Annotated in this window: 46 protein-coding genes (1 of these 46 only partly in view); 18 read left to right on the plus strand and 28 right to left on the minus strand. The window is 39.0% G+C overall.

Features of this window, described 5'->3' with window-relative positions; translation table 11 throughout:
- Together ACTIEV_RS00585 and ACTIEV_RS00590 are read left to right on the plus strand one after the other, a co-directional pair.
- Positions 1–3,798: gliding motility-associated C-terminal domain-containing protein (locus tag ACTIEV_RS00585; RefSeq protein WP_439515880.1), on the plus strand; the 3,798-nt coding region annotated here is incomplete at its 5' end.
- Positions 3,795–4,829 (plus strand): PorP/SprF family type IX secretion system membrane protein, encoded by a 1,035-nt coding sequence (locus ACTIEV_RS00590; protein WP_178887632.1) that lies wholly within the window; start codon positions 3,795–3,797, stop codon positions 4,827–4,829. The genes ACTIEV_RS00585 and ACTIEV_RS00590, both read left to right, overlap by 4 nt.
- A 5-nt stretch (positions 4,830–4,834) precedes the next feature.
- On the opposite strand, the gene ACTIEV_RS00595 is transcribed toward ACTIEV_RS00590, so the two are convergent.
- The 7 genes from ACTIEV_RS00595 to ACTIEV_RS00625 all read right to left on the minus strand — a co-directional run bounded on the left by ACTIEV_RS00595 (position 4,835) and on the right by ACTIEV_RS00625 (position 15,229).
- Positions 4,835–5,491, minus strand: a complete 657-nt coding sequence (locus tag ACTIEV_RS00595) for a phosphatase PAP2 family protein (RefSeq protein WP_178887630.1) — start codon at positions 5,489–5,491, stop codon at positions 4,835–4,837.
- Positions 5,492–5,541: 50 nt separating this feature from the next.
- On the minus strand, positions 5,542–8,178 hold the full coding sequence (locus tag ACTIEV_RS00600; protein WP_439515881.1) for an OmpA family protein: 2,637 nt from the start codon (positions 8,176–8,178) through the stop codon (positions 5,542–5,544).
- A complete protein-coding gene (locus tag ACTIEV_RS00605) occupies positions 8,163–9,152 on the minus strand; it encodes a PorP/SprF family type IX secretion system membrane protein (protein ID WP_322196579.1) in 990 nt (329 codons plus the stop codon). The genes ACTIEV_RS00600 and ACTIEV_RS00605 overlap by 16 nt, the downstream gene beginning before the upstream one ends.
- 19 nt (positions 9,153–9,171) lie before the next feature.
- The gene (locus ACTIEV_RS00610) at positions 9,172–11,499 is read right to left on the minus strand and encodes a gliding motility-associated C-terminal domain-containing protein (protein WP_322196580.1); all 2,328 of its coding nucleotides are present in this window, start codon (positions 11,497–11,499) and stop codon (positions 9,172–9,174) included.
- A 129-nt stretch (positions 11,500–11,628) separates the two neighbouring features.
- The gene (rpoN, locus tag ACTIEV_RS00615) at positions 11,629–13,158 is read right to left on the minus strand and encodes an RNA polymerase factor sigma-54 (RefSeq protein WP_322196581.1); all 1,530 of its coding nucleotides are present in this window, start codon (positions 13,156–13,158) and stop codon (positions 11,629–11,631) included.
- A gap of 354 nt (positions 13,159–13,512) precedes the next feature.
- Positions 13,513–13,908: a hypothetical protein gene (locus ACTIEV_RS00620; protein WP_322196582.1), complete on the minus strand. Its 396-nt coding sequence runs from the start codon at positions 13,906–13,908 to the stop codon at positions 13,513–13,515.
- 103 nt (positions 13,909–14,011) lie between these two features.
- On the minus strand, positions 14,012–15,229 hold the full coding sequence (locus tag ACTIEV_RS00625) for a DegT/DnrJ/EryC1/StrS family aminotransferase (RefSeq protein WP_322196583.1): 1,218 nt from the start codon (positions 15,227–15,229) through the stop codon (positions 14,012–14,014).
- Between the two features lie 124 nt (positions 15,230–15,353).
- Between ACTIEV_RS00625 and ACTIEV_RS00630 the strand changes: the two genes are divergently transcribed.
- Entirely contained in the window at positions 15,354–16,004 is a 651-nt protein-coding gene (locus ACTIEV_RS00630; RefSeq protein WP_322196584.1) for a DsbA family protein, read from the plus strand.
- 86 nt (positions 16,005–16,090) lie between these two features.
- A complete protein-coding gene (locus tag ACTIEV_RS00635; RefSeq protein ID WP_322196585.1) occupies positions 16,091–17,212 on the plus strand; it encodes an amidohydrolase family protein in 1,122 nt (373 codons plus the stop codon).
- 486 nt (positions 17,213–17,698) lie between these two features.
- Here the strand turns inward: ACTIEV_RS00635 and ACTIEV_RS00640 are convergent, their stop codons facing one another.
- The 3 genes from ACTIEV_RS00640 to ACTIEV_RS00650 form a co-directional block, all read right to left on the minus strand.
- The gene (locus ACTIEV_RS00640; protein ID WP_322196586.1) at positions 17,699–18,478 is read right to left on the minus strand and encodes a hypothetical protein; all 780 of its coding nucleotides are present in this window, start codon (positions 18,476–18,478) and stop codon (positions 17,699–17,701) included.
- A 106-nt stretch (positions 18,479–18,584) separates the two neighbouring features.
- Entirely contained in the window at positions 18,585–18,962 is a 378-nt protein-coding gene (locus ACTIEV_RS00645; protein WP_322196587.1) for a VOC family protein, read from the minus strand.
- Positions 18,963–18,988: 26 nt separating this feature from the next.
- Positions 18,989–19,486 carry a hypothetical protein gene (locus tag ACTIEV_RS00650; protein ID WP_250687243.1) on the minus strand — a complete coding sequence of 166 codons (498 nt, stop codon included), beginning with the start codon at positions 19,484–19,486 and terminating at the stop codon, positions 18,989–18,991.
- 283 nt (positions 19,487–19,769) lie between these two features.
- Here ACTIEV_RS00650 and ACTIEV_RS00655 point away from each other — a divergent pair, with 283 nt between their 5' ends.
- From ACTIEV_RS00655 to ACTIEV_RS00690, 8 genes are all read left to right on the plus strand, one after another.
- Positions 19,770–20,180: a DUF5606 family protein gene (locus tag ACTIEV_RS00655; protein ID WP_178887597.1), complete on the plus strand. Its 411-nt coding sequence runs from the start codon at positions 19,770–19,772 to the stop codon at positions 20,178–20,180.
- A 123-nt stretch (positions 20,181–20,303) separates the two neighbouring features.
- Positions 20,304–23,204 carry a glycoside hydrolase family 3 N-terminal domain-containing protein gene (locus ACTIEV_RS00660; RefSeq protein ID WP_322196588.1) on the plus strand — a complete coding sequence of 967 codons (2,901 nt, stop codon included), beginning with the start codon at positions 20,304–20,306 and terminating at the stop codon, positions 23,202–23,204.
- Between the two features lie 68 nt (positions 23,205–23,272).
- Positions 23,273–25,006, plus strand: coding sequence for a DUF4836 family protein (locus ACTIEV_RS00665; RefSeq protein WP_322196589.1), 1,734 nt, complete (start codon positions 23,273–23,275; stop codon positions 25,004–25,006).
- A 79-nt stretch (positions 25,007–25,085) separates the two neighbouring features.
- Positions 25,086–25,733 carry an ATP-binding cassette domain-containing protein gene (locus ACTIEV_RS00670; protein WP_322196590.1) on the plus strand — a complete coding sequence of 216 codons (648 nt, stop codon included), beginning with the start codon at positions 25,086–25,088 and terminating at the stop codon, positions 25,731–25,733.
- Positions 25,734–25,743: 10 nt separating this feature from the next.
- Complete coding sequence (locus ACTIEV_RS00675; RefSeq protein ID WP_322196591.1) at positions 25,744–26,931, plus strand: hypothetical protein; 1,188 nt, start codon at positions 25,744–25,746, stop codon at positions 26,929–26,931.
- 238 nt (positions 26,932–27,169) lie between these two features.
- Positions 27,170–27,628: a hypothetical protein gene (locus ACTIEV_RS00680; RefSeq protein ID WP_322196592.1), complete on the plus strand. Its 459-nt coding sequence runs from the start codon at positions 27,170–27,172 to the stop codon at positions 27,626–27,628.
- Positions 27,629–28,368: 740 nt separating this feature from the next.
- Positions 28,369–29,148 carry a sensor histidine kinase gene (locus tag ACTIEV_RS00685; protein ID WP_322196593.1) on the plus strand — a complete coding sequence of 260 codons (780 nt, stop codon included), beginning with the start codon at positions 28,369–28,371 and terminating at the stop codon, positions 29,146–29,148.
- A 7-nt stretch (positions 29,149–29,155) separates the two neighbouring features.
- Positions 29,156–29,776, plus strand: a complete 621-nt coding sequence (locus ACTIEV_RS00690) for a response regulator transcription factor (RefSeq protein WP_439515882.1) — start codon at positions 29,156–29,158, stop codon at positions 29,774–29,776.
- A 3-nt stretch (positions 29,777–29,779) separates the two neighbouring features.
- Here the strand turns inward: ACTIEV_RS00690 and ACTIEV_RS00695 are convergent, their stop codons facing one another.
- The 6 genes from ACTIEV_RS00695 to ACTIEV_RS00720 form a co-directional block, all read right to left on the minus strand.
- Entirely contained in the window at positions 29,780–31,927 is a 2,148-nt protein-coding gene (locus ACTIEV_RS00695) for a peptidase domain-containing ABC transporter (RefSeq protein ID WP_322196595.1), read from the minus strand.
- The gene (locus ACTIEV_RS00700) at positions 31,924–33,102 is read right to left on the minus strand and encodes an HlyD family efflux transporter periplasmic adaptor subunit (protein ID WP_322196596.1); all 1,179 of its coding nucleotides are present in this window, start codon (positions 33,100–33,102) and stop codon (positions 31,924–31,926) included. The genes ACTIEV_RS00695 and ACTIEV_RS00700 overlap by 4 nt, the downstream gene beginning before the upstream one ends.
- Entirely contained in the window at positions 33,095–33,562 is a 468-nt protein-coding gene (locus tag ACTIEV_RS00705) for a CPBP family glutamic-type intramembrane protease (protein ID WP_322196597.1), read from the minus strand. The genes ACTIEV_RS00700 and ACTIEV_RS00705 overlap by 8 nt, the downstream gene beginning before the upstream one ends.
- 71 nt (positions 33,563–33,633) lie before the next feature.
- Positions 33,634–33,831, minus strand: coding sequence for a hypothetical protein (locus ACTIEV_RS00710; RefSeq protein WP_322196598.1), 198 nt, complete (start codon positions 33,829–33,831; stop codon positions 33,634–33,636).
- A gap of 26 nt (positions 33,832–33,857) precedes the next feature.
- Positions 33,858–34,043, minus strand: a complete 186-nt coding sequence (locus tag ACTIEV_RS00715; protein WP_322196599.1) for a hypothetical protein — start codon at positions 34,041–34,043, stop codon at positions 33,858–33,860.
- A gap of 144 nt (positions 34,044–34,187) precedes the next feature.
- On the minus strand, positions 34,188–34,421 hold the full coding sequence (locus ACTIEV_RS00720; protein WP_322196600.1) for a hypothetical protein: 234 nt from the start codon (positions 34,419–34,421) through the stop codon (positions 34,188–34,190).
- 129 nt (positions 34,422–34,550) lie between these two features.
- Here ACTIEV_RS00720 and porZ point away from each other — a divergent pair, with 129 nt between their 5' ends.
- On the plus strand, positions 34,551–36,878 hold the full coding sequence (porZ, locus tag ACTIEV_RS00725) for a type IX secretion system anionic LPS delivery protein PorZ (RefSeq protein ID WP_322196601.1): 2,328 nt from the start codon (positions 34,551–34,553) through the stop codon (positions 36,876–36,878).
- Between the two features lie 7 nt (positions 36,879–36,885).
- Here porZ and ACTIEV_RS00730 read toward each other — a convergent pair whose 3' ends face one another.
- Positions 36,886–37,476 (minus strand): hypothetical protein, encoded by a 591-nt coding sequence (locus tag ACTIEV_RS00730; protein ID WP_322196602.1) that lies wholly within the window; start codon positions 37,474–37,476, stop codon positions 36,886–36,888.
- A gap of 43 nt (positions 37,477–37,519) precedes the next feature.
- The gene (locus tag ACTIEV_RS00735) at positions 37,520–40,864 is read right to left on the minus strand and encodes a methylmalonyl-CoA mutase family protein (protein WP_322196603.1); all 3,345 of its coding nucleotides are present in this window, start codon (positions 40,862–40,864) and stop codon (positions 37,520–37,522) included.
- 96 nt (positions 40,865–40,960) lie between these two features.
- Between ACTIEV_RS00735 and ACTIEV_RS00740 the strand changes: the two genes are divergently transcribed.
- The gene (locus tag ACTIEV_RS00740) at positions 40,961–41,902 is read left to right on the plus strand and encodes an aldose 1-epimerase (protein WP_322196604.1); all 942 of its coding nucleotides are present in this window, start codon (positions 40,961–40,963) and stop codon (positions 41,900–41,902) included.
- Here ACTIEV_RS00740 and ACTIEV_RS00745 read toward each other — a convergent pair.
- Complete coding sequence (locus ACTIEV_RS00745; protein ID WP_322196605.1) at positions 41,897–42,283, minus strand: RidA family protein; 387 nt, start codon at positions 42,281–42,283, stop codon at positions 41,897–41,899. The two genes, ACTIEV_RS00740 and ACTIEV_RS00745, sit on opposite strands and share 6 nt — an antisense overlap.
- Before the next feature lie 65 nt (positions 42,284–42,348).
- Between ACTIEV_RS00745 and ACTIEV_RS00750 the strand changes: the two genes are divergently transcribed.
- The 4 genes from ACTIEV_RS00750 (at position 42,349) to ACTIEV_RS00765 (ending at position 45,599) form a co-directional block, all read left to right on the plus strand.
- Positions 42,349–42,972, plus strand: coding sequence for a 3-hydroxyacyl-CoA dehydrogenase family protein (locus ACTIEV_RS00750; protein WP_322196606.1), 624 nt, complete (start codon positions 42,349–42,351; stop codon positions 42,970–42,972).
- Positions 42,969–43,655, plus strand: a complete 687-nt coding sequence (gene tsaB, locus ACTIEV_RS00755; RefSeq protein WP_322196607.1) for a tRNA (adenosine(37)-N6)-threonylcarbamoyltransferase complex dimerization subunit type 1 TsaB — start codon at positions 42,969–42,971, stop codon at positions 43,653–43,655. Before ACTIEV_RS00750 ends, tsaB begins: the two co-directional genes overlap by 4 nt.
- A 106-nt stretch (positions 43,656–43,761) precedes the next feature.
- A complete protein-coding gene (locus ACTIEV_RS00760) occupies positions 43,762–44,097 on the plus strand; it encodes an ArsR/SmtB family transcription factor (protein WP_178887553.1) in 336 nt (111 codons plus the stop codon).
- Positions 44,098–44,183: 86 nt separating this feature from the next.
- Positions 44,184–45,599: an MBL fold metallo-hydrolase gene (locus ACTIEV_RS00765; RefSeq protein WP_322196608.1), complete on the plus strand. Its 1,416-nt coding sequence runs from the start codon at positions 44,184–44,186 to the stop codon at positions 45,597–45,599.
- An 82-nt stretch (positions 45,600–45,681) separates the two neighbouring features.
- Here ACTIEV_RS00765 and ACTIEV_RS00770 read toward each other — a convergent pair whose 3' ends face one another.
- The 9 genes from ACTIEV_RS00770 to ACTIEV_RS00810 all read right to left on the minus strand — a co-directional run.
- The gene (locus ACTIEV_RS00770; RefSeq protein ID WP_322196609.1) at positions 45,682–46,563 is read right to left on the minus strand and encodes a lysophospholipid acyltransferase family protein; all 882 of its coding nucleotides are present in this window, start codon (positions 46,561–46,563) and stop codon (positions 45,682–45,684) included.
- 73 nt (positions 46,564–46,636) lie between these two features.
- Entirely contained in the window at positions 46,637–48,232 is a 1,596-nt protein-coding gene (gene nadB, locus ACTIEV_RS00775) for an L-aspartate oxidase (protein ID WP_322196610.1), read from the minus strand.
- Positions 48,233–48,293: 61 nt separating this feature from the next.
- Positions 48,294–50,306: a (E)-4-hydroxy-3-methylbut-2-enyl-diphosphate synthase gene (gene ispG / locus ACTIEV_RS00780; protein WP_322196611.1), complete on the minus strand. Its 2,013-nt coding sequence runs from the start codon at positions 50,304–50,306 to the stop codon at positions 48,294–48,296.
- A 623-nt stretch (positions 50,307–50,929) separates the two neighbouring features.
- Positions 50,930–52,708, minus strand: coding sequence for a DUF885 family protein (locus ACTIEV_RS00785; protein WP_322196612.1), 1,779 nt, complete (start codon positions 52,706–52,708; stop codon positions 50,930–50,932).
- A gap of 47 nt (positions 52,709–52,755) precedes the next feature.
- Positions 52,756–53,757 (minus strand): 4-hydroxyproline epimerase, encoded by a 1,002-nt coding sequence (locus tag ACTIEV_RS00790; protein WP_322196613.1) that lies wholly within the window; start codon positions 53,755–53,757, stop codon positions 52,756–52,758.
- Between the two features lie 31 nt (positions 53,758–53,788).
- Positions 53,789–55,375, minus strand: a complete 1,587-nt coding sequence (locus ACTIEV_RS00795; RefSeq protein WP_322196614.1) for an aldehyde dehydrogenase (NADP(+)) — start codon at positions 55,373–55,375, stop codon at positions 53,789–53,791.
- A gap of 1 nt (position 55,376) precedes the next feature.
- The gene (locus ACTIEV_RS00800; protein ID WP_322196615.1) at positions 55,377–56,303 is read right to left on the minus strand and encodes a dihydrodipicolinate synthase family protein; all 927 of its coding nucleotides are present in this window, start codon (positions 56,301–56,303) and stop codon (positions 55,377–55,379) included.
- 274 nt (positions 56,304–56,577) lie between these two features.
- Entirely contained in the window at positions 56,578–57,240 is a 663-nt protein-coding gene (locus ACTIEV_RS00805; protein WP_322196616.1) for an HAD family hydrolase, read from the minus strand.
- Between the two features lie 80 nt (positions 57,241–57,320).
- Positions 57,321–57,671, minus strand: the 3' end of a protein-coding gene (locus ACTIEV_RS00810; RefSeq protein WP_322196617.1) for a hypothetical protein. 705 nt of this gene lie beyond the right edge of the window; 351 of the gene's 1,056 nt are visible here — the last part of the coding sequence; its start codon lies beyond the right edge, outside the window; its stop codon occupies positions 57,321–57,323.

Genomic DNA, 57,671 nt, shown 5'->3' on the forward strand with positions numbered 1-57,671 from the left:
ACATCAGGTACGGGTACATGGACACTGGCTGCCGGTGCTCCTTCAACAGTAAGCTTTACCAATGCCAATGATCCAAATACAACAGTGAATGGACTTACACATGGCACCTATCATTTCATCTGGACAATCGGTAATGGAACGTGCGCACCTTCAGCTGATACGGTGATCGTAAGAATTGACCCGCTTACCATTCCGGGAACATTGGTGGCTGATGCTACTGTATGTGCTACCGCCAATGGTAATATCCTTTCGCTGAGTGGATATACCGGTAATATACTGAGATGGGAATTCACCACTCCGGGAAATGCTTCATGGACAACTATTACCAATACTACCAACACGCTCACTTATACCAATTTGAATACAACCACAACTTATCGTGTTGTTGTACAAAGTGGTTCATGTAATCCATTGAATTCAAATGATGTTACCATTACCGTTTTACAACCTGTTACTCCTGCAAATGCAGGTGCAGATCAGCTATTATGTAATGCAGTAACCACTGTATTAGAAGGTAACCAGCCGGTATCTGGTACAGGTACTTGGACTCATGTGTCAGGACCTACTACTCCTGTTTTTGCTAACGCTACAGATCCACGTACTGCTGTCAATGGGTTAACTGTTGGAACTTATGTTTTTGTATGGACGATTACCAATAATCTTTGTATTGATTCAAAAGATACTGTTCAGATCACGATTGCTCCGGTGACTGTTCCGGGTGTATTATCATCCAATGCTACTGTTTGTTCAGGTACCAATAACGGTTCTCTGGAATTAAGCGGAACAACCGGCTCCGTTTTACATTGGGAATACTCTACTGATAATGGTATTTCATGGACAGTATTAACGAATACCAGCAACACATATACTTATACTAATCTAACTGCTTCTACCTTATTCAGGGTATTGGTACAAAACAGTGTTTGTGCAACCGCTTATTCAAACCCGGTTCAAATCACAGTAATGCCACAGGTAACAGCTGCTGTTGCGGGTTTAAATCAGGCTTTGTGTAATAGTAGTACCGGTAGATTGGAAGGCAACACTCCGTCCTCCGGTGTGGGTTTGTGGAGTCAGACTTCCGGACCTACAACAGCCATTTTCGCTGATGCAGGACTTGCAGCTACCAATATTTCCGGTCTCAGCACAGGCACTTACCGTTTTGCATGGACTATTTCAAATGCTGTATGTCCTTCTTCAAGTAATGAAGTGGAGATAAGAATTGATCCTTCTACTTCCGCAGGTATATTATCCGGAAATGATACTGTTTGTACCAATATCAATACAGGTACATTATCTATTGCAAATTATACCGGAACCATTATTAGATGGGAAAGTTCTGTTGATAACGGCACAAACTGGAGTCCGATCAATACTACACAAAACACTTATAGCTACACAAATTTAACTGCCACTACCAGATTCAGGGTATTGGTACAGAGTGGGGTTTGTGCTTCATTGTATTCAAATACAGTTACGATTACTGTAAATCCATTAACAGTAGGTGGACATATCGCGGCAAATGATACCGTTTGTGTTACATCCAATAACGGCACATTACAACTTACCAATTATGTTGGTGATCTTATCCGTTGGGAATCTTCAATAGACAATGGCAATAACTGGACACTGATTAATTATACGGGTGATCAATATAGTTTCAGCAACCTGCTTTCAACAACCTTATTCAGAGTAATGGTACAAAGTGGTGTTTGTTCTGCAGCATTTAGTGATACTGTAAATATTGTTGTTGATGCAGCCACTGTTGCCGGAACACTTAGCGGAGCTGATACAGTTTGTTATAACAACAATTCGGGACAAGTCATATTATCAGGTAAACTGGGTAGCGTTATTCAGTGGGAATCATCAGAGAACAGCGGTGCTATCTGGAGTCCGATAAATACTGCGCTTACCGATACCATCCGTTACAATAATCTTCAGCGTACTACTTTGTACCGTAGTCTCGTGAAAAACGGTACCTGTGCGGTAATGTATACAACTCCTGTAGAAATAGCAGTTGTTGAACCTGTCACCATTGCCAATGCAGGTAATGATATACTCGTATGTAATGCAGCAAGCTTCACAACATTAAGAGCGAATACAGCTTTATCAGGAACCGGCATGTGGAGACAAATAGCAGGTCCTAATAATGTTTCCTTTGCTGATGCAACCAATCCGAATACGACTGTTTCCGGATTGGTACCAGGCACTTATGAATTTGCGTGGGAAATATCAAATGGTATTTGTGTAAGTTCTTCTGATACAGTATCTGTAAAAGTAGATCAGACAATTGCAGACTTTACTTTGTCTGGAGCTAATAATTGCGGAAATACAGTATATCAATTTAATGACCGCAGCCGATCCAATTTCGGAATCGCAGAGTGGAAATGGAGCATTGCTCCAGGTGATACTGTTTATCAAAAAGAAAACAGTATCCGATTTACCTCTGAAGGCACTTATACCATGAATCTAAGTGTAGTAAGTAATCTAGGATGTGTGAATACTTTACAAGCTCAGTTCTTAGTCAATGTGTTTGAATTCCCACAGGTAGATATTGATGCGATCAGGGATGTTTGTAAAGGTCAATTAACACAACTAGCACCCATTGTAAATTCAAAAGATACCATCGCCATGTTATTATGGAATTTGGGTAATGGTACCAGAAGTACAGATTCTTTGATTGCTGTTCGCTATCTCATAGACGGACAATATACAGTTCGATTGACTGCCACAACAGTGAATAACTGTTTTGATTCTGCTTATAAAGCAATGACGGTGCATCCGCTTCCTGAGATTAATATTACTCCCAATAGTACTATCTGCAAAGGTGATTCTATTCGCTTGATCGCCTCTGGTGCCAGACATTATATCTGGTTCGATCAACTTAATAATATCACTGCAACCGGTACCAATGCAAACATTATTCGTCCAACCGGAACTACCACCGTTCGCGTAATAGGTTATGATGAACATGGTTGCAGTGAAATTAAATCTACCAGCATCCGTGTTATTCAACCTTTGAAAATGTTTGCTGCACAAGGTGATACATTGTGTATCGGCGAAAGCAAACAACTCATTGCTACAGGTGCAAGCAGCTACAGATGGTATCCTGAAACCGGATTAAATAATACACAGGTAGCCAATCCTGTTGCAAGACCTGTTGAAACTACAGTGTATAATGTTATTGGTAAAGATGCTCATAACTGCTTTACAGATACTGCTCAGATTAAAGTAGTAGTGGGTCGTCCTACACCAATCAATATTGGCCGAGATACCATTATTACGGCAGGTACCAGTTTCCAACTAAGGGTTTTATCAACCAATACTATCAATGGTGGTAATGATCAAATCAAAAAATGGCGCTGGGGTGGTGATGTTTCTATTAGCTGTCCTACCTGTCCAACTCCGGAAGTAAAACTTTCCAATGATGCCTGTATATCCTGTACGGTAGTAAACAACTACGGCTGTGTGAGCACTGATACGATTTGCATTAAAACGCTTTGTCCTGCTACAGAATTATTTGTTCCAAATGCATTTTCACCTGATGGCGACGGCGTGAACGATATATTATTGGTTCAGGGCAAGGGTATTAAACTGATCAAAAGTTTTAGAATATACAACAGATGGGGGCAACTGGTTTTCGAGAAAGCCAATTTCTATCCCGGTGATCCCGCCTATGCATGGAATGGAACAGCATTTGGCAAGGCAGTAACACCGGATGTATTTGTATATGTATCTGAAGTCATTTGTGAAAAAGGATTACCAACCATATTTAAAGGAAATATAACCATATTAAAATGAGCAAAAATTCTACCCTTCGCTTTATTGCTTTAGCAGCAATACTCATCACCGGTAAAGTGCATGCACAAGATTTTACCTTCTCTCAGTTTTATGAACAGCCGCTGTTGCGTAATCCTGCTTTGGCGGGTGTGTTCACAGGCGACATCAGGGCTTCTGTAGCACACAGAAGTCAGTGGGGAAGTGTTACCGTTCCATTTAAAACATCTTCCATGAGTGTAGAACACAAAATTCCTATGGGCGGTAAAAACGACTTTCTCACCATCGCTTCACAAATGAGTATTGATGTTGCCGGAGATCTTCGTCTAAGAAGAACGCAGATACTTCCTGCTATCAATTATCATAAATCATTGAGCAACGATAACGATACTTATCTTTCTCTTGCGTTTATGGGTGGACCTGTTTCCAGTCAGTTTGATGCTTCAAAATTAAAAATGGGTGACCAGTTTCGTGGCGGAGAATACAATGCTGCCAACCCGACCGCACAGCCCATCACAAATTCGGGTTATTCCTATTGGGATCTCAGTACAGGCTTATCATTGAGTACTTCCTTTAATGATAAAACCAGGGTGTATGTAGCAGCCGGTTTATCACATGTAACCAACCCAACCATCAAATCTGTTACAGGATCAACAGAAAATTTTCTTTCGCCCAGACTCTCTTTCAATGCAGGCATCAATGCACCGTCAGGTGAACGGAGCCGAATCATGGGTTTCATAGATTATTTTACACAGAACAACAATAAACAAATACTAGGGGGGCTATTATATGGAATGACCATCAGAGAATATGATGATGGCAATGAACCTGATCTCTTCTATATCGGCAGTTTTATGAGATGGGGCGATGCTTTAATACCCACTGTTAAAATGGAGTTTGAACATTTCAGTGTCGGCGTAAGTTATGATGTGAATATATCTAAACTAAAAGTAGTTTCTAACTGGAGAGGTGGACTAGAATTAACAGCAACCTATCGTGGTTTCCTGAAAATCAGAAACTCTAGCATCGATAAAACAAGATGCGTAAGATTTTAACAGCATCACATCACAAACAAATACGAAATGAACTGACAGGCAGCTCCTACCAACAGGCCATAATAGATTTCTGAAGGAGTATGATCACTTACCAATAACCTGGATGTACAAATCAGGCCAGCAAGAAGAATAGCTATGCTGATGAAAAATCCGAAAGGAAGTTGATAATAGTATGAAAATAGAATCACTGCCATCACGGCGCCGCCGGCAGCCATGGCATGAAGACTGATTTTGATAAAATTATTAAAGACCAAGCCGATTGATGTTGCAATGAATATGCCCATGAAGAAAAATTTCAGTACTATCGGTTGATCCGTAAAATTTCGGCTTAGGTAATACATCCACCAATAAAAAAACATGGTGATCACAAAAGGAATGATTCTTTCCTTTTGCGTCCTCAAAAAAATACTTTCACTGAATTTCAAGCGCCATAAAAGAAAGACTGCAAAAGCAGGAAAAAAAGCAGTTAGCCAAAATAAGCCGAACAACCTCATTTTTAACTGCCAGGGTGAAATACCGGCAAACTCATAAGGCACTTGTTTCATCAAAAAGAAGAAAATATAGGTAGGGATAAACAGTGGGTGAAACACATACGAAATAATCTTCGCAGGTATTACCAGCAATAATGACTGCTTATCATTTTTTTCAACAACTTCATTCATGATCATCCTTATTTCGGTGCATGATTTTTTTCGACACCGCAATACTACAACTACTTATTGACTTTGATGAAGTATACTACCGTATTAAAGTTGAAATCGCTTGAAATATTCACTTCGGTACGCTTATTTGCACCATCTGTAATCACCATTAATGCCGAATTAGGCGGCGTAATTCCCAGACTCTCTGCAAAAAATATCATTTCATTTTTACTTTGATCACTACTAAGCTTCACATAGAATGTGACGGGTTTATTGGTACGCAACAACTGTTTATAAACAACAATTTCTTTGTTGTAAATAACTGATAAGGAGTCATAATCAAAACTTCCATTATCAAAAAGATCCACTCGCACAGAGTCAGATGTAGTATATACAAATAAAGGCTTACTCGGTATACGCATTTTCATCTCATCTACGAGATTATTAGCTTTAACCTTTGGAACAAATTCTAGTAACTCGCTGATGTCTAGCTTCTGCTGCTGATTAACCCCTTTGTTTGTATTCGTTTTCTGATCAGGCACAGATGCCGGCTGTTGAACCGCTATCTTATTAGTAGATTTTTCTTGTCTGATTTTTTCTTTTGCCGGCAATACAGTATCCGCTTTAATGACATTCTTTTCAGCTATCGTACGTCCACCACTTCCTTTTTCATTTTTTTGAAGTTTACTATTGGTACGCTTATTCACCGAAGATTTTGAAGATTGCTCATTTACTAACTTACTACCAGCTTCAGCAGTGGTGGTGGCAACTACTGACTGATTGTCAAATAAATCTGCCCCTATTTCTTCACCGGATGGAACCCAACGTGGGTTTTTATCAGTTGTAAGTATAAGGTCTGATCTTCTATTGGCTATTTGTACAGCTTTATCATAAGAAGCATCTTCCTTACATGCCATTAAGAAATATCGTTTGGCATAATAATCTGTATTAAGTCTCGCTGGATCAATACCTTTTTTTATCAAGTATGCTCGTACAGATGCTGACCTCTTTTTTGACATGTTTATATTGGCTTCGCGGGAACCTATACAGTCTGTAAAGGAAGCAACCGCAATATTCAGCTCAGGATTTTCTTGTAACTGCTTCACGACTTCATCTAACACAGGAACATCTATACTTCTGATTTTTGCGCTGGCGAAGTTATAATTCACATACATTCTTTTTGTGGTAATAGCCTCTATAGAATCAGGTGTGAGTTTGATGGTTTGAACGGTATCTTTTTTAATGAATGGTTGTACAACAGGCTGTACCGGCTTCACAGTATCCTGTCTTGGTTGTTGCGGCTTCACTGGTATCGATAATACCGTATCTTTTTTTGGAGTATAGGGCAGCAGTATAGCATTAAATATTTCAAGACAGCAGGAAGATGCTCTGTCTGAACTGAAATATACTGTATCAGAGCCTTTGTATTTTTTGTAGTATAGATCGTTCTTACCGGAATTGATGGGGTGTCCTAGGTTAACCGTTTTTGACCAATTATTTTGAAAAGGAGTGCCCTGTGCTTTATAAATATCCATTCCTCCCATGCCGATCGCACCGTCTGAACTAAAATATAAACTACTATCAGTGGCGTCAAAATAGGGCGACACTTCTTCTCTCACCGTATTCACATGTACTCCTGCATTGATGGCAGCACCTTGAGGTATTTTACCATTCATTTTTACCATCCAAATATCATAGCTACCCTTAGTTCCAAGCTGATTAGATGAAAAGAAAAGATATTGTCCATCAGGAGTAATAAAAGGTTGTTTAGAACTATAGCCCTTAACATTTACAGGTGCCGGTAATACCATAGGTTTACCCCACTGCGCTGATACTGAACCGCGTTCTAGGTAATAGATCTGGTATTCATCTGTTGCACTACTCTTATTTTTTTTCCAACCGGTAAAATAAAGCGTTAATCCATCAGCGGACAAAGAGGAAGCCCCCATGTTCAGTTGATCATCGGCACTCGAAACCAGTTTTTTTACCAATCCGGTATAATCATTTCCGGTATAAAGTCGTACAGGATATGTTTTTTGTTTTTTGACCATTTCATGCCTCGAACTCGTGAACCATACGATACTATCATTTGTTTTTTCGAGCGCAAAATTGGAACCATCGGAAGAACTGGTCGTGCTGCTTTTTATAACTGTTGCCCGCTGATTTTCTTTTAATTCTTGAACGGTATACAAACAAGATGCAATACCCAAGCGAGCCATACTTGCATATTCATCTTCTTTGGGGTATCTACTTAAAAAATTGTTGTAAGCATTTTGTGCGTTGATGGGATCATCATTCGCCAAAAGACTATTAGCGTACCATAGCTGAGCCAGTGGAAATCTGCTATCCCTAAAATTCAGGTAATCCTTGTATGCCAACAACGCTGCCCCATTGTTATTGTGTAAACGATAAGATTCAGCTAACTGATAAGTAGCCCTAATTCTTTCTGTCGGTTTTAATTTTCCTCTTCGACTTACAGCTTGATGCGGATAGACAAGACCTGTATTTGATTTTACCAATGGACTATCATACAAAACAACTGCATATAATTTGGATGCCTGATAATAATCTGCTGACTTGAATGCAGCATCGGCCGTTTTCAATATTTTTTTGGCACGCTGTGCATACAATATTTGTTTACTGTTTACTAAAGACAGCAATACAACAATAAATGGCAAATAATATTTAGGGTTTACAATCTTGGGCATACAAACTTCGAATCCGTAATTTTTCTTCGTCCGATAAAACTGATGGATAATTCATATCCCCCGTTACCAGAGGATGCACTTTTCATTTTCGACATATTGATATCATAACTGAAACCTATCGTCAGTCCATTCAGGTGAATACCAATATTAGGTGCCACTGCATCATTTAAACGATAAGTCGTTCCTAAAAGCAGATCAGCTCCCTCCTGCAGTTGCATATTCATGGATAACCCACCGGTAATTTCACTGGCATCACCCTGTTTCAGCAAAACTGCATGTGGTGTGAGATCTACACGATCACTCATCCGCATCCTTACTCCGCCATGAAGTGCATATCTCATTGGAATTTTATTGTTGTTGCCATTAGCAAGAAATTGATTGCGGGGTTGTGTAGGATGATAAGCACTTACACCAAAAAATGCGTTGGCCGCTTTATCAGGTTCTGCATCAAAATACATAAGACCCAGACTTCCATCCAAAGCTGTAGCATTGATACGCATAAATTGTTCATTGGATGGGATGGTTGGGTCGTAGCCTATGAATGGATTGTACTGATTCCCATATTGAAACTTACCCGGATCGATGCCCCGATTCAACATACCTACCTGAAATCCACCACTAATCATTTTGTATTCTGTTAATCGGGCTTTATAGGAAACAGATAGATAACCATTGTTATAATAATATCCTCCATCACCTGTAGTTTGACTCAGCACTGTCATTCCAACTGAAAAAGCATCAGATACACTGATATCACCTGAAATACCTTTGGTAATAAATGGAGAAGCAATAGAAGGCCACTGGTATCTATAATTTGCCGTTACCCTGTAAAAGCCATCATTCACTCCTGTAAGAGCCGGATTCAGCCATAATGGATGCGCATAATACTGAGTAAAATGTGCATCGACCTGCGCTGCTGATCTGTTGATGAATAATACCACCACCAGATTCAATATGAGTAAACATCTACGCATGCATGGATCTGTTTTAAATTTATCTGACCAGGTTAAAAGAACCTGATTTTGTTATTTTATTACCGCTTTGTGATTTTACTTCCAGCGCATAAGAATACCTTCCTGCAGGCGATTGATGGCCTCTAAAAGTTCCATCCCAGCCTTTCTGCCTATCTGTACTGATGAACAGTTCTTGTCCCCACTGATTATAAATCACCAATCGCATGGTTTCAATGGTATTGCCATACACCTGGAAAAAATCGTTGATGCCATCTCCATTCGGAGTAAAAACATTGGGCACATAAATACCATCCCCAAAAGGATTCAATGAAGTGGCAACAGCTTTCACACTATCGCTGTTTTCACAGGTATTTCTACCGATGGCTTTTACCCATATCTTCACGGTTTGATTGGGCTGTAATCCGCTGATCGTATGCTGTAGTCCTTGAAAGCCCGATGAAGGATCATTGTATGTGATACCACTATCCATACTTTGTTTGTAGCCAATAGCATTTTCAACACTATTCCACCTAAACCGTACAGAACTTCCGGTAATATTATCTGCTTGAATCATGGGCGAAGCTGTCTTTTTTCTCAACACGATCGTTGCATTGGCAGCTTTTGCCGGACATATATCAGGATTGCCGGTTGCACGCACCATAAAAGTGGTATCAGCCACAACTGAATTCAGCTTCAGGTATTCACCGGTATGTACTGCCAACGGATTACCTGTAACATACCATTTATATGTAACGCCATTTTGTGGTGAGGGAATAAACAAAGAATCTGATTCCCCATTACAAACAGAATCTTTCTCAAGTCTGATGATAAAGTCATTTACCACCACACCAAGCAATACCTCGGTTGAATCTTTAACAGAACAGATACCATCAGAAACCGTAACGATATACCGACTACTTTGTTTTACCCAGATAGTTTGAGTTGAAGATCCACTATTCCATAGATAAGAAGTAAGCCCCAAACCTGCATCTAATAAAGCACTGTCGGCACAAATTTTTACGGTATCGGTTAACGGTGTAGTTAAGTTGTTTACAGTAATGAGAATACTGTCTTTTGAAACAGTTGTACCAATGGTTCTTGTAACCGTATACCTGGTTGTTTGCTCCGGTTGTACTTGAATATTTTTTGTAGTGGCTCCATTAGACCATCTATAACTGGTATCGGGAATGGGAGCTGTAGAAGAATCCGGATAATATGCCCAGATACCATCAAACCGAGCCCAAATAACACGTTTACCTATTTCATCATAATAGGCATAATTGGGTAATGATGTCCTTGCCATTGCCGGAGGTTGTACAGAACCATCTGCTTGAAACTCTGTAAATCCACCATCTTTCGATGGATGAAAACGAAAAGTTTTGTTCGTGTTATTTAAGAATTGATTGCGGATATAATCTCCTGTTGGCTGAAATCCACCAAAAAGAAAAAATCGCGATTTGTCATAATCATAAGCCAATGCTCCTTCATACTGAATAGACGGTTCATTAACAGGCAGTATATTCTTGAATTGATAAGTATTAAGATCCAATTCCCATAAGTCTTTCAGCCAGCAGAAAATTCCTGTAGCAGTAGCCCATGGACTTCCCAACGTACAAGATCCTGTTAGTTCACTGCCGCTGTAATTACCTTGACCGGAAAAAAGATACAGTTTAGAGCCATCTTTATTTCTGGCAACAATATTGCCACCTTTAGGAGGAGCCATATCAATCGCAGGATTATTTTTTTTCATCTGCCATGCAGTTCCATTGTGTTCGAAAATCCAACTCTTCACTTGTGCAGAACCATAACCGCCATAAATACCCAGCTGATTCAGCAATGGATTCCAGTAAGCAGAAGCCCCATAACATTCATTATCTGCAACGCCTGCTCCAATTTGTGTCCAAGTACCACCATTGGCAGGCAGCGCATAAATATTATCTCGTCCACTTCTCCAACACAATAAACGGTTATTGGTAAAATCGTATACAAAGTCAGAATAATCACCTGGCCAGTTAGTGGCAGGAATAATGGTTACTTCATTTTTTTTCAGATCATAACGTGTAACGGTTCTGTTGATAATGGAATAGAGATACTGATTCACCTTATCGTATCCGAAAGGTTTGATATTAAATGATGATGGATTGATTTGGTTAGCACTAATGAGTTGTTTCCATACACCCGGTAATACAGTGTCTTTAGGTAAAGGATTTCTAAGCTCAAGTTGTATAGATACTCCTTTACAAATAGTGGTGTCAGACTGAATAATAAAACGGCTTGTATCTGCAGCAGAAGACGCATACAGATGGAAGGGAGACATGGCTATATATAAAGCCATGAATAAAGCAAATAATACATTTCGCTTTTTCACGTGGATGGATATTGAATTTTAGCTGCCCTTGCAGATAAGATAAAGATACTAAAACACAACAAGATTATTGCCTTGAAATCGAGAAAAATCAAGCATTTCGGGAGATTCTATAAAAAAGTAGGGATATCACTACAACTCTTTGCGCAACCTCGCTACAGGTATATTCAGTTGCTCTCTGTATTTGGCAACCGTTCTGCGTGCAATATTGTATCCTTTTTCCTGTAGCATTTCTGTTAATACCTCGTCGCTTAAAGGTTTACGCTTGTCTTCAGCTTCTATAATATCACTTAATATTTTCTTTACTTCTCGGGTACTCACTTCTTCCCCACTGTCGGTACTCAGTGATTCACTAAAGAAAAATTTCAATCGATAGGTACCAAATTCTGTTTGTACAAATTTACTATTGGCTACACGACTAACGGTAGATATATCTAACCCGGTAAGCTCTGCAATATCTTTTAAGATCATGGGGCGCATCGTCGTTTCATCACCAGTAAGGAAAAATTCTTGTTGGTGTTTCATGATGGCACTCATGGTGCCAATCAAAGTATCCTGACGTTGCTTGATCATATCAATGAACCACTTAGCAGAATCGATCTTTTGCTTGATGAAAAGAACGGCTTCTTTCTGACGCTTATCCTTTTTACTACCTTTATCATACTCCTTCAACATATCTCGATAACCTTCACTGATACGAAGATCAGGCGCATTTTTAGCATTGAGGGTTAACTCCAGCTTACCATTATTATTCAGGATAAAAAAGTCAGGAACAATATAACTCTCGGCTTTATTGATTTCACCAATATTCCCTCCTGGCTTGGGATTCAACTTGATGATCTGATTGATGACATCACGAATTTGGTCATCTGTTAAATTTAATCCACGCTGAATTTTCTCATAATGCTTTTTGGTAAACTCATCAAAATATTTGGAAAGCACTTGAACTGCCAGTTCTACAGAAATACCTTCACTCAACTTTCTTTTCAGTTGCAGCAATAAACACTCCTTCAAATCTCTTGCACAAACTCCCGGTGGATCAAACTGTTGTATTTGCTGAATGATATCTTCAATTTCTTTTTCCTCCACACTCAAACCCTGACGAAAAGCCAAATCATCTGCAATGGAAGTCAATTCGCGACGCAAATACCCATCATCATCCAAGCTCCCTACAATTTGTTCTGCAATCTTATAATTTCTTTCATCCAATTCCAGCATACCCAATTGGTTCAATACCAATTCATGAAAACTAGTCTCTACCCGAATAGGAATCACTTTTTGATCATCCATTTCCGGATAATTATCATCCTTCATTTTATAATCGGCTATTTCACCGTCATCATCCATTACATATTCACTGATATCTACATTATCATATTCATCTGAACTCCCATCAGGATCTAATTCATCTTCAGGCGAGTTTTCGAACTCATCTTTCATGTCGTCTCCAAAATCATCCGTATGACCTTCTTCATCCATTTCCAGTGCGGGGTTCTCTTCCAATTCTTCTTTGATGCGTTCTTCCAGATTGGCAGTAGGTATCTGCAACAGTTTCATTAACTGAATCTGTTGTGGAGATAATTTCTGCAATAATTTCTGTTGTAACGACTGGCTTAACGACATATCTTCCTCAAAATACAAATGAACAATCCCATTTAGCACTTTTTTTTGTTTAACATCTCATAATGCTAAAACGCCGTAAATTTACGTACAATCATTGCAAGATGTTAGCGAAACGGATTTGTTTGTTTGTGAATTTATTCCTAATTACTGCAGTTTCCACGAAAGCGCAATTCATTACGTCTGTGCAGTCAAAACCTATATTGACAGATAGTTTACGAAATACAGGCTTTCGTTTACTGTCTGAAGATTACTACTGCAAAAACTTATCATTTTTTTGTAAAAAGGAATTGCAACTTGAAAAGATCACTAAAGTGCCATTTCGTTTTCGATTAGGCAGCTTAGATCACGTTAATCTATTGGAAGGAAAGCAGTCTACATTCATACCGGCTTCTCTTAAGCGGCCATCCGGTTTTCGTAAGGAATAGAGCGATGTTGAATCTGGTCATTCAAAGCTTCGATCAATAAATTTTTATCTTCTTCAGCTAATTTTTCAAAAGGAATACTATCTGAAAAGTAGGTTGACATGTACTTAATTGTGATCTTTTTATCATCGACTACTATTTTCCTTACATCACTCCAAACAATAATTTCACTTTCTCTTACATGATAACTAGCCTCATATACACACCATTTGATGCCTTCAGAGTCAACTTGAATAAAACAATTATTAACCTTACTATTTTTATACTTTTTATAAGACCTTTCAAGAAAACTGTAAAAAAGAATGACATGGGCAGATGGTACAAACCACTGATCCAAAAAATCATCAGAATCAAAGGGTACTGCCATTCGGAAAATATTGTATCCAATGAGTAGCAAAAAGATAATTACCCCAAAATAAAACCAGAAATTAAGGGGCACCGGTTTATAATAAGCAGTATATGATTTAGGCTCAGGCATTCACTGTAGCATTTGCCAATACTTTTTTAATAACTGCTACCATTTTTTCACCCTTCTCTTTGATCTGCTCTTCTGTCCATAACAAGCTAATAGCGGTTGAAATACATCTACTCATTACAGCATCGCTTGCAGCAAATGAACTGTCTTTCAGTTTCAATAATGCTTGTTGTTGAACATCACTCAATCTATTTAAGGTAATTGCATTTTTCAGGTGATCCCATTTGCTGATATAGTGCCAGTTATTCGCATACCAATAAAAATTACCTGCTAATATTCCTTGCTCTTTCATTTCAGCGATCACCGCTTTTGTCAACGCTTCAGTTGGTAAAAACCAGCTCAAGAAACTACAACTATCACCTGCTTCATCAGGTACTCTTCTAAAACTTAGTTCCGGTATGTTTTCCAGATATGCTCGTAACGCTTTATTATTTTTACGCTGCAAACTCAAAAAAGTATCCAGCTTTCTGATTTGTGCCAATCCCACAGCAGCATGCAATTCACTGATCCTAAAATTGTATCCAATGAAAGGATGCAGATCTGCACCGCGATCAACACCCTTGTGGTCATGTCCATGATCTGTATAACCATCACATTTAGTCCAAACATCTTCACTGTTGGTCATCACCACACCGCCTTCCCCACAAGTAATGGTTTTTACAAAATCAAAGGAGAAAGTACCTGCATGACCAATGGTACCCAATGCTTTTCCTTTATAAGTTCCACCGATACTTTGACAAGCATCTTCTAATAAGATCAGGTTATGTTCAGTACAAATTATTTTCAACGCATCCAGATCGGCCATACTACCACACATATGAACAGGCATCACACATTTTGTCTTTGGGGTAATGGCTGCTCTCACTGCAGCAGGTGAAAGCGTCAATGTTTCATCCACATCCACCAATACCGGTACCGCTCCCACACTCAATACCGCTTCAAAACTGGCCACAAAAGTGAAAGAAGGCATGATCACTTCATCGCCTGCTCCAATATTCAAAGCAGACATAGCCGTGGTTAATGCAGCGGTTCCGCTGGACGTTAAATGAGCATATTGACAATCAAATACTTCAGTGATGGCTTTTTCCAACTCCTGGGCTTTCCACATCCCTTTCCTTGGACCATCAAACCCATAACGCATCAGGATGCCTGTTTCCAGCACATCATTCACTTCTTTTCTTTCCTCAGCACCAAATAATTCGAATCCAGGCATAGTTGCAAAGTTTGATGCAAAAATAAGGAAGAAGTTGACAGATGACAGAAGACAGATGACAGAAGCAAAAAGATTCTCGTTATCTATCATCTGTCAACTATCAACTGTCACCTATCTTTGCCCCATGACTCCAACACTCTTCTACTGCTACGACGCCTATTGTGGGTGGTGTTATGGATTTAGTCCGGTAATGAAAAAAATACAAGAACAATATCCTCAATTACCCATTGAAGTATTATCAGGTGGGATGATTTTACCGGAAGAACCCGTTTCCATTGCTGCTACGGCCGGATATATTCAAAAAGCATACAAAACAGTAGAAGAATATACCGGTATTACATTCGGACCCGACTATTTGTGGCATATCAACAATCCGGATCTGAGCGATTGGTTTCCGCATTCTGAAAAACCGGCCATTGCTCTTTGTATTTTCAAAGAGTTCTATCCGGATCAACAAGTAGGTTTTGCATCTGATTTACAATACGCTTTACATTTTGAAGGTCGTGATTTAACAGATGATGAAGCTTACAGACATTTACTAGAGAAATACAGCATCCACCCTGAAACTTTTTATGAGAAACTGAAAAGTGATACGTACAAAGAACAGGCCTATTATGAGTTCTCATTGGTAAAACAATTACAAGTGACAGGTTACCCTTGCGTATTGATACAAATCAGTGAAACAAAATTTCATCTGTTGGCAAGAGGATATACCGATTTTGATACACTGAAAAGCAGACTGGATAATGTTTTAAATGAGTTACAACAGGGCTAACACTAACACAAAGAAACGTTAAGATATAAGAGTGGTTGTTGCTTATCGATTCATCAGAATAGTTTTCGTTTTCAAATCATATACACATGAAGTTGATATTTACCATCACAGCGCTAAGCTGTGCAGTTGCTTTAATGGCACAGAATGCCAAAATGGATTTTGAAAAATATGAACCGAAAAGTACACTCGTAGTACCGGAACACAAAGTCGCCAAAGCCAAATTCCCTTTTATTGATGTACACAATCATCAATTCAATATGCCCTCACAAGATGTAAAAGCATTATTGAAACAAATGGATGAACTGAACATGCGTGTGATGGTGAATTTAAGTGGCAGGGGATTCAAATCGGTGAATGGACAATTTGGTTTACAGGATCCACAATATTTGGCTGATGCCATTGCCAATGCAAAGAAAGCAACGCCCAACAGGATCATTCATTTTACCAATGTGTCATTCATTGGTGTGGGAGAACCCGGATGGGCAGAAAAAGCGGTGAAGGAATTAGAGAACGATGTAAAAGCGGGTGCCAATGGTCTGAAAGTGTATAAAAACTTAGGGTTTTCCTTTAAAGACAATACCGGCAAGTTATTGCGCATAGATGACCCCAGATTGGATCCGATTTGGGCAAAATGTGGCGAATTAAAAATACCGGTGCTGATCCACAGCGCAGACCCAGAACCATTCTGGCAACCTTTAGATGATCAAAATGAACGTTGGCTGGAATTGGCCACCAGACCAGATCGTAAAAGAACTGATACCGATCCGGCACCTTGGGCTGATCTCATTCAACAACAGCACAATATCATCAAGCGTCATCCAAAAACCAATTTTATTGCAGCACATTTTGGATGGTATCCAAATAATCTCGCTAAACTCGGCAGCTTATTAGATAACATGCCCAATATGTATATAGAATTTGGGGCAGTGATTGCAGAACTAGGCAGACAACCAAGAACAGCCAAAGCTTTTTTTGATAAATATCAGGATCGTATCATGTTTGGAAAAGACAGTTGGGTACCTGATGAGTATGCTACTTATTTCCGTGTATTGGAAACAACAGATGAATACTTCCCCTATCACAAAAAATACCATGCTTTTTGGAAAATGTATGGGATGGGATTGAGTGATGAAGTGTTGAAGAAAGTGTATTATAAAAATGCACTCAGACTGATTCCGAATATTGATAAGACTTTATTTGCTGATTAGTATAGTAAAGAATTAGCCACAGATTCGTCCACCTTGGTGGATGTATCTGTGGCTAATTCTTTTAAAACAATCTTTTATCCGGTAGCGTCACCCTTTGTAAGCGAATATAAATAGTAAATTGTCTACGATGATGTGTTTGGTATTCAAAACTTTTTATAATCCAGCTGTATGAATTTATTTACACTTTTATTCTTAACAATTTTTCCTGATTTATTAATATTTTTATCTACAGCAATAAGCATCACTATAACAGAACTAAGTGCAATCTGACATCATTATAAATAATTTACTTTCTTGAACTTTGCACATTGTGGCTTTTTATCAAATAATAGATTATTGAACCCGCTACCGGTAACAGTATGATCAAGTAAGTCATATTAGCCTTATACCTTTTTGAGAAGCTCTTTTGTTTTTGTAAGTCAACTATTGAGAATATAATCCCTGTTACGAAAAGTAAGAATATAATGATAGCCATCGTCATACAATTTAATAAATACTAGATAAAATGACACATGCTGCTGAAATTGATGTCCAACAAGAGACCCAGCCAGCAACAGGAGCATCACACCACCATTCACCAAATGTTCCTTTTACTTCTGAGGCTTCTTTAAAACAACCATAACATTCCCAAAAACCTAGATTTCCATTATGATTACTATCACAAGGTACTGCCTTATTGGATATTTTGTTTTCACTCGCTACAATAGTTTTTATTTGTTCTGTGTTTCTTCCTGGCATCCTTATTGAGTGAAACTTTACCGAAAGCTCATATGTGAGGCTTTTATATGTTCTTTTCTCAATTATATTGTCTTTTATGTTAAAAGTAGAATGATGGAAATTATCATAATTAACATCAATTGATCTTATTTCGCCATTTTTAGTTTCAAAATCAAAATTTGACAAATCACTTATGTTCATAGCGTATTTATCATTGTAAGGTAAGTACCTAGTATCATGGAGATCTACAACATCTAAAGTAGCTGTAATTTTATCTCCCTTTTTAATTTCAACGGTGAAAAAGTGATACCATTCGTTTCTAACTTTAATACTATCTACTTTAACATTTTTGAAATCAAATTCTCCATATTTTTCAATATCATTCTTAGCGCGACTAAATGTTTCTGACTTTAGGAAATTTTCAATAGTAGGGTTAATACTTGCTGGAATAGCATCTTCCTTTTTACACCCATAAATGATAAAAGAAAAAATAATAATGACAAATGCAGCAGAGAAAACTCCCTTGTTAAATGTTTTTACGTTTTTCATTGGATATCTATTTTAGAATTTAAAATTAAACTCTAAAATAGATTCAGTCAGTATATTAAACGACTGTGTTTTTTCGCAGTTTTTATAGACTCATGTAAAACTATATTTAAGAAATACAATGTAAAGCAACACGGTTTCCTTCAGAATCAATGAACACAGCCATGAAGCCATATTCAGGAGATATTTCTGTTTTTGGAACGATGATCTTTCCACCTGCAGCTTCCACTCTATTTAAGATAATCTGAAGATCTGGATTGCCATTTAGATATACCAATGGACCATCTGTTGCAGATACTTTATGAAAGCCGCCACTATCGCAAAGTGCGCCTCCAACGGCAACACTATTATCTACCGGAAACATGCGCATTTTGATATTGGGCAGATCCAATGGAATCATTTTAAAATCAAAAATCGTTTCATAAAACTGTTGTGCGCGGTTGATATCCGTTACTGGAATTTCAAACCAACTGATCGCATGTTCCATAAATATCTGTTTTAGGGTGTTAAGTATTATAGCTTAGATCTTGTTTCTTTTAGTCCTTTCATTTTTAAATATTCCAATAACTCTTTGGCATCTTCTCCTCCTCTTTGTGCATGATGCAGCAGCGTGAATCCATGAGGTCCTCGAGCTGTTAAATAAGCCGGGAAAGCTTCTATAAATCCTTTCACTATTTCCGTTTTACCCAACATGGTTAATACAAATAAATTGGTTCTGGCTCCTTTTTCGATCAAAAATTGAGCGATTTCTTTATTACCCACATGACCGGCTCCTTCTATGGCTGTTTCAAAATCACCACCTCCCAAATCATGTGCTGCATACACCAGCGCAGGCTGCTCTTCATAGAGTTTTTTTACTTTATCAAGGTTATTATGTCCCGCTCCCACAAATTCTTGAACCAATAACTTATCCAAGGGCGGAACTTTTTCTGTTTGTGCCACCAGTCCGGAAGGCGCATATAATACAGCGGTTCCAAATGATAAAGTCTTTAAAAAATCTTTTCTTTTCATACATGGATCAGTACCTCTGCAGGGGGATTAAATATTAATATGATTTGTTAAAGAATTTTCTGATGAAAAATAGCATAAGTCATTTCAGGAAGACAAAAAATATGGGCTTCTCAGTGCTTCACTCATCACAAGTTATAACCACCTGTCGATGAATACAACCATTGACGCTGAAATCTTCGATCATACAGGATGGTTTTACTGTATTTATCCGTAAGAACTTAGTTGTATAGACCTGCCAACTCTGATGCTTTTTCCCTTACTTTGCAGCCCTAACATTTTGTATATGGAGTATAGTAAATTGATATCTATTACCGGACTTCCCGGATTGTTTGAAATGCTTGGAAGCAAGACTGATGGCGCTATTGTGCGTTCATTGGATGATAAAACCACCAAGTTTGTCAGCAGTCGTGTACATAACTTTTCTCATTTGGAAAGTATTGAAGTATATACGGTACGCGAAAACGTGAATCTTGTAGAGGTATTTCAGGCCATGGAAAAAAGCAAGGAAAAATTACCTGCAGAAAATGATGCTAAAGCAGTGAAGACGTATTTTGAAAAAGTATATGCTGATATGGATTTTGATCGTGTATATGCCAGCGACATGAAAAAGATGGTGAAATGGTTCAATATCCTGAAAGCCAATCAGGTAGAGCTCAAATTATCTGAAGAAGAAACTGAAGAAGGAGAAGCATAATCTTTTCCAACCGCCTTAAAACCCGCAGTCAGTAGCTGCGGGTTTTTTATGCAGTAGTATTTAGAACCTGCAAAAAACCGCAAATAAAGTAGAATCCTTAACTTGTGCCCAGAACCTCACCATATGAAAAAACTTTTTCTGTTCTGTCTTTCTGCATTGATTTTCACAGGTATCGCTGCTCAACAATTTTATGAGCGTACACCCGAAGCTGATAAATGGGTACGCAAACAATTCCGCAAATTATCGAAAGACCAACGCATCGCTCAGTTGATGATCATCCGTGCACATAGCAATCTTGGAGCTGATCATGTAAAGGAAGTGACCGATCTCATCAAAAAATACAATGTAGGTGGTCTGTGTTTTTTCCAGGGCGGACCTGTTCGCCAAGCCAATCTCACCAATGAATATCAGAAGATCGCTAAAACGCCTTTGATGATTGCCATTGATGGTGAGTGGGGTTTGGGTATGCGATTAGACAGCGTGATCAACTTTCCTCGACAACTGATGATGGGCGCAGTTCCGGATGCAAAACTGATTTATCAATTCGGATTAGCTGTGGGTGAACAATGTAAAAGAATAGGCATCCATGTGAATTATGCACCGGATATTGATATCAATAATAATCCTATGAATCCTGTGATCAATGATAGGAGTTTTGGCGAAGACAAATACAAAGTGGCGCTCTTTGGTGTACAATACATGAAAGGCATGCAGGATGTAGGTGTGATGGCATGCGCAAAACATTTTCCGGGTCATGGTGATGTAAGTGTAGACTCTCATTATGATCTACCTGTGATCAATAAAACACGTGCACAATTGGATCAGTTGGAATTATATCCTTTTCGCGAGTTGATCAAAGCGGGTGTAGGCAGTATGATGATTGCCCATTTGGCCATTCCTTCCATTGATACCACTGCCAATCTTCCTACTTCTTTATCCGCAAAAAATGTAACAGACCTACTGCGTAATGAATTGGGTTATCAAGGCATTTCGTTTACGGATGCATTGGAAATGCAGGGTGTTGCGAAATTTTTCCCTAAAGGAGATGCATCTGTTATGTCGTTGATAGCAGGTAACGATATGCTTTGTTTGCCTGGAGATATCCCGGGAAGTATCCAAAAAGTAAAACAAGCCATCAAAGAAGGAAAACTTACTTGGGATGATCTCAATGCAAGGGTTAAAAAAGTATTACTGGCAAAATACCATCTCGGATTACATAAAAAACAAGTGATCAATACTGAAAATTTAGCAGAAGATCTCAATGCAAAAACCAATGAAATCAAAAAGGCATTGGCAGCCAATGCATTGACTTTACTTCGCAAAAACAATGAAAACTTATTACCCCTTAAAAGTAATAAAGTAGCTTTCATAGGCATTGGCATCAATAAAGCCAATACTTTTGCAACACGTGTACAGCAAGCGTTTAACGCAGATCTCTTCTTTTTTGAAAACAAGGATACCATTACAAAAGTCAACAGTATTCTTGAACAACTCAAGAATTATGACGCAGTTGTGGTAGGATTTCATAATTACAATCGCAGACCCGCCAGTCAATTTGGTTTGAGTAAAAACAGTCTTGATTTATTGAACAAATTACAAGGAAACAACAGCATCACATTTGCTTTTGGAAACCCTTATGCAGTTCAATACATCTGCAATAGCAATAATCTAGTTGTTTGTTACGAAGATGATGAGATCACACAACAGGCTGCTGCTGATCTGTTAATGGGCAAAATCAATGCTAAAGGAAAATTACCGGTAACCGTTTGTGAAGGATTTCGTTTTGGAGATGGTATTGTTTATGATAATATGCTTCCGCTTGCCAAACCAGAAACTGTAGGCATGCGAGGTGAAACACTTCAACAAATCGAAGCCATTGCAAAAGCCGCCATCGATAGTGGCGCTGCTCCGGGTATGGTAGTACTAGCCGCCAAGAACGGGAAAGTAGTGTATCACCAGTCATTTGGTCATACCAATACCGATCGTTCAATACCTATGAAAAATGATATGGTATTTGATCTGGCATCGGTTACAAAAATTTCAGCGACTACCATGGGTATCATGAAATTGTATGAAGAAGGAAAAATTGATCTCAACAAAACTTTAGGTGATTACCTCAGTTGGACAAAAGGCACTGATAAAGCACCTTTAAAATTGGTTGATATTTTACTGCATCAAGCCGGATTAAACCCCTTTATTCCTTTTTATCGTGAAGTGATTGATACGGCAACAGGAAATCCTTTTCCACTATATTTCACTCAAACAGCTACAGCACAATATTCTTATCGCGTTGCAGAAAATGTATACTTACGCAATGATTGGAGAGATACCATGTTCAGCAGGATTTTATCCAGCAAACTCACCGAACAAGGTAAGTATGTTTACAGTGATAATGATTTTATTTTTTTAGGTCAAATCATTGAAGCAGTGAGTGGAATGAGCTTAGACAATTATGTTCGTAAAACTTTTTATGAACCCTTGGGCATGACTTCTACCATGTACAAACCAAGAGAGTCAATGCCATTAAGTGTATTGGTACCCACAGAAGTAGAAACACATTTTCGCAAACAACAAATGCATGGTGATGTACACGATGAAGGTGCTGCCATGTTTGGAGGTGTTGCCGGACATGCAGGTTTATTTAGTAACGCCTATGACCTCGCGAAGCTGTCTCAATTATTACTGAATGGAGGAGAGTTGAATGGCATTCGTTTGTTGAATAAAACAACGATCGATAAATTCACTGCCTATAATAGTGAGATCAGCCGTCGTGGATTGGGTTTCGATAAGCCCGAAAAAGACAATGCCACCCGAAAAGAACCTTATCCATCGCTGAGTGTTTCCCCTGCTACTTTTGGACATACCGGTTTTACAGGAACCTGTGTTTGGGTAGATCCGGCTCAGCAACTGATCTATATCTTTCTTTCCAATCGGGTAAATCCTAGCCGAAATAGTAACAAACTAGGCCGCTTAAATGTGCGTCCAAACATACAGGAAGCCATTTATGGAGCTATTGTGAGGTAAAACCAGATTTCTATAAATATTACTTTGTAGGCTTTAACTTCGTATACTATAATCATTAATGTATACATATGAAGTCTGCTCTGCAATCTGTTTTAGCCGTAATTGTTATTGCGGTAGTATTTACTTCCTGCTCAGGTGGTGGCCCGAAAGAGGCTCGCTTTATTCCTAAATCATCCAGTGCTGTGATCGTTTTAGATCCGGGAGCGATGCAAGACAAGCTCACTAAAGGAGGTATCAGCATCGATACATTACTGAGTCGTGTATTTAAGAACGATTCTATTGATGCAAAGGACAAAGAAAAATTGAATGAGTTTAGAACCAATGCAGGTGTGAATTGGCAGAGTCAGTTCTTCTTCTTCCTATCACAAAAAGGCAATCCATCTACACCTGAAGGTGGTACTACGGTTATGAACCTGATGGGCGGATTAACAGATGCTGCCAAATTTGAAGCATGGCTGAAAAAACAAGATGATTTCAGCAAAAAAACGGTTGTAAAGGAAAAAGACTATACATATTTAGTAGCAGAAGACAATACCATCGTTTCATGGAGCGATAAAAATGTAATCGTAACCATTTACAATTTTAGCCAGCAACCTACCTATGATACAGTAACCATGCAATTCAAGATTCCTGAAAAGAAGAATGTTGAAGCTGAAATGAAAGAGCAGGTAAAGACTTACTATACACAGGCGAAAGATGCATCGATGGCTAGCGTGAAAGAATTTACCGGCATGTTTAAAGAGAAAGCAGATGGTTATGCATTCACATCTTCAAACAGTTCATTGTCTGCCCTCAGCATGTTACCTGTTTCTTTACCGAAAGTAGAGGAGCTACTGAAAGACAACTATTCCGCTTCAACGCTGAGCTTTGAGGACGGTAGAATTGTGGCTAAATCTAACACTTTCACCAACCCATTGGTAAGTAATATTTTAAAGGAATATGCAGGACCTACGGTTAATTTATCGATGATCGAGAGATACCCATCTGATAAAATCAATGGTATTGTGTTGGCATCTTTTAATCCGGAGATCTTTGGCGGCTTCTTGAAGCAACTCGAAGTAGAAGGATTGGTAAATGGCATGATGGAAAAAACAGGTTTCTCCGTTCAAGACTTGTATAAATCATTAAAAGGAGAGATTGCAGTAGTGGTATCTGATCTGGGTTCTTCTCAGCCTGAACCTCAGGAAAGAAAAGATGAAAAAGAAATGACCATGAAAAAACCAATGGGTAAAATGATACTGAATGCACCTGTTGGCGACAAAGCCAGTTTTACCAAGCTCATGGATAAAGCCACCGAATTGGGCTATTTCACGAAAAATGGCAGCACTTATAAAAGTGGTGAGTTGATGAAAGTATTGGGTATTTATATGCAGGCTGATGATAAAAATTTGGTTATCGCTAGTGATTCATTAACGTATACACAGTATATGTCTGGCAATAATAAAGCTGTCATCAATACCGAAACACTGAACAGATTCAAAGGAAAATCAACCGTTTTCTATTTCGATATCGCCAATACGATTGGTGGATTTTATGGTAATGGCGGAGATTATAACCAATCTATGAAAACTGCCAAAGAAACTTTCAAAGACATTATCGGCACTTCAGATAATTTCGATGGCAAGAGTATTAAAGGCACATTTGAAATTCGCATGCAGAACGAAAAACAAAACAGTCTGGTTACCCTTACCAGTCTGATCACAGATATCGCAGTAGACATGAGAGTAGCAGCACGCAGACAAAAAGAAATGGAGGAGAAAATGTTCCCCGGGGGTTTCCCAGCGATCATCCGCACGAACTAATTGAAATTGTTGCGTCAAATAAAAAGTCCTGTTGTAGCAGGACTTTTTATTTGACCCTATAGAATGATAACTTAGCGTCATGATCCTATCACTACATAATGTTGTACCTACCCCTCTGAAAGACAAAGTGCTGCAGCAAGGTTCTGATGTATGGAATCGTGAGGTTCGTTTTTCTGCTGGGCAATGCACAAAAATCAAAGCTCCCAGTGGTACCGGAAAAACTACATTGATCCATTCTTTATACAAATTGCGCGAAGATTATAGTGGTATAATAGAATGGGATGGCATGAGCTTACAACAATTACCTGCTGAACAATTGGCGCAATACAGACAAGAAAAAATCAGTATTATTTTCCAGGATCTGCGTTTATTTCCCAACCTAAGTTCCTTTGAAAACATAGAACTGAAAAGGGTTTTACAAAAACCATATTACGATCAGGAAAAAATTTTTAGCATGGCAACGGAATTAGGTGTTCAACATATTCTACACCAAAAAGCCGGTATTTGCAGCTATGGAGAACAGCAAAGAGTTGCTATTATCAGAGCCCTGATTCATCCATTTTCCATGTTGGTGATGGATGAGCCCTTTAGTCATTTAGATCAGGCAAATACAGCAAAAGCTGCTGCGCTGATCATGAGAGAATGTAAAGACAGAAATGCAGGTTTTATCATTACTGATCTTGATGATGATCATCATTTTGCATACGATCAAATATTGAATTTATAAGTAGACAACCATGAATGATCTGAATATCCTTCTAAAAAAATTAATCAAAACAGCTACGGGCAGAGCTAGGTATGCTATGGCCATCATGGGGTTATCTGTTGCCTTGTTATTGATACTGGCAGCGGTACAGATACAGGTGAACTACAATGAACTTTTACAAGGAAAACAGAACAAAGACAGTATAGCCAATTTTTTAGTTGTCAATAAAATACTGACCGATCAGAATATAGGAAAAGCGGTACTCACACAAGAAGAAATTGATGATATCAAAGCACAGCCATTTACAGAAGCAGTAGGTGTTTTGGCAACCAGTCGCTTCAAAGCTTCTATTCAAAGCAGCAGTGATGTTTTTCCATTTTATACAGACATTGCTTTTGAAAGTGTTCCCGATGCGTTTTTAGATGTAAACACAAAAGAATGGAATTGGAATGAAAACAGTGCTTATGTACCCATCATTGTGCCGGGTATGTTTCTAGACATTTATAATTTTCAATTCTCATTATCACAAGGCTTACCACAATTAACACGGGAAATAGTGAAAATGATTTTTTTCAATGTAAATGTGTATGCTGTTGATGGTACAACACGTGTATTCAGAGGCAAAGTAGTAGGTTTCAGCGACAGGGTATCCTCTTTATTAATTCCACAATCATTCATGGATCATGCCAATGCATTGTATGGAAAAAATACAGGTAGTGCTCCATCCAGAATCATCATTAGAACCAAGGATCCCGGACATCCGGATTTGATCAGCTATTTGAAGAAAAAACAATTGACAACAGATCAAGATAAAACCAGGTTTAGTAAGTACAGACAAATTGTAGAAATAGTGGTGAATATTACCGGTGTAACAGGATTGCTCATGTTTTTATTTGCGATGTTGATCTTCTCCTTGTTCATACAACTCACCATCAGCTCTTGCAGAGAAGAAATAAAACTATTGATTAGTTTAGGTGCTTCGCCATCACAATTGCGCTCATTTCTAGCACGTCAATTTTTCCCATCCAATATTTGGATTGTGCTGTGTTCGTTATGTGTTATATCTGTTGCACAGTATGCATTGGCCCTATTTTTACAACAACAATCTGCTTACATTTCCCCGTTCATATCTTCTATCACAATAAGCATTTCTGTTTTAGTATTATTAATCATTTATATACTTAATCGAAAGAGTATTCATACTAATATTTCAAAATAATGATTATATAAATTGTTTATCAACATATTTATAAATAAATATTTTATATATTCGTTTTAAAAACGGTTTAAAAATTCAGTGAAAACACCTGCCTATATTCCGTGAATAAATAGTGCATTCATAAGAAAAAAAACAGAACTTTGTATCTGATGGGAAAAAAAACTGGATAAGTCTCATCTTAACAACTTGTAGCACCCATTTCGTTAAACCTTGGTCAAAACCTATTAAAAATAGACAGATGAAAAAGTTTCAAATTTTAGGCACAGTTTTACTACTGTCAGTAGTTACCATCCTTCTGGTAGCCTGCCAGAAAGAACAGGATGGTGTTGCAAACGAAGTTAACAGCACAAGAAATAACGAATCCATTGCTGCTGTGGAAGTCAATGCGTCTGACATTCCAGGTATCATTGACAGAAATGAAGCTGCTAAACTTGCTGCTAATTATGCAAATGCAAATATTAACACATCTACCTCTGTTAGATTTGATATAAAAGACATCCAAAACTTTTTAAGCGTTTTGAGAAAAGAGGGGTCTAAAAGTTTTACTGTGAATTTCGGAATCTACAAAGGAGGTAGCCACGACGGAAGACTTACTGTCTTTTTCTCAGGTGACAAGAAAACCAGTAGTGGAAATGTTCGAGGTAATTTTGAAGATGGATCAGAAAAATACTTAAACCATGGTGGTTTAGTTCCTTAATAGAATAATTACTTAAAATAGTTGATTCAAAAATTAGATAAACCCCTTCCATGTTGGAAGGGGTTTATTCCTTAATTTAAGTGCATGTCCGAACATTTCAGACAATATCTACACCTATATCTAGAAGTCCTTAGTCTACTGATTAGTTTACTCTTTTTAAAGGATCTGAAAAGAAATAAAGCGTTTATATATTTTGTACCATTTCTGATAATAACTGTTGCAGTTGAATGTATTGCTAAACTATTGACAAATACTGAAAACCCAAATGAATATCGATCAGTCAGATATATGATTTTTAATGTTTTTACGACTTGCGAATTCATTTTTTATTCTATCCTATTTTTGATTTACCTCTCCAACAAAACACTTAGAAAAATAATTACCATATTAATTCCTGTTTATATCATTTCAGTGGCAATCAATATTGGCTATATTCAGGGTACTGACAAGTTTCATCGTTATACATTTTTGTTAGGTGCCTTTCTAATGGTTGTATACAGTTGCTTCTTTTTATATGAATCCATTTTACCTGATTCAATCAATATCAAATTATCAGAGCACCCTTTCTTTTGGGTAGCAATTGGTTTGCTAATTTTTTATTTAGGTTCTGTTATTATTAATGCACTTTTTGAATATCTTACAAGCGCAGCCTTAGGGAAGCAGGGAACTGAGATATATTCTTACATTAATAATGGTTTGAACGTAATATTGTACGGATCATTTATTATTTCATTTATTCTATGCCGAAAGAACAGGAAGACATCCTCATCACCATCGTTATAGCATCGGTATTTCTGGTTTTAATCGGATTTTTCTTGTTGCTGATCGTATTTGTTTTTTTACGCAGACAAAGAAAATTTCAACTGGAAAGGGATGAGATGAAAAACAAATTTGAACAGACCATTCTGAAATCACAACTAGAGATCCAGGAACAAACTTTTAGCCATATCAGTAGAGAAATCCACGATAATATTGGACAAGTATTAAGTCTGGTCAGACTGAACTTAAGTACCTTTACGAATATTGAAGAGCACGAGAAACTGGAACATACCGATGAATTGTTAGGGAAGGCAATCAAAGATTTACGCGATCTGAGTCATAGTTTACAAACGAATAGGATACAGGATATAGGAATTGTTGAGTCTATCAGACAACTCTTGAATAACTTACAGAAGAGTGGTCGATATAAAACAGATCTTTCAGTAGCAGAGAATTTTACGGGTATTGATAAGAATACGGACCTCATCATGTTTAGAATGGTTCAGGAAATTATCAATAATATCATGAAACATGCCAAGGCTGACCAGATATCTGTAAAAATCGAGGGCAACGAAAATGAAGTTCAGCTGATCATAAAAGATAATGGGATTGGATTTGACATGGAAAAATTTAAAACTGCCGGACCAGGTATCGGTTTACAGAACATATTTAACAGGGCAAAAATGATTCATGCCACTGTTGATATAAAAAGTGAGCCGGGAAACGGAACAGCCATTATATTGCAGGCGAAATCGAAATAACCTTAGTATGACCTTTGTAGCACTTGTGGACGATCATGAATTACTTCGTAGCGGTCTCGCTTCAATGATCAATTCATTTGAAGGCTTCAAAGTAATTATGGAAGCCGGTAACGGTAAGGAATTCATAGAGGCGTTGAAAAACAATAAGCCACCGGCCATTGTTTTACTGGATATCAATATGCCATTAATGGATGGCTTTGAAACCGCTGAATGGATCAAAGCCAATATGCCAGAAACCAGGGTATTGGTATTAAGTATGCTGAAAAATGGTGCCCGTGGCTATTTACTCAAAGACAGTAAACCCAAAGTCTTTAAACAAGCCCTCGAAAACATACGCGATACAGGTTATTTCATCAATGAATTAGTGAGTGATAAACTCATGCACTATATCAGCAATGAAGACTCCTTCCTCGGTGATGGATCTCCACTCAGCAGCCTAACAGAAAATGAAACCATTTTCTTACAATGGATCTGCTCCGATAAAACCTATAAAGAGATTGCTGAAGAAATGCATATCAGTCCACGTACCGTTGATACCTATCGCGATAATCTCTTTAAGAAATTAGACATCAAAACACGGGTTGGACTAGCCATTTTTGCTATCAAGCATGGTATTGTAAGCGTATAAGCGTTAACGCTGATTCCACATTGTAGCATACAGGCTTTTCTTTTGTATCAGGTATTGATGTGAACCCCTCTCTATTAGTTTACCCTCTTGTAATACCAATATTTCGTCACAGAACCTAAGTGTTGTTAACCTATGTGCTACAAGAATGATTGTTATACCCTTTCGACGATGGTATTGCAAACATTCCTGCACTACCGATTCACTGATGGTATCTAATGAAGCCGTGGCTTCATCTAATAATAATATAGATGGTTGACGGTACAACGCACGCACAATACCAATTTTCTGTTTTTGTCCGCCAGATAAGTTTGTTCCCTGCTCTTGTAATACGGTATGATACCCATCCGGTAAGCTGCGAATGAAATGATCTAATCCTACTTGCTGACAAAGTTTTATTACGCTATCCATATCAACAGCTGTATTCAAACAGATATTTTCAAGAATAGTACCTGAGAGTATATCCGTCTCTTGTGGGACTATGGCGATTTTCTGTCTTAATTCGTTAAGACTTACATCATTGATATCCGTGTCACCAATGCGTATTTGTCCACTTTGTAATGGATATAAACGTAATAATAAATGTAACAAAGTAGATTTTCCTGACCCACTTTCACCAGCTATCCCAATACAAGCAGCCGAGTTGATCTGAAAAGACAAATCAGTAAAGACTATTTGCCTGCTACCATATCTAAAACTGACTTTATCAAATACAATGGCACCTGCTGTAAAAGAGCATTGATAACGACCGATCAGAGTAGCTTTTTCAGTTTCTAATTCCATGATCTCAAAAAGACGATCTGATGCTATCATGGCTTCCTGAAAGCTTTTGGTACTTCCTATTAATACCAAAACAGGACCGGTAAAATACCCGATAATACTATAAAAAGACAGCAAAGTACCGGGTGTAAGTGTTCGCTCAATCACTAATATTGAGCCTATCCACAAAATGAAGAGAGTAAAAAGTTTTGTCGAAAATTCTGCTATAGAGGAAACTGCAATATTCCTGGTACCGGTAGCATACAGGGTACGCAATAAACCGACAAGCTGCATCTCATTTTTTTCCATCATTACATATTCCAGTCCAAAACGTTTGATAGTAGCTGATGCTTGTAAAGTACCTACTAGTTCTGTTTCCATGGCAGCACTTCTTTCCATCAATTTTCTTTGCCAATACTTGTTGATTTTATTGCTCAGAAAATAGAGTGCCAAATAAAGCGGTAATAATACGAGCATCCATAAAGCCAACTTACTGCTATAAAAAAACATCAATAAAAAAGAACAGAGCAGGATCAAACTATTCACTACTACCTGCATGATTGTATCACTGATAAAATTCCTGATCATAACAGCATCATTAATTCGACTCAATACTTCACCCGTTCGCATAGTATCAAAGAAAACCTGTGGGAGTTGTAAGAGGTGACGCAGATAATGGGTAATGAGTGCTGCATCCATTCTTTGCCCCACCTGCAATCCAAGTACCGCCTTAAACGTACCTGTATATTGTTGAACACACAACAATAAAATCATCATCATACTGATCAGATTCAAAAATCCCAGATCTCCATCCACAAATATGGTATCCACTAGTTTCTGAATATAGATACTGACTGAAAGACCCAAAATAGTATATACCAAGGCCCCCATAAACCCTTGTAACAATAAGGATCGATTGGAGTATAGTAAATGAAATAGCCTTTGTCTTGTACTGATGATGGCCGTAGAACCGGATACTGTTATTGAAGGTTCCAGTAAAAGAAGTACACCGGTCCAAATTTTGGCAAAAGCATCCGGATTTGTCTTCACTAGTGTACCCGTTCCCGGATCCATATACACGAGCTGATGTTTGTTGATTCGATAGAGTACTACAAAATGTTGCAACCCATTTTCCAATAATACATGTGCAATAGAAGGAAGTGGAATCTGACGAATCACTTCAGAATTTGCACGTACCGCCTTTGCTTGAAAACCCATTTTCTGCGCAGCCTCTACCATACCTAACATACTGGTACCTCGTTTATCTGTTCCGGCAATTTGTCTGATTTTACTAACCGAAAAACGATACCCATAACTACCGGCAATGGATACCAAACAGGCGGCTCCACAATCGGTAACATCTCGTTGCTTCACACAAACCATCTTCCTCTTCATGCGGCGGATTGACTAAGTGTGGCAGGATTGAACCAATCGTATAATTGCTGATAAAGCAGTTGCCAACAACTTTTTCTAGCTAAAAGGAATCTTGTCTCCAATAAAAGTCCACGACCTAATGCATACGAAAACCCATTTTGTAACTGAACCCTTGTTTGGTTCAAACTACATTTAACCCTAAACATGGGCTTATTATTAACAAGCGTATAATCCTCTGCTATGAAAATAATTTTTCCCTGTAATGGCGTAGACATCTGATTGCGGATTTCGGGAATTGAATAGGTAATGCTTTGTCCATGATAAATGGTTACTCTATTTGAAGGAGATATCCAACATTCAACAATCAGATCTTGTGCGGGAGAAATAGATAAAAGTTCTCCGGAAGGAATAACAGCAGTGCCTACATACAAGGGTTCTTGCATCAATACGGTACCCGTTATGGGGGCTTTAACGATATAAGACTGTGCGTTCGATAGCAGATGACTATTTTCCGTTTTGTATTCCACTAACAATTTTTGTTGCTCAATCAATTCATGTTGCCATTGGCTGATTTGTTTACTAATCTGTAACTGAAAAACCGCCGATGCTTGTAGTAACTGAAACCTAATATCAGAAAACTCATTAGGTGCTATAACCTTCTCCCGAAGTAACGGATCATACAGTAGTATATCTTTCTGTAATTTTTTACTAAGTATATCTTTCTCTTGTAATTGATCATAAAAATGGAGGAATTGAGAACGATAAACTGCCGTTTGCAAACGGTTAGGGATGGTTGTGTCTTTCCACACATCCAGTTGAGTAAGCACTAGTAGATCATTTATCAGTTTTTTACAGTTGTTTATTTTTTGTGCGATATATTCTTTTTGTGCTCTATAATTCAATTGCTGAAACAAGATGAGGGTATCGCCTTTTTTAACCACACTTCCATCTTTACAATGAACAGACTGAATCGTAGCGCTGATCAAGCTTCGAACAACAGTTCGCTCCTGAAAGGGTCGGATGATTCCTTCAGTACGGGTGATGACGTTGACATAACAAAAAGGAAGCATGGCAAGTCCGATCAATATGATCAGGATCAGTGATATATAAAAGAGTCTGGCATGGGCTGAAAATCCTGCGAGATAGAATTGGATGCTCCTATTGGCTTCCAGTAATCGCTCCTTTTCCTTATCCATCAATAAAATAATTGAAGATTAACGCAGTCAAGTTATGAAGCATGTGCACCATCGATGTCCATAAAAAGCCATTCCATTTTCGAATCATACAAACAAAATAAACTGACGTATATACAGTTCCGGTAATCAATGTTTTCAACATATAAGGAACTGAATAATGATGTAGAACTGAAAACACAACAATACTTATTAAGATACCCGGCCAATATTTTTTTGTCCACTTATACCCATATTCCATGATTGTATATTGAACCAGCCAAGTTTCGAGAAATGGCGCCACAATTATTGAAGCAATAAAATATATATTATCCGGTAGTTGATTCGGGTTAGCATCTTGCTCCGGGAATAATACGTACCCAAATAAGACCGAAACAAAAAAATTAATAAAATACGCCCCAATGACCAACTTAAAAATTGTGAGCCTTTCGATGAGCTTTGATAGACGATTACTAATTGACATACTAAAATAAGTTTTGAGAATGTATTGTAATGAATGACCTCACTTGAAACATGAGGTCATTCTCATATCGATTATTTTTTCAAACTTGGTGGTAATGAAGCCTGATACTCCCCTGCAGTTTTTGTAAACTCATAAAAGCTTCGAAACGTTACACCAACTTTGTAGAATAAATCTCCCCAAAAGCCACCACCCTCAATTGTTTTCAACTCTTTTGAAGACAGTGACTGACATTCAAATGAATGCCTACTAGATTGATTTTTGGTTTTCATGACCATTTGTTTTAAAGGTTTAATAATCATTTATTATCAGCGAAATGCCACCCTCTACTGAACTCGCTTTTGATCTCGTCCCAGCTTTTTATGGCATCCATAATAAGACCACTCCATCCAAACCTTTTCATCCATGATGGAATTGTTCCTCCTTCTATACTGATCAGCTCCTGATCTGATAGGGGCTCCAGTTTTAATGTTTGATGATTCATACAAACAGTTTTAGTTTTTAATGTCGCTTCTTCTGTACCAGCGCGGGATACAAGGCATACCGACAATACTCCCATTCATGGCCTATGAATCTGATGCTAAACTAATATTGTTCAATACGAGCCCTACGGAGTATGAAAAAAACTTTACCGCGCAATAAAGCCAATTACAAAATCTCCCTCCTCTTCATAGTAATAAGTCTGCTTAAATTTATTGTACCGAATGGGTGCTCCCATCGTTCTCATCATTGAGAGATACGTGAATAGAGTTGTGAGCGAACAATCAAGTTTTACAGCCATTTCAGCAGGCTTGCCTGTGTTCTTTTTCACAATCAGCTGATTGATATTCTTGATTTGGTCAATAGCGATTCGAGTGGACATAGTATCATATTTAGAATGCCAAAATAGACCGCTTTCTCTTTCACAAAAACCGCAAAAACACCTGATTTTTATGATAAAACTTCGTCGTAGAATTACCTATATTTTTATCCTGTAACTTTACTTATGACGATGAAACATCGCTTGTATACTTGTAGAACTTTACTGCTAATAGCGATATCGCTGATGGGCTATTTACTCATGAGTCATAACATCTGTGCACAAGTACCTCCGATTGGACAATGGCGTGAACACTTGAACTATCAGCAAACCATTCAGGTAGTGAAAGGATCACAGTTGTATTGCGCTACAACCAAAGCTTTGTTTTCCATTGATGATAAGAATGAACTCACCCGTTATTCCAAAGTAACGGGACTCAATGATATAGGCATACGCTGTATAGGATGGGATGCCGGTACCAATCAATTAGTGGTTGCGTATAACAACAGCAATCTCGATCTACTCAAAGGCAGTATTGTTCATAATATTCGTGATATTGCCAATAGCGCCATTGCCGGCGATAAATCGATCCAACAGATTTTTTGTAATAATGGTCTGGCTTATTTGGCTAGCGGACTTGGTATCATTGTTACTGATCTCAATCGAAGAGAAATCAAGGATACTTGGATCATTGGTAATAATGGTAACCAAGTAAAAGTGAACGGATTTACCTTACACAATAATTTTTTTTACGCAGCTACGGAAGAGGGACTTAAAACAGCGAGCACTACTGTCAACAATCCCGCTAATTTCAGCAACTGGACTTTGGTAAGTGGTACCCATCAACTTCCGACAGGCAGTATTAAAAATGTAATCGTTGCCAATAACAATGTGATTGTTCAAAAAGGAGATTCTTTGTTCATTCAAAACGGAAGCAACTGGCAGCTCTTATACCATGATAGCAACTGGCTCATTGTTTCGATCACTGCTGCCGATAATCAGTTAACTGTTTGTCAACGTACAAACACCGGGGCTGCACGGGTTTTGTTATTAAATACCAATGGAACCATCACTAGAACCATCGGTGCTAGTGGTATCATCTCATTGCCATTATCTGCTATTGTAGACAACGCACAAATCTGGGTGGCCGATCGCTTTGGTGGTCTATCAAGAACCGATAATACCACAGATCGATTCATTCCCAACGGACCTCCCGGTGTTGCTGTTGGTGAATTAGCTTCTAATGGTAATATAACAGTTGCTACAGCCGGTAGTGTGAATGATGCCTGGAACTATTTGTTTAATAGAGATGGGTTTTATGTATTGAAAGACAATGCATGGAGTTCCAGAGGTTTTTTCAATACGCCGATACTGGATTCTGTTTTAGATTTTATCACAGTAGCCATTGATCCACGTGATCAAGCGATTTGGGCAGGTAGTTATGGAGGTGGATTGGTTCGTTTTGCCAATGATCAATTCAATATTTTTAAACAATTCAATAGTAGCTTAAGAGCTGCTATTGGCGATCCGGGCAGTACACGTGTGAGTGGATTGACTTTTGATAGTAAAGAACAACTATGGGTAGCCAATTATGGGGCACCACAAAATCTAAGCGTACGCAAGCGAGATAATAACTGGAGGTCTTTCTCCATTCCTTTTACTCACAGCGAAAATGCCATCGCCCAACTGATTACAGATGACCTTGATCAGATTTGGGCGATCAGTCCGAAAGGCAATGGCTTGTTTTGTTTCAATCCCGGAACCGATATTGATAATCTGGCTGATGACAGATGGAAGTATTACAGACAAGGAAGCGGCAATGGTAACCTACCTTCTTCTAATGTATTCAGCATTGTGAAAGACAGAGATGGCGCTGTATGGGTAGGAACAGACAGAGGTATTGGCATCATTCGTTGTCCGGAATTAGCATTTTCCGCTGCAGGATGTGAAGCCATTCAACCCATTGTACAACAAGATCGTTTTGCAGGATTATTATTCCGCGATGAAGTGGTTCAATGCATGGCAGTGGATGGCGCTAACCGAAAATGGGTGGGTACTCGAAATGGTTTATGGCTGCTTTCTTCCAACGGAGAAAAAATAGTGTATCGATTTACGGCAGAGAACAGTCCGCTATTCAGTAACGATGTTCGAAAATTAACCATCGATCCTGTTACCGGTGAACTGTTTATAGCTACTTCTGAAGGACTTTGTAGTTTTAGAAGTACAGCAACTACACCTGCTGAAACACAAAATAAAGTATTGGTATTTCCCAATCCGGTTCCTCCCGGTTTCAATGGCACGGTTGCTATTAGAGGGTTAGTAGATAAGGCGTTGGTAAAAATTACAGAACTGAATGGAAGACTGGTTTATCAAACCCGCTCCTTAGGCGGACAAGCCGTTTGGGATGGAAGAAATTATCTGGGTACCAAAGTAGCCAGTGGTGTGTATCTGGTACTGGTAAGAGATGATTCTGGAGAAGAACGTATCGCAACTAAGATTGTGATGACAGCAAACAGATAAAAGAGTATTACTGCTTCACATAATCATAAGTACGCGCAACTTGAAATTTGAACCCGCCCTTTTCGCCCGGGACAATACGATACATCACCTGACGCATTTTCCCGGTGGGTTGAGCACCTAAACTATCAGTTGTAAAAAGAGGAAATCTTCTGGTAACTACACCCTCCATCACTCTAAATTCATCAAACCCACGATAACCTTCTCTGATTTTGGGGTCATCTACAATATCTGGAAAACCAATGGGAACAACACTATTATTGGCTTCAGAGCTGATGCAAATAAGATTCCCCTTGTTCAGCGTATCTCCATGATAGATATACAATAGTAAATCAGGGAAATTATCTCGGTTTACATCATCTACTTCTGCACGTAAAATGCGGCCTTTGATTTCAAAACTGAAATCGCGCACTTCATTACTGAACCCTATAGGTGAAATATTAATAGAATTTTTTTCAGGATTACGATTGGTACAGGTTACTCTATATCCCGCTTTACCAATTTTCATGGAACTATCATAACGTCTGGCAGGAACTTGCGCTGTTGCACTGATATGCATGCAAAATAAACAACAGAACACAAGAAATAGTGAATACTTCATACCGGTAAATTTATAGTAGATTTTACAGAAATCAACATGCTTCTTACATATTCCTTCTGTATTGTCCACCCACTTCATACAATGCATGTGTGATCTGTCCCAATGAACAATATTTCACGGTATCCATCAATGCTTCAAACAGATTACCATTTTGAATGGCTATTTGTTTCAATTGCGCTAACGCTGCTACCGACTTCCCTTCATTTCTTTTCCAGAAAGCATGCAGGTTTTGGATCTGTTGTTCTTTTTCCTCCGTAGTAGAACGAATGACTTCTCCAGGCAATACTGTTGGACTTCCTTTTTTATTCAGGAAGGTATTGACGCCAATTAATGGCAGTTCACCTGTATGTTTCAATGTTTCGTAGTGAAGACTTTCTTCCTGGATCTTATTGCGCTGATACATTCTTTCCATCGCACCCAATACACCGCCACGCTCACTGATTCTTTCAAACTCTATTAATACTGCTTCTTCCACCAGATCCGTCAATTCTTCAATTGCAAAACTTCCTTGTATGAAATTCTCTGTTTTTGCACTTCCTAATTCACGGTTAATGATAAGCTGAATGGCCATGGCTCTTCTTACACTCTCTTCTGTAGGTGTAGTAATGGCTTCATCATAAGCATTGGTATGAAGACTATTACAGTTATCATAGATCGCATACAATGCTTGTAGTGTAGTTCTGATATCATTGAAGTCGATCTCCTGTGCATGCAAACTTCTTCCACTTGTTTGGATATGGTACTTCAATTTTTGTGAACGATCATTGCCCTTGTATTTATTCTTCATGGCTTTGGCCCAAATACGTCTGGCTACACGACCAATCACACTGTATTCAGGATCCATACCATTGCTGAAGAAAAATGATAAGTTCGGCGCAAAATCATCAATATGCATTCCGCGACTTAGGTAATACTCTACATAAGTAAATCCATTCGCTAATGTGAATGCCAATTGTGTTATGGGATTAGCACCTGCTTCTGCAATATGATAACCACTGATACTGACACTGTAGAAATTTCTTACTTTCTGATCAATGAAATACGCCTGTACATCACCCATCAATTTCAATGCAAACTCCGTAGAAAAAATACAGGTATTTTGTGCCTGATCTTCTTTCAAAATATCTGCCTGCACGGTTCCGCGCACTTGCGACAATGCTTCTGCTTTAATTTTTGCATACACATCTGCCGGTAATACTTCATCGCCACTTAATCCTAGCAAACGAAGACCCAAACCATTATTTCCTTCCGGTAAACGTTCCGGTGAAGATGGGTTATAGTAAACCGGCTTGGTAACCTGTTTGTATTTTTCAGCAAAGACTTTATCTACTTGTGCCCACAGACCGTTCTCTTCAATGTATTTCTCACACAACTGATCAATGGCTGCATTCATAAAAAATGCCAATAAGATCGGGGCCGGACCATTGATGGTCATACTTACCGATGTTTTGGGATCACATAGATCAAAACCACTGTATAATTTTTTGGCATCATCCACGGTTGCAATACTCACACCACTGTTACCGATCTTACCATAAATATCCGGGCGTACAGCCGGATCTTCACCATATAAAGTCACACTATCAAATGCGGTTGATAAACGAATAGCCGGCTGTCCGAGTGATACATAATGAAAACGCTTGTTCGTTCTTTCCGGACCACCTTCTCCTGCAAACATGCGCGTAGGATCTTCACCTTGTCTTTTCAATTCAAATACACCTGCTGTATATGGAAATGTTCCGGGCACATTTTCCTGTAACTGCCAACGCAAAATATCGCCCCAGTCTTTGTATTTGGGTAATACTACTTTAGGTATCCTTGTATTACTCAATGAAGTTGTGGTCAATGGCTGACGAATGATCTTATCCCTCACTTTGTATTCAAAGAAATCAGCGGCATACTGTTGTACCAATGCCGGCCATTGCTCAATCAGTTGCTGACATTCAGGATGTAGTTTTTTCTCGAAAGATTTTTTTACTTCCTGTAATCCGGCTGCCACTTCTCCGCTCACTGCTTCCAGTGCACCTTGAATTTGGTATAATTTACTGGCAATCGTCACCTGTTCATTCACCCACTGATCATAGCCACGATTATTCTCTGCAATCTCAGCCAAATAACGAACACGCTTTGGTGGAATGATCTGAGATTTGGTAGTAGTTTCTTTTGTATGCCCTTCTTTCGAAAAATCACCAAATGAGGTTTTTATTTTTTGCTCAATGGTCAGCATCAACTTTTCAAACAACTCATTCACGCCTGCATCATTGAATTGTGCAGCGATGGTTCCAACAACCGGAAGATCTTCATCTTTGGCTGTCCATAAATTGTGATTCCGCTTGTATTGTTTACGCACATCATGTAAAGCATCCAATGCACCGGCCTTATCAAATTTGTTGATACATACTACATCAGCGTAATCCAACATATTGATCTTCTCTAATTGAGAAGCTGCACCATACTCAGGTGTCATCACATACAAACTCACATCACAAAAATCAAGAATCGATGCATCACTTTGTCCCACACCTGCTGATTCCAGAATGATAAAATCAAAGCCTGCATTTTTACAGATATCAATCGCATCTTGTACATGCGCACTCAAAGCAGTGTTATCATCACGTGTAGCCAAACTGCGCATATACGCTCTGGGGTGTGAGATGGCATTCATGCGAATTCTATCTCCCAATAAAGCTCCACCCGTTTTTTTCTTAGAAGGATCAACCGATATCACGGCAATTGTTTTGTCTTCAAACAACTGCAGATATCTTCTTACAATTTCATCGGTTACAGAACTTTTTCCTGCACCACCCGTTCCTGTGATACCTAATACCGGTGCTCCTATATTTGATTGTTCTTTGTTTACTTCAACACCATTTTCTGCATTGGTAATCTTACGGGCAATGGTTCTGATATCTTTTACTTCACCCAGTGTCATTGGCTTCTGATAGACCCCTGTTCCATTCAAATTAAAATCACACTGACGAATCACATCTTCAATCATGCCTTCCAATCCCATTTTCCTACCATCATCCGGACTATAAATTCTCGTGATACCATAATTGTGCAATTCACGGATTTCTTCGGGAAGAATGGTTCCACCGCCACCACCAAATATTTTGATATGACCACAGCCATTTTGCTCCAACAAATCACGCATGTATTTAAAGAACTCTACATGTCCACCCTGATAACTGGTAATGGCAATACCTTGTGCATCTTCTTCAATGGCACACTCTACTATTTCAGCAACACTTCTGTTATGCCCGAGATGAATGATCTCCGCCCCTTTTGACTGAAGAATGCGACGCATGATATTGATGGCAGCATCATGTCCGTCAAATAAACTGGCAGCGGTAACAATTCTGATTTTATGCTGGGGTTGATACGACATATCCTTACTTTTCACTGAGGTGCAAATTTAGCAGTTTTATGCCGAATGGTTAACAATCGTTAGTTTTTTGAGGGGTATGTTTACATAAATTCCCATATGTCATTTTCCATTCAAACAACAGGAGAAGGAAGTCGTCTGACCATCCGTTTATCAGATACGACGACAGGTACCGTTACCGAAATTTTTGCTTTCGGTGGCTTATTAAATGCTTTTGTGGTACAAACAGCACAGGGAGCTTTGAATGTGATTGATGGATTCACCGATCCCGACCATGCCATGGCTCATATTACCGATGGATTTAAGAGTGCGAAAATGAGTCCCTTCGCTTGCAGACTTCTAAACGGTCGCTATCATTTTGATGACCAGTCATATACCATGGATAGTTTTTATTTGGGCAATCATGCCTTACATGGTATCCTCTATGATGCGGTATATACCATCAAGGATTGGGTTGCCGATGAAAAGGCAGCCAGTGTTGAACTAGAACATCAATACAAAGGACATTTTTCAGGATATCCTTTTAAGTATACCCTTTCTGTAAAGTGGGAGCTTACATCTGCCAATAGTTTAACAGTTACTACCACTGCAATGAACCATAGCGAGAAAGCCATTCCCTTTAGCGATGGATGGCATCCTTATTTTACTACCGGTGAATCTGTGGATGCATGTGAACTGAAATTTAATACCAGCCGAAAATTGGTGTTTGATCCTGAATTGATTCCCACAGGTGAAGAAGAAACAGATGATCGTTTTATAGCAGGTCATTCTTTACAAGATATTTTCCTAGATAACTCATTTATACTCCCAACAACAGAAGAAGGATATTGTGAGCTAAAAAATAAACAGGTAAGAATAGTGATCCAACCATTGATCAACTATCCTTACCTGCAAGTATATACACCCCCGCATCGGAAAAGTGTAGCCATTGAAAATCTCAGTGCTGCTCCGAATGCTTTTAATAATGGATTGGGGTTATTGCATTTGTTACCCAATGAACCTGTTTCTTTTGCAACTAGTTATCGGGTAGACGTATTATAGATCCACTACGGCAATCATACTGATCTCCACATTTACACCGCGTGGCAATTGTTTTACTGCCACTGTTTCGCGTGCTGGAAAATCACCTTTGAAATAAGAACCATACACTTCATTCACCTGTGCAAAATGTGCCATATCACTCAGGAAAATACTGGTCTTTACCACATGCTCAAAAGTGATATGCGCTTCTTCCATCACTGCTGCCAGGTTTTTCATCACCTGATGGGTTTCTGTTTGCAGATCACCGATTCGCAACTCACCGGATGCAGGATCAAAGGCAACCTGACCACTCAAAAACACCATACCATTGGCTTTTACTGCCTGACTGTAAGGGCCGATTGGCGATGGCGCCTTATCGGTTTTAATGATTTGTTTGGACATAATAACTTCTTTAGTGATTGGCAATTTGCTGCATTTCTATCAACCTGCCAACCTAAATTTGCAGGATGCGAATAGTGTTGAATGCCAGTCCGCAACAGACTGCTGTTTTTCTTTCCCGAACCATTCCGGATACGGTAACTATTTACCGTAAAGGGATCGATACATTACCCGATCAGGCGGATGCATGGTTCGATCTGTGTTTTGAAACTGAAGGTGCCGCTTTTCCTGAGATTAAGACAGCGCCGGTTTTTGTGAACGCTGTATTGACCACCACTGATACATTGGCTGACAATTATATCCGTATCAATGCTTGGAATGGTTTTTTGGAACGTACCATTCTAGAAGTGGTTCCTCCAAAAAATAAAATGCCGTTTGAGCAAATATTGGCAACACTTGGATGGAATCATCAAATTGTGCCCGATGTACCCGGTATGATTGCGGCCAGCGTCATTGCTATGATCATCAATGAAGCCTATTTTGCATGGGGCGATGAAGTAAGTACCAAACAGGATATTGATACTGCAATGAAATTAGGTACGAACTATCCGCATGGACCATTTGAATGGTGTGATATCATTGGAGTGCAGCCGGTTTATCATTTATTACAAGTACTGGCAAAAGAAGATGATCGGTACACACCCGCACCCGCTTTAACAGCAGAAGCATTATCCAAAACAAATACACCATGAGTTATTTTCTCAACATTGATACAGCCACAGAACAGGCCAGTGTTTGTTTGAGTGAAGACGATCGTGTATTGGAGATGGAGATCAGTACCGATCAAAAAAATCATGCTTCTTTTTTACAGCCGGCTATTCAAAGCCTAGTTAAAAAAACGGGTTTACAACTCATACAGATAGATGCCGTAGCTGTTACCGGCGGACCGGGCAGTTATACAGGCTTAAGGGTGGGTTTGGCAAGTGCAAAGGGTATTTGTTATACACTAAATAAACCTTTGATTATCATCAATACTTTGGAAGTTATGGCTACGGCTGCCAAGGAAGGGGAAAAACAAACAGAAGATTGTCTGATTTGCCCGATGATTGATGCCAGAAGAATGGAAGTCTTTACCGCTGTATACGATCAATCACTGCAAGTAATTTTGGAGCCACAACCCATGATACTTGAACAGCATTCTTTTTCAGAACTCCTCAAAAAGCAATCAATTTTGTTCTTTGGAAGCGGCGCTGAAAAATTAAAGGGAATTTTAAGCCACCCCGAAATGCGATTCAAAACCGGTCATCAGCATGCCGGACATTTGGCCCAGCGGGTGTTAAAACCCTTTGCTGATCAAGCCTTTGCAGATCTAGCCTATAGCGAACCGCTGTATTTAAAAGCTTTTTTTGATACTTCAGGCAAGGTAAAAAACTAGTATAGTGCTTATTTGTATATAAATTTTATACAATAAATCAATAAAGATTTTCGTATCTTTATTAATACAATTTTAGTTTGTTAACCCCCCAATCAACTTAATTGTCATGAGTCAATCATTACAATCCGTTGTACTAAACAATGGCAAATCCCCGATCAAGGTAGATTTTCTTCATACCAAGAAAGCTGCTCTGATACTTAGGTCAATCAATCACAAACTCCGACAGCAAATCATCAAATTACTTGACGATCATCAAAAAATGACGGTTACAGAAATTTATGTAAAACTTCGCCTGGAGCAGTCTGTAGCCTCTCAACACCTTGCTATTCTCCGCAGAGCAGGTATTGTAAGTACTACACGTGATGGTAAATTCATCTTCTATTCCGTTAACTATGCACGCTTGAATGAAGTGGTCGGTTTTGTAGAATCACTCGTCGGCTGATATTTTAACTGACAGAATGCCTTTTTTAGCCGTGATCTGCTTTTCTGGCTTGATCATTGGACTATCTTTGCCTTAAACTCAGGAATATGTTTGTAAAACAATTATATACCGGCTGTTTGAGTGAGGCAGCTTATTATATTGAAAGTGATGGTATTGCAGCAGTAATAGACCCTTTGAGGGATATCGATGAATACCTGAAACTGTCCAGAGAAAGAAAAAGTACCATTCGCTATATTTTTGAAACACATTTTCATGCTGATTTTGTGAGCGGTCATCTTGATCTCGCTACAGCAACAGGTGCTACTATTGTATATGGTCCGGGTACTACCACCAACTTTCCTGTTCATGTTGCAAAAGATGGCGAAACCTTCTCTATTGGTGCACTGAGCATGCAAGTATTGCATACACCCGGACATACACTCGAAAGCAGTTGTTATTTGTTGAAAGATGAGAACGGAAAAGACCATGCTATTTTCACCGGTGATACTTTGTTTGTAGGAGATGTGGGTAGACCCGATCTCGCACAAAAAGGAAAAGAAATTACAATGGAGGATCTTGCAGGAATGATGTATGAAAGCTTACAAGGCAAGATCATGTCACTAGCTGATCATGTAATTGTTTATCCTGCACATGGCGCCGGTAGCAGCTGCGGAAAAAATTTAGGGCCGGAGACTTTCAGTACCATTGGTGAGCAAAAAGCAACGAATTATGCATTACAACAACAAAGCAAAGAAGACTTTATCAAAGCGGTGACAGATGGACTCGCTGCTCCACCACAATATTTTCCAATCAATGCCAAAATCAACAAGGAAGGGTATGAAAGTCTAGCTGCTGTTTTGGAAAAAGGAATGCAGGCATTGGATATTCCTGCATTCAAACTAAAACTCAAAGACGACAATATTCTCTTATTAGATACGCGCAAAGCTTCTGTTTTTACAGAAGGATTTATTCCAGGTTCAGTGTTTATCGGGCTCGAAGGTCGCTTCGCAGAATGGGCGGGTAGCTTGTTGTCATTTGATAAAGAAATTCTGTTGGTAACAGAACCCGGTAAAGAAAGAGAAAGTATCGTGCGTTTGGCTAGGGTTGGATTTGAAAAATTTGCCGGCCACTTGGCAGGCGGATTTGAGCAATGGAAAAACAACGGTGAGCCTACCGATATGATCATTGATGTAGAAGCAGATGAATTGGCAATGGATATGCCTTTTGATCCACAACTTGTCATTGTAGATGTTCGAAAAGTTCCTGAATATGCTGACGGACATATCAAAGAAGCATTGAACATTCCTTTGGATGAACTTACAGACCCCGGAAGTATGGCACATCTGGAAGACAATCACAATATCTATGTGCATTGTGCCGGTGGTTACAGAAGTGTAATAGCAGCATCCCTCATGAAGAAACAAGGCATCCATAACCTCAGAAATGTACTGGGTGGTTGGGGACAAATCAAAGAATTAAAAGACAAGTTCAGCATTGAGAAAACAACAGCAGTGTTGAATTAATTTCTGATCTCTGATGTCGGATGTCGGATTTGAAAGATCACAACAAATCCTACATCCTACATCCTACATCCTACATCCGACATCAAACCATCAAGTGCTTATACTTCTCTGCCTGATCACTATATTTCCATCTTCTGTGGCTCCATAAATAGTTGTCTGGGATTTTACGGACAGAGTCCTCTACTTTTTTTACCAATAGCTTGGTTAGTTCGCCGTCTGCAAAATCATGTGGCTTTGTGGTGATCAATTCAAACTCCAATCGATAGTAACCACGTTTCACTTTATAAAAATGAGCATAGACAATCGCTGTATTGTTCATCTTTGCTCCTTTCTCCGGTCCTCGAGCAAAAGGCGCCGGTTTAGAGAAAAAGTTAGTCCAATAAGCTTTTGCCGGATTACCCGGGTTTTGATCTGCCACCAATGCTAATGCGTATCGATTTCTGGCGTATTGATGAAAATTTTGCTTGAACTCACTTGCAGGCACCAGTAGTGTACCAAAACGGGTTCTGAATTTATAAATCAATTGATCAAATACTTTATTGCTCAAAGGCATATATACTGCTACAAATGGAAACTTACTGTCCATAGCAACTCCCAAATTCGCATATTCCCAATTGAAATAATGTCCGCTGACTATTTGTACATTCTGGTCACCTGCATACAAATCATTGAGCACTTCAATATTACAGGTAAATCGTTTCCTCAATTCCTTCTCTGAAACCGAAAATAGTTTGATGGTTTCAATAAATGTGTCAACAAAATTATGATAGAATTTTTTTTCGATCTGTTTTCGTTCAACTGCCGTCTTCTCCGGAAATGCAATCAACAGATTCGCCGCCACTACCTTTTTCCGATATCCGAACACATAGTACAGCAATACATAAATACCGTCACCTATCAAGTATAACAACCACCAAGGCAGTCGGGAGAGTAAATGAAATAAGCCTGATACAAGGGTGTACATGATCTTTGAATTCTTGATTTTTTGATTTCTTGATCTTTTGACTTTTGACTTCTTCAAATCAAAAAATCACAGATCAAAGTATAATATTCTGCAACAATTCACTCTTCTCCTGATGATCTGTATTATAATGCAAACCTCTACTTTCTTTTCTGAACTGTGCGCCTTTTACGATGAGGTATCCTACCGTAATTAGGTTTCTCAACTCACAAAGCTGTGGTGATACTTTGGTAGAGCGATACAATTCTTCGGTTTCTGCATATAACAGATCCAAACGTTTCATAGCACGTTCCAAACGAATATCGGTTCTTACAATACCTACATAATCACTCATGATCTGCTGCAACTCTTTCAAACTTTGAGTGATGAGGATCATTTCACGAGGTTCTGTGGTTCCGGTGGTTTTCCAATCGGGAATACTGTGTTGAATATGGATATTGTGAATGGTTTCAATACTATCCAAATAACAACGATGCCCAAATACCATGGCTTCTAATAAACTATTACTCGCTAATCGATTGGCACCGTGCAAACCTGTACTGGCACACTCTCCACAGGCATATAAATTACGAATAGAAGTTCTGCCATGCTCATCAGTTTTAATACCACCACAACTGTAATGAGCTGCTGGAGCTACCGGTATCATATGTTGTAATACATCAATACCCATACTCATACATTTCTCATAAATATTGGGAAAGTGATGAATGAATTTTTCCCGATCCATATGCCTGCAATCCAAATACACATATTCCGTACCGGTACGTTTCATTTCATTATCGATGGCTCTAGCTACTATATCACGAGGTGCGAGGTCTTTACGGGCATCATACCGTTCCATAAAAGCTTCCCCATATTTATTGCGCAAAACACCACCGTCACCACGTACCGCTTCTGTAATTAAAAAAGAAGGGGAAGTGCCGGGTTCATACAAAGCAGTGGGGTGAAACTGAATGAACTCCATGTTCTCTATTCTTCCTTTAGCTCTGTATACCATCGCTATACCATCACCCGTAGCAATCTTGGGGTTGGTAGTGGTTCTGTATGCTTGTCCACAACCACCTGTTGCCAATAAAGTAATTTTGGAAAGAATTTTCTCAATTTTATTGGTGTGCAGATTGAGTACATACACTCCATAACAAGTAATATCTGCAGTAGATTTTGTTACCAGAAAACCCAAATGGTGTTGTGTGAGAATATCTACTACAAAACAGTGATTGATCAATTCAATATTCGATACCTGCGCCATCTCATCCAATAAAGCGCGTTCCATTTCTTGTCCGGTTACATCTTTATGATGTAAAATTCTGTTTTCACTATGTCCACCTTCTTTACCTAGGCTATACTCTCCTTTTTCATTTTTATCAAACTCAGCACCATAAGAAATGATCTCCCGAATTCTTTCCGGACCTTCTTTCACCACAATCTCTACAATCGACTCATTACATAAACCATCACCCGCTATTAATGTGTCTTCAATATGTTTTTCATAACTGTCTCTATTCTCATCCCATACACCAGCAATACCTCCTTGTGCATATTTGGTATTGGTTTCATCGGCTTGTGTCTTGGTGATGACCATGATTTTCTTATCCGGAAAATGACGTGCTGTTTTCAGCGCATACGTAAGCCCTGCAATACCTGAACCTATAACAAGAAAATCTGTTTGCATAAAATATCCCTTTCCATAAATTTCAGATAGCTAGAGGCTTAAGCCCGTAGCTATCTAAAATTTATGATGCCGGTTCTACCCAGGCTTCATTTTCTTTTAATAAATTGATCAGCTCATCCACCGCCACTTCACTATCTACATTTCGTTTGACTACTTCTTTTCCTTTGTACAAAGTGATCTTACCAACACCACTTCCCACATATCCAAAATCAGCATCTGCCATTTCACCCGGACCATTCACAATACATCCCATGATGGCGATCTTTACACCTTTCAAATGATTGGTAACCGAGCGAATCTTTGCAGTGGTCTCTTGCAGATCAAACAAAGTTCTTCCGCAACTCGGACAAGAAATGTATTCTGTTTTGGAAATACGTGTTCTTGTTGCTTGCAGAATACTGAAAGCCGTACTATTGATGAATTGTTCGACTGAAGTATTGGTCATATAGTTTCTGCCACTGGTATCTGCATGACCTTTTTCTGATTGCTGTAAGTAACTGTTGACAGACATCCCAAAACAAACTCCGTCACCAAAACCATCGAGTAATAAAGCACCTGCCTCGGTTGCATAATGAATAAGGTGTTCATCAGCTGTTTGCCAGTTACTGTCAACGATCAGCACCACGGGATTATTCACTTGCTGTTGCATCAGCTCTACAAAAGCCCTGCGCACCGAAGGCATGGCGTGATCATTGGTACTACTCAAACAAAGTACCACGGTTTTATCAGCTGCTAGTTCTTGTAATTCAGCAGGGGTAGCAAGTGTACCATCATTGTAACAGTCCAGCATCACAAAATTCAACTGTTGGCTTTTTGCTGAACCCTTGAGAAAATTTTTTACATCATCAATGGGAAAGTATTTATCATGATCCGCTGCTTTTTTCCAGGTACTCGTATCAACAATCACTTTTAAAGTTCCCGGCAAAGCGAAATCAGGTATTTGGTCTCCGGTGAAAATATAATCTGCTGCCATATCGCTGATATTCCATTTATCAGTAGCAGCATCATAGGTATATCCAACAGCACTAAGTTTTTCAGGAGTCAGTGCATCCAGCTTACTGAGGTCGGCTATCACAACCGGTACTTGTTTTCCGCCAATATTACTCACTTCAAAACTTTCACGTCTTTGATAGTTGAACGGATCATAGGTGAGCTTTTCAATAGCCGGAATATGTTGTGTTTGTCTGGTTGAACTTGTATAACGTTTCACAAGATCACGACAAACAGGAATTTCAAACTCTGGATCTTCTGTTAAACTCACACGAACAGTATCACCAATCCCATCTTCCAATAAAGTACCAATACCTGCAGCACTTTTCACGCGACCATCTTCGCCATCACCGGCTTCTGTTACTCCTAAGTGTAGTGGATAACATTCACCAAATTCAGCATCCATCTGTTGAATCAATAATCGATATGCCTGCACCATTACTTGTGGGTTACTGGCTTTCATGCTCAATACAATGTTGTGAAAACTTTCATAGCGGGCGATGCGCAGAAATTCCATGGCACTTTCTACCATACCCATCGGTGTATCGCCATATCGACTCATGATACGATCACTCAGAGAACCATGATTGGTGCCGATGCGCATGGCAGTTCCATATTCTTTACAAATACGAACCAGTGGTGTGAATCTTTCCTGGATACGTTCTATTTCTTCTGCATAATCAGCATCGGTATACTCAATCAGTTCAAATTTCTTTTTATCGACATAGTTACCCGGATTTACACGTACTTTCTCTACAATTCTGGCAGCGATCTCAGCGGCATTGGGTGTAAAATGAATATCTGCCACTAATGGGGTATGATACCCTCTTTTACGAAGTTCATTTTTAATATTGAGCAAGTTTTCTGCTTCTTTCTTACTGGGAGCGGTAATACGCACCAGTTCAGCCCCCGCTTCAATACAACGAATGCTTTGTTCTACTGTTGCCAGCGTATCCATGGTATCGGTAGTGGTCATGGTTTGTAACCGGATGGGGTGGAAATTACCCAGCAAAAGATCACCAATACGCACTTCTTTGGTCTTCAATCGGTTGTACTGTGTGAGGGAATGACAGTATGCTTGCATAAATGAGATATGAGGTACAAATTTAGCGTGAAATCGCCTGATTTAGTGTTTAAAACGGATAGGCTTCGTTACTTGTTCGGGCTTTTTCGAATTTCCTAGGGACCATGACCGTGCTTGCTTCGGGTTTTCTTCGGGAATACCTTAGATAGATAAGGGGAGTATCAGCTGAGCCCTAGGGGGAGGGTTGATATAGTAAGAATGGGGATTGGATGAACATCAAATGAAAGTAGAATGAATCCCGCTTGGAATACGGACTTATAACGGACTTGTAGCGGACTTGTAACGGAGTTATAACGGGGTGTTACCCGGATCCGCCAAGCACCCCATTTTGCAGGGTAGTTTTCTCAAAGAGAAATCGAGGATCTTTTCTTTTTAAGGGGTTGGCAGTGTTTTGAAATAATCGTGGCTATATGAGGCTTAAAATGTTAAATCGAAATATAATGATGGAACGCAGATCTTTATGATGGGTTATGATAGTAATAAAAAATCCGCGCTAACCATAATAATCATGTCCAAAGGACTCCGGTGGAGAAAATCTGCGTTCCATCAATCGCGATATAAAACTTTTGGAAAGTTCCGAAACTTTCCAAAAGTTAATTCGACTCATACAATAAGCAAAAAAATTACTCACTATAAAATCTCCAACTAGTTTTAAAATTCTCAGTCAATGGTTGCTTGGTCAAAATAGCTCTTACCATTTCAACAGGCATACTATTCAACGACATCACTGCATCGTGATATTGTTTGTAGGTCATCTTACCAGTATCTACCAATTCTTTTTTCAGCGCATAGAACTGTCTGCCTCCTGTTAAGTATGCCAGCTGATACAGCGGTGGATAACGACCTGTAAATGAACGACGCACTTCACCTTCTGCATTGGCTCTTTCATGACCTACTCTGTCTACTAAAAAATCAATACACTCTTGGGGTGTCCATTTACCCATATGATAATTCAAAGAGAAAATAATTCTGGCGCAACGATGCATGTGCCAGAAGAGCATACCAATTCTGTCTTCCGGTGTTTTAGCAAACTGCATATCCCATAAAATCAATTCCCAATACAATGCCCATCCTTCGCCCCAGAAGGGTGTGCCGAAATTGCGATAGGTTCTGGTTCTGGTATTCACAAACTGTTGCAGGTTATGTCCGGCAATCAGTTCATGATGTACTGTTGCTTTTGAAAAATGCGGATTGTTACCACGCATACTCATCATCCTGTCTTCATACGTCATGGTATTGGTTGGATAAGAGATGATGATATCAGCACCTCCTAAAAAGAATGGGGCTATCAATTGTCTTTCAGGAGACATCATCATCATGCCCCAGGTTTCTTCTGCCAATGATGGAATGGTAATGAGGTTGTTCTTTTTGAGAAAATCAATTGACTCTGTATATAATTTTAAAATTGCTTCAGGTTGCTTTCCCGGTGGAACATACAAGGTTTTTACTTTCTCCAATGCTGCTTTCCAGTTATCACCAAAACCCATTTCTTTAGAAGCTTTCAACATTTCAGCATCACACCATGCAAATTCTTTATTCGCAATATCAATCAACTCTTCAGGAGTATAGGGAATCATTTCACTTTGTAATTGTTTGATAAGATTCGCTTTTCCAGCTCTTACACCTACAATACCGCTGTTATCACTTGCTGTTAACGAACTACTGGCTTTTGTTTTCCATGCGCCTGCATAAGCTGTTAAAGCCTCATCCAAAGATTTATGCACCGTTGGTATCCACCAGGTAAACATGGGATCATAACCATTGTAAAAATCAAATACACTTTGTAATGTCTGACGAAGATTGTTGATCACTTCTCCCGCTGTATACACAGATTCAGCATCGATCACTTTTTCTTCTTTTAATTTTGCTTGTAAGGATTTGATCTCTGTAATCATGGCGGCCCAATCTTTTGCCACTCCTTCTGCATTGGGCTGATAGCCTCTTCTGCGTTGCTGTTCCAACGCATATACTTTGGGTGCAAAAGGAAGCCACTGACTCAATTTTGAAACTTCATTGGCTTCTGTTACCAATTGCTCCATTCTTTCGGTCAGATCTCTCTTGAATAAGATATAATCCACCTTACACTCTTGTGAAAGATTTTTGAAATCAACAGCTGCCAGCTTTTTCTGATACTCTTGCACCAACTGTTGTAACCGCTTATTTTTTTCCGGAGAACCGATGCTTGCATCGGCTCCACCACCAAAACCACCACTTCTTGAAGAAGCAGGACTATAATACCTGCTCAGTGTACGATTATCAGCAGCATACTGCTGAATCAATGTTGGCATTTCCTGACAAGGAACATAGGTCTCTTTTGAAACCTGTGCAAGCGCTTGTTGTGGCAATGCACAGAACATAGTGCCTGTTAGTAGCAGTGCAAGGAGCAATTGTTGTTGTTTCATATAGCTGTTTTGGTAGTTTGTTGTATAAAATTTCAATGACCCAATATTTATATCACTTGAAACCCATGTGCATAGGGATCATCATCATCAATGATGATCGTATTATATCCTGTTACCCTTGCCCAACCTTCAATACTTGGAACAATAGCCGGTTGTCCATTTACCGTAGTTTCTGCTTCAATCCTTCCGGTAAAAGTTGAGCCGATAATGCTTTCATGAATGAATGCATCGCCCTTTTTTAGTTTCCCTTTTGCATACCATTGTGCCATACGTGCCGAGGTTCCGGTACCACAAGGAGAACGATCGATGGCTTTATCGCCATAGAATACAGCATTGCGTGCTGTTGATGTAGGTACGATGGGTTTGCCTGTCCATAACAAATGACTTAACCCTTTGATATTTTCATTTTCAGGATGAATAAAACTATATTGTTCATTCAATAATTTTCTGCAGACCCTACTCCATGAGATCAATTGATCGGCAGTATAGTGTTCAAGACCCGGGAAATTTTCCTGTGGATCTACAATGGCATAAAAATTACCGCCATAAGCGACGTCTACTTTGATCTTGCCTAGATCCGGGCATTCCACTTCTAGATCTGAAGCATATAAAAACGCAGGAACATTCGTGAGCTTTACTGACACGACTTTTTTTCCTTCTTGCTTGTATTCAATGAGTACCAAACCCGCAGGTGTTTCGATTCTTAATTGACCCGGTGTTTTGGGTGTTACCAATCCTTCTTCAACGGCAATGGTAATGGTACCAATGGTTCCATGTCCACACATGGGCAAGCAACCACTGGTCTCAATGAACAACACCCCAATATCATTTTGCGGATCATTAGGTGGGTATAGAATACTTCCACTCATCATATCATGCCCACGTGGCTCAAACATCAATCCTTTTCTGATCCAATCGTATTCACGAAGAAAATGTAATCGCTTTTCCATCATGGAACCACCTTCCAGTAAAGGACCACCACCTGCTACGAGACGAACAGGATTGCCACAAGTATGTGCATCAATACAAAAGAATTTTTTATATGCCATTATAATATTGTCGTTGGTCGATCAAACTTAATCAGATAGCATCACGTGTATAAGCTCCATTTACTTTACGCATAATACCTGCTGTATTTTCATTTTGCAAATACAAAGGCAGTAATTCCTGTGGACAATCCTGATAACATAACGGTCTTACAAATCTGCGAATTGCTTCTGTTCCAACAGAAGTAGTTCTTGCATCTGTAGTAGCCGGAAATGGACCTCCATGTACCATTGCATGACAAACTTCTACACCGGTAGGTACATTATTGAAAATAATCCTGCCTGTTTTTTGTTGTAAAATATCTACTACAGATGAATATCTTTTCAACTCATCGGTAGTACCAAATACAGAACCGGTCAATTGTCCATGTAATGTTTGTAAAGCAGTTTCCAATTCTGTTCTGTCATCACATATTACTATCAAAGAACATGGGCCAAATACTTCGTCTTGTAATGATAAATCTCGTATAAAATCCTGAGCATTCACAGTGAATAAAGCCGCAGTTCCTTGATATACTTGCCCCTGATCTTCTCCAATGAACAATGCTTTTACTCCTTTGGTTTGTGCAACTCTTGATCTTTCTGCATAATACGCTTTACAAATATGTTGATTCAACATAGTTGCCGCTGCCGCATTTGAAAGTGCGGCTATCAGTGATTCAGTAAATGCCTCTGATGCTTTTGATCGGATAACAAATAATAAACCCGGATTGGTACAGAATTGCCCAACACCCAGTGTAATAGATGCCGCTAAAGTAGTAGCTGTTTCCGCTGTTTTCAATGCCAATGTTTCCGGTAATAAAATAACAGGATTGATGCTACTCATCTCTGCATACAATGGTATCGGCTCTTTTCTTTTCTGTGTAACGGTATTGTACAATGCCATTCCTGCGCGATAAGAACCGGTGAAACCAATAGCTTTGATGGATGGCTCTAAGGCAAGTCTTTGTCCCAATAGGGCCCCTTCGCCATTCAGTGAAGAGAATACACCATCAGGCATTCCTGTTCTTTCAGCCGCTTTTCTAATAGCATGGGCCATCAGTTCATTGGTACCTGCATGAGCACTGTGTGCTTTCACGATGACAGGGCAACCTGCGGCCAATGCAGAGGCGGTATCTCCTCCTGCCGTAGAAAAAGCAAAAGGAAAATTGCTTGCAGCAAATACGGCTACCGGTCCAACAGGCTGCAATATTCTTCTGATATCTGAGCGAGGCAGTGGCTTTCTTTCGGGCATTGCTGTATCTATCACTGCATCTGCCCAAGAGCCTTCTCGGAGTAACGTAGCAAAAAGTTTGAGTTGATTCATGGTGCGGTCTCTTTCGCCTGTCAACCTTGGTAAGGGCAATCCGGTTTCCAGGTGGGCACGCTCCAATAAAAAATCTCCGATGTTCAATATCTCTTCTGCTATAGCTTCCAGAAAAATGGCTCTTTGTATAAAAGCGGTCTTGCTGAAAATTATAAAAGCTGCTACCGATTTTTTGATAGCTACTTCAATTTCTTCATCAGTTGCAACATGAAAATGTTCCGGTAAATAAGTTCTTTGAAGGGTACTAAAAGACTGGAATGATCCTTTGCCTTTTGCAGTTACTTCAAATCCGATAATGTTATGCCCTTGTAGCATCCTACTTGTGTTTCAGGTTCAAATAATCTGGTAATGTTGGACGATTGGTCAATGCCGTTTCTATAATCGCAGTCACACGTTTCAACTCTTCCCCTTCCAGTGGCAAACGTGGTGCTCTGACATGTGTTGATCCAATACCGGTATGCGTTGCGGCCAGCTTGATATACTGAACCAATTTCGGATGAATATCCAGCTCCAATAAGGGCAGGAACCAACGATAGATCTTTAAGGCTTCATCGATCATGCCCGCTTTCACTAAACGATAAACGGCTACTGTTTCCTGCGGAAAAGCATCTACCAAACCGGCAACCCAACCATCTGCACCCATACACAAACTTTCCATAGCAAGGGTATCAACACCACAAAGAATATGAAAACGATCACCAAAACGATTGATCATTCTTGTTACATTGGAAATATCCCGTGTAGATTCTTTTACCGCCTGAATATTTTTGTAGGGCACCATGGCTTCAAACATATCCAATGTAACATGAATCTTATAGTCAACGGGATTGTTATAGATCATGATGGGTAAAGAAGTAGAAGCTGCTACTGCTTTAAAATACTCCAATGTTTCTTTACTGTCTGCGTAGTAACGCATGGGGGGTAACAACATCAACCCATCAGCCCCATTTTTCTCAGAATCCTGCGCCAGCTGAATAGCGGCTTTAGTGGTCTGCTCTGCAATATTGATAATGACAGGAAAATCTTTTGGAATATGCTCCTTAGAATACAATAAGAGATCTCTTTTTTCTTCATTGGAAAGAGAACTTGCTTCACCAAGAGAGCCGCCGAGAATGATACCATCAACACCTGCATCTAACTGTGCGAAAAGATTTTTTTGGTACACTTCAAAATCAACAGCATCATCCTGTTTAAATGGTGTGAGAAGAGCAGGATAAACACCCTTCCATGTCAAATTAGCCATACTGAATAGTTTATAGGTTTAGACCCTTGGGAAAGTATTGGAATTTTCCCAAATTGAATTCAACATTTTATACTGTAATATTAACGTATTGAATTTTTAGAAGAAAGACATTAGTAAGAAAGTATATTGATGGGACGCAGATTTTTATGATTTTTTATGATCAGCGCTGATTTTAGTGCTACTATCCTAACACATCATAAAAATCTGCGTCCCATCAACCGCGATGCAAAAAAGTAGCGAATGAATATGTTGATGATTGGCTTTTTGTACTCCTTTAACCTTCTATCATCGGCACTAAGCTCAAATAATCTTTAGTATACATGATCACATTAGTATACTTTTCAAATTCCTTTGCTTCATGCATTGTGGTCAGCACTACACATTTCATTCCGGCATTCAACGCCGCTTCCACACCTTTTGGTGCATCTTCGAAAACGATACAGTCTGCAGGATCTACACCCAATTCTTCTGCACCTTTTAAAAAGGGTTCGGGATCGGGTTTGCTGTGTTTTACATGTTCTGCACCAATCACAGAATCAAAATAGTGTCTGATATTGAGACCATCAATCGCAAAATCAATATTGAATAAGATAGCGGCTGAGCCGATTCCCATTTTGATTCCTTTTTGTTTGGCGGTGGCAAGGAATGGTTCTAGTCCGGGTAAGGTTTTCATTTCAGGTCGATAAAGTGCCTGGTATTTTTTCTCCTTTTCCATTGATATATGATCCATTTCTTCTGCTGTAAAACGATCCGGACCAAAGATGCGGATCAGCAACTCCGTATTCTTACCATACATCTGATGAGCAACTTCATCCCAAGTCAAGTTTGCACCCAGTTCTTTGGTCAGCACATCAAACCATACCTGTTTGTGATAATGCATATCATCGATCATGGTTCCATTCAAGTCAAAAAGAAAAGCTTTGGCACTATGTAACATCCGATAAATTTTGATGCACAAATTAATGCATGATGGCACAACAAATGATTAATTTATTGATCAATACTTACCGATAGCTATTATTGGGAGATTTTTTTAACCAAAGCAGTATTGGCTTTTAACATAGCCAGTCCTTCCGCTTTTGTCATATAAGGCACGCCCTTTGCATGATTGATCATACTGATCTTACACATGAGATACCAGTGTCGCGCAATTTCACGCCATGCAAAAAATACCGAATGTCTCGGATCATACATATGTGTAGGTTCGCTTCCTGAGCCATTGAGTTCAACAATCATAAAATTTTTACCTTCTCTGAGCAATTCAATCGATTCATAACGAATATCCATTCTGCCATAATAAAATCCTTCAATCTTCTTGGCCAGTTGATCAATCACTTGGTTCAATGATTCATCAGCTAAATAGCTAAG

Origin of the sequence: Sediminibacterium sp., from assembly GCF_051861365.1 — a bacterium.
Taxonomy (GTDB): domain Bacteria; phylum Bacteroidota; class Bacteroidia; order Chitinophagales; family Chitinophagaceae; genus Sediminibacterium.

Coding starts and splice junctions, on each gene's coding strand:
- ACTIEV_RS00650 (WP_250687243.1), bottom strand. CDS start 19,486: ATGAAAAGAAAAGATTTTTTAAAGACTTTATCATTTGGAACCGCTGTA.
- ACTIEV_RS00645 (WP_322196587.1), bottom strand. CDS start 18,962: ATGGAACATGCGATCAGTTGGTTTGAAATTCCAGTAACGGATATCAAC.
- ACTIEV_RS00795 (WP_322196614.1), bottom strand. CDS start 55,375: ATGCTACAAGGGCATAACATTATCGGATTTGAAGTAACTGCAAAAGGC.
- ACTIEV_RS00705 (WP_322196597.1), bottom strand. CDS start 33,562: ATGTCAATTAGTAATCGTCTATCAAAGCTCATCGAAAGGCTCACAATT.
- nadB (WP_322196610.1), bottom strand. CDS start 48,232: ATGCAAACAGATTTTCTTGTTATAGGTTCAGGTATTGCAGGGCTTACG.
- ACTIEV_RS00620 (WP_322196582.1), bottom strand. CDS start 13,908: ATGGCAGTACCCTTTGATTCTGATGATTTTTTGGATCAGTGGTTTGTA.
- ACTIEV_RS00720 (WP_322196600.1), bottom strand. CDS start 34,421: ATGTCCACTCGAATCGCTATTGACCAAATCAAGAATATCAATCAGCTG.
- ACTIEV_RS00715 (WP_322196599.1), bottom strand. CDS start 34,043: ATGAATCATCAAACATTAAAACTGGAGCCCCTATCAGATCAGGAGCTG.
- ACTIEV_RS00730 (WP_322196602.1), bottom strand. CDS start 37,476: ATGAAGTATTCACTATTTCTTGTGTTCTGTTGTTTATTTTGCATGCAT.
- ispG (WP_322196611.1), bottom strand. CDS start 50,306: ATGCAAGCATACTGTCATTCCCTCACACAGTACAACCGATTGAAGACC.
- ACTIEV_RS00635 (WP_322196585.1), top strand. CDS start 16,091: ATGAAGTTGATATTTACCATCACAGCGCTAAGCTGTGCAGTTGCTTTA.
- ACTIEV_RS00605 (WP_322196579.1), bottom strand. CDS start 9,152: ATGCGTAGATGTTTACTCATATTGAATCTGGTGGTGGTATTATTCATC.
- ACTIEV_RS00750 (WP_322196606.1), top strand. CDS start 42,349: ATGCGAATAGTGTTGAATGCCAGTCCGCAACAGACTGCTGTTTTTCTT.
- ACTIEV_RS00695 (WP_322196595.1), bottom strand. CDS start 31,927: ATGAAGAGGAAGATGGTTTGTGTGAAGCAACGAGATGTTACCGATTGT.
- ACTIEV_RS00790 (WP_322196613.1), bottom strand. CDS start 53,757: ATGGCATATAAAAAATTCTTTTGTATTGATGCACATACTTGTGGCAAT.
- tsaB (WP_322196607.1), top strand. CDS start 42,969: ATGAGTTATTTTCTCAACATTGATACAGCCACAGAACAGGCCAGTGTT.
- ACTIEV_RS00675 (WP_322196591.1), top strand. CDS start 25,744: ATGAATGATCTGAATATCCTTCTAAAAAAATTAATCAAAACAGCTACG.
- ACTIEV_RS00670 (WP_322196590.1), top strand. CDS start 25,086: ATGATCCTATCACTACATAATGTTGTACCTACCCCTCTGAAAGACAAA.
- ACTIEV_RS00655 (WP_178887597.1), top strand. CDS start 19,770: ATGGAGTATAGTAAATTGATATCTATTACCGGACTTCCCGGATTGTTT.
- ACTIEV_RS00625 (WP_322196583.1), bottom strand. CDS start 15,229: ATGCCTGGATTCGAATTATTTGGTGCTGAGGAAAGAAAAGAAGTGAAT.
- ACTIEV_RS00745 (WP_322196605.1), bottom strand. CDS start 42,283: ATGTCCAAACAAATCATTAAAACCGATAAGGCGCCATCGCCAATCGGC.
- ACTIEV_RS00665 (WP_322196589.1), top strand. CDS start 23,273: ATGAAGTCTGCTCTGCAATCTGTTTTAGCCGTAATTGTTATTGCGGTA.
- ACTIEV_RS00765 (WP_322196608.1), top strand. CDS start 44,184: ATGTTTGTAAAACAATTATATACCGGCTGTTTGAGTGAGGCAGCTTAT.
- ACTIEV_RS00735 (WP_322196603.1), bottom strand. CDS start 40,864: ATGTCGTATCAACCCCAGCATAAAATCAGAATTGTTACCGCTGCCAGT.
- ACTIEV_RS00600 (WP_439515881.1), bottom strand. CDS start 8,178: ATGCCCAAGATTGTAAACCCTAAATATTATTTGCCATTTATTGTTGTA.
- ACTIEV_RS00785 (WP_322196612.1), bottom strand. CDS start 52,708: ATGAAACAACAACAATTGCTCCTTGCACTGCTACTAACAGGCACTATG.
- ACTIEV_RS00680 (WP_322196592.1), top strand. CDS start 27,170: ATGAAAAAGTTTCAAATTTTAGGCACAGTTTTACTACTGTCAGTAGTT.
- ACTIEV_RS00700 (WP_322196596.1), bottom strand. CDS start 33,102: ATGGATAAGGAAAAGGAGCGATTACTGGAAGCCAATAGGAGCATCCAA.
- ACTIEV_RS00660 (WP_322196588.1), top strand. CDS start 20,304: ATGAAAAAACTTTTTCTGTTCTGTCTTTCTGCATTGATTTTCACAGGT.
- ACTIEV_RS00770 (WP_322196609.1), bottom strand. CDS start 46,563: ATGTACACCCTTGTATCAGGCTTATTTCATTTACTCTCCCGACTGCCT.
- ACTIEV_RS00690 (WP_439515882.1), top strand. CDS start 29,156: ATGACCTTTGTAGCACTTGTGGACGATCATGAATTACTTCGTAGCGGT.
- ACTIEV_RS00760 (WP_178887553.1), top strand. CDS start 43,762: ATGAGTCAATCATTACAATCCGTTGTACTAAACAATGGCAAATCCCCG.
- ACTIEV_RS00685 (WP_322196593.1), top strand. CDS start 28,369: ATGCCGAAAGAACAGGAAGACATCCTCATCACCATCGTTATAGCATCG.
- ACTIEV_RS00630 (WP_322196584.1), top strand. CDS start 15,354: ATGACTCCAACACTCTTCTACTGCTACGACGCCTATTGTGGGTGGTGT.
- ACTIEV_RS00710 (WP_322196598.1), bottom strand. CDS start 33,831: ATGAAAACCAAAAATCAATCTAGTAGGCATTCATTTGAATGTCAGTCA.
- ACTIEV_RS00740 (WP_322196604.1), top strand. CDS start 40,961: ATGTCATTTTCCATTCAAACAACAGGAGAAGGAAGTCGTCTGACCATC.
- ACTIEV_RS00590 (WP_178887632.1), top strand. CDS start 3,795: ATGAGCAAAAATTCTACCCTTCGCTTTATTGCTTTAGCAGCAATACTC.
- porZ (WP_322196601.1), top strand. CDS start 34,551: ATGAAACATCGCTTGTATACTTGTAGAACTTTACTGCTAATAGCGATA.
- ACTIEV_RS00640 (WP_322196586.1), bottom strand. CDS start 18,478: ATGAAAAACGTAAAAACATTTAACAAGGGAGTTTTCTCTGCTGCATTT.
- ACTIEV_RS00595 (WP_178887630.1), bottom strand. CDS start 5,491: ATGAATGAAGTTGTTGAAAAAAATGATAAGCAGTCATTATTGCTGGTA.
- ACTIEV_RS00805 (WP_322196616.1), bottom strand. CDS start 57,240: ATGTTACATAGTGCCAAAGCTTTTCTTTTTGACTTGAATGGAACCATG.
- ACTIEV_RS00800 (WP_322196615.1), bottom strand. CDS start 56,303: ATGGCTAATTTGACATGGAAGGGTGTTTATCCTGCTCTTCTCACACCA.